Origin of the sequence: Agrobacterium sp. CNPSo 3708 (assembly GCF_028674915.1) — a bacterium.
Taxonomy (GTDB): Bacteria; Pseudomonadota; Alphaproteobacteria; order Rhizobiales; family Rhizobiaceae; genus Agrobacterium; species Agrobacterium cavarae.
Genome location: NZ_JAQZSF010000005.1, coordinates 1 through 57,362, shown reverse-complemented (window position 1 = coordinate 57,362; position 57,362 = coordinate 1). Strand labels below are relative to the sequence as shown.

Below are 57,362 nucleotides of genomic sequence, written 5' to 3'. Positions count from 1 at the left end.
GGCCGACGTCGCGCGCAAAGCCGGCGTCTCGAAGGCAACGGCCGCGCGTGTTCTGGGCGGATACGGAACCGTCAGCGATCGCGTGCGTGAGGTCGTCACGGCGGCGGCCCGCGCCCTTGGTTATCGAACGAACGAGCTTGCCCGCAGCATGACCACCGGCCGCTCGGGTTCGATTGGTGTCGTGGTCGGCGATATCGAAAACCCGTTTTTCAGCCTTGCCGTTCGCGGTATCACCGACGTCGCACGGCAGGCTGGCTTTACTGTCATTCTCAGCAACTCCGGTGAGGACATCGACGCGGAGAAGGCAGCCATTCGCACTTTGCTCTCCAAGCGGGTGGATGGTCTCATCGTTTCGCCAGCCAAGGATGATGACGTCGAGCATTTGCACGAGGCTGTACGTTCGGGGTTGCCGCTCGTGTTGCTCGACCGCGGCAGCGATACTCTTGCTGTTGACACCGTGATTGCAGATGACCGGCATGCTGCAGAGAGCATTACGCGACAGCTGGTTTCACTCGGCCACCGCCGCATTGCCTATGTTACCGCCTGCGACACACCGGACCATAGCTTCCGCACGCTTCAGGATATCAGCACCGCTTCCGTGCGACGGCGCATAGAAGGGTACCTCCGTGTCTGCGAAGAGGCCGGCCTGAGCGATATGGGGAAATGGGTGCGCGTTGGTGCCGTGACACCGGACCAAACCCGGCGGATCGTCACCGACATGCTTCAATCGCCGCAACGCCCAACGGCCATTATTGCCTCGGACAGCATGATCGCGCTCGAAGCGTTCAAAGTCCACCGCGAGTTGGGTCTTACAATCCCGGACGACGTGTCGCTTGTGTCCTTCCACGATGCGGACTGGACATCGGTGACGTCGCCGCCAGTGACGGTGGTGCGCCAGCCTGTGTACGATCTCGGCGCGACGGCGGCGGAACTTCTCGTCAAGCGCTTGAATGGGGCGACGGAAACTGCGCGTAAGGTTGTCCTGAAAACCGAGATCGTTGAACGCGCCTCTGTGCGAGCGGCACTTTAAGTTTTTCGTCTGTTGGACGACTTGCCCGAAAGATAAAAGAGCGAAAAAACGTTAGAGGAGTGGCGTGAAGCAACGCCACCCCTCTCATGCATCTGTCAGGGAAGATCGCGCACCAGCGGTTCACGATCCCAGTGGCGCTTGGCGCCGACCTTCAGAAAATCATCGACTGGGACGACACCTTCATCCATTTCGACATTTGCTTTGTCGAGCAGTGCCTTGGTGGCAGGACAGTAGCCGATCGTCTTGCAGTGACCATAGGCATCCATGAACCACTGGATTGCCGCAGCCTCTTTCGTCAGCTTTTGTGCAGCCTCCGGAGCGAGAATGGAAACGACCGCGTCGAACAGGAAGGAAGGCGATCCTGCAAGCTGACCGTCTGCGGGCATCGTACCGCCATTAAGTTTGACGCCGCCAACTTTCCTGGCAACAACAAAGGGTGTTCCACCTTGCTGCTTGATGTCATTCAGGAGTTTGTCGACCGCGCTCTTGTTGGAGCCATCATCGATCAGCACGCCAATCTTTCGCCCTTCCAGGGTCTCCAGAGCGTTCTTCTGGATCGACAAGGCGTCTGAGACCGGCATGTCGATCGGCTCTTTTTTCGGCGAGGACTTTGCGGGAAGATCGATGCCCAAACCATCAGCGACCCGACGCGCCAAGTCTTCCTCGATGTTACGCAGATTCGACACGACGTTTTGCCGCACATGCGCGAGCTGCACTTTCGAGAGTTCGAACACGATCGCGGAGACGATGTGCGTTCTCTCGCTCTCCGTCTGCGAACGGAAGAACATGCGAGCCTGGCTGTAGTGATCGGCAAAAAGTTCGTCACGCTGGCGAAGCTTCTGGGCCGGATTGTTTCGCTCGTCATTGGTCTCGAATGTCGAGAAGCCGGTCGCGACAGACGCGCGTGGTCCGCTGTCTTCGCCTGCCTGGCTCAGGCTATTTGGCTCGTAGTTTGCCCTGCCCTTGGGAGCCAGCGTCTGCATCATGCCGTCGCGCTGGAAGTTATGGAAAGGGCACTTCGGCGCGTTGACAGGGATTTGATGGAAGTTCGTCGTGCCGAGCCGGGACTTCTGCGTGTCGAGATAGGAGAACAGTCGGCCCTGAAGCAGTGGATCGTTGCTGAAGTCGATACCAGGAATGATATTGCTTGGCAGAAACGCGACCTGCTCGGTCTCAGCAAAGAAGTTGTCGACGTTTCTGTTGAGCGTCATCCGACCGATGATCTCGACAGGAATGTCCTCTTCCGGAATAAGTTTGGTGGCGTCCAGCACGTCATAGGGCTGCTTCTGAGCCCATTCTTCATCAAACGCCTGGATCCCGAGATCCCATGACGGGAAGTCACCCTGGTCGATGGATTCGAAAAGATCGCGGCGTTGGAAATCCGGGTCGGCACCGGCAATCTTTACGGCTTCGTCCCAAGTGGTGGATGCCAGACCAAGATTGGGCTTCCAGTGGAACTTGACGAACTTGCTCTCGCCTTCAGCGTTCACCAGACGGAAGGTGTGAACGCCGAAGCCTTCAATATGGCGGAACGATCTGGGGATGGTGCGATCCGACATTGCCCACATGATCATGTGCATCGATTCCGGCATCAGGCTGACGAAATCCCAAAACGTGTCATGAGCCGAAGCCGCTTGGGGGTAACCCCGGTCCGCTTCCATTTTGACACTGTGGATAAGATCCGGAAACTTGATGGCGTCCTGGATAAAGAAGACCGGGATGTTGTTGCCCACCAGATCCCAATTGCCGCTTTCGGTGTAGAGCTTCACCGCGAAGCCTCTGACATCACGTGGCGTGTCTACAGAGCCGGCACCACCGGCGACCGTCGAAAAACGCACAAAAACAGGACAGCTCTTCCCTTCCTCCTGGAAGATAGACGCCTTGGTCAAGTGTGGTATGGCCTTGGTGCATTCGAAGACGCCATGCGCGCCCGACCCTCTGGCATGCACGATCCGCTCAGGGATCCGCTCGTGGTCGAAATGAAAGATCTTTTCGCGAAGGACAAAATCCTCCAGCAGGGTGGGACCTCGACTCCCCGCTTTGAGGCTGTTCTGATTGTCCGAAATACGATGGCCGAAGTTGTCGGTCAGATAGTCTGCGCCTTCTCCACTACCCGCCCCGATCGTCTGCTGCAGTTCGTCGCCTTTGCCACGCTGCTCTTCAAAGCTTGCCTGGCCGGAGCCGGGCGTTACCTCATGAAGAGAATTGTCAGTGCTCGGCGAATGGTTCCCTTGCTTACGCTCGGTCATAGCCAAATCCTTTGTGGTTTGATGAATGGAAGAACTGCACGCATGCGCGCTGCAGAGGCGTTGGCGAAGCCAAGCTCAAAGCTACAATGGACCCAGCGAAGGTCGGTTCCACTTCATCAACCATGATATTCGCTATCAGGCGTTTTCGTACCCTTTCGAACCAATGGAAGGTCGTGGCAGGGCGTGCAGAGGTTACGATGGATGAAGGCTCAGCGAACCATGCAAATCCGTCTCAAAACTTTGGGAAGCAAATATAAATAATTTAACAAAAGTTGGCGCATGGTAATACAGGCAAACAATTCAATTCTTCGATTCCGACCTTTATTGATATCAACCCGAAATTGATAATCTTTGATGATTTTATTCTTCGGCGATGACCGCTATTACGCAGAAATATCGTGAGATTACACTTATATTTCGCCCAGCTAATCCTGTGTTTTCGTTGGAAAATAACGCATCTTCCTGTTGCAGTATCACGATTTTGCACTAATGATTGAAGACACGCCGGGCAGGCAAACCCTCTTGGCAGTAAACCGTAGTGTAGAATGATCGAAGTGCCTTCAATGCAATCTGAACGTGTCTTGACGTGCAGCCTTGCAAGATCGGAGCAGAGGTCGGTTTCGTTCGTCACGGGGTTGAAGAAGTAGATCAAGCTTGCGGCTTACATTTGCTCTGCGGCACTCGATGACGACAAGCGCAAACTGAGTTAGAGACTTCGGCATGGTACAGAAGCGTCGAAAATTGAACTCTTGAAAGATCGCAGATAATCAGCATGGGGCAGAACGGGGTGTAAAATGGGTTTTAAAGAAGCGGTTCGGACGGTTCTCAAGGAGAAATATGCGACCTTCTCTGGCAGATCCAGCCGATCTGAATTTTGGTGGTTTCAGGTTTTCATATACTTGGTATCATTCGGCTGGTCGTTTGTTGTTGGATTTTTCTCCGTAGGTCGCGAGCCCGGACAAGATCTCCCACCATGGGTAATCGTTACAGGGATCGTTTCGACGTTAATAACTCTCGGAATGTTTCTACCGACGATATCTGTGGCCGTTCGCCGCTTCCATGACCGCAACATTTCCGGTTGGTGGTTTCTCGGCCTTTCTGTTGTGACCTTCGTGCCTATTGTTGGCTTACTAGCGCCTATTGCAATGCTCGTGATCTTTATCCTTCCCGGAACAAAAGGTCCCAACAAGTTTGGCCTAGACCCTCTGAGCCCGCAGTCATCCGCAGAGGTGTTTGCCTGAAACGCCAGTTGAAGCCATCGTTGTGGCTGGCTGTCTTATGGTCGGTTGCGACCGCTCCGGTGGGAGCGGTGGCTCAAGAGCCGTTGGGGAGCGCCGAAAATTACAAGGCACAGTGCCTACAAAATGGAGTGCGCTGTACGCTGACCTATCCCGAGGGGCCGACCCAGGCAAAGCCGGAGGCCCCTAGGCCTTCCGAGGTGCCACCGGCGGTGTCGAGCCCGCCTGCCCTCGGCGGCTTTCTGGGTGTGCTTATCGTCCTCATCGTCCTCGTTGCCATTATCGTCCTGTGGATGTTTTTCGGCAGCGGCGGTGTCTTGTTGTCGCGCGCACCGATGGCGACGCAGCCGAACCGAAGCGAGAAACCGGAAAACTGGCAAAGCACCACACGTGACGCCAACGAAAAGCCGCGCGATTTCCTGGCACACATCGCCGCAATGCCGGATCGAAGGGAGGCGCTTGTGCAATTGCTGAGGCAATGCCTGCTTCAATCGGCCAAGCGGACGGGAACGCATGTCTTACGTTCGGATACCGAACGGACAGTGTTTGTTAGACTGCCCAAGAAGATGGAGCATCGGGATGAGTTGCGGCGTCTGCTTTTACAGACTGAACTCGCCCATTATGGTGGAAAGGTCCCTGCGGAAAGCGATTTTTCGGAACTGTTGCAGGTAGCACAGCCTCTGCTTTTCAGTGGAAATTCGTCTCGTGTTTAGGTCCCGCTTGATCCTCCTTTTGGTCGTACTGTTCAGCGCACTGACGCATGCCGGCACAGGATTGACTCAGGAGAACGCAGACTTCGATCGCTCCCCCACCGGCTATATGGGACTGGAAGTCTGGCTGCGGTCCTCGGGCATCCAGGTTGCGCGCACCGACCCGTCGACCAATTCGCCAGTCTCGCGCGCCTCGCTCCGCATCGTGCCGCTGCCTTGGTCTAGAGCCGGTCGGATAATAGGCGATGGCGACAGAAGTACGCATTCAGCGGTCTTCGGCGACAAACCCAGCATCACCCCAACCCTGATCGTATTACCAAAATGGCGAGCCGATCGTCTTGAGCAGGGCGTTGCCCGTGAAGACGCTCTCATACCGTCATCCGACATCGACGACGCCCTCGCCCGGATCGGTATCCCCAATCTTCACATCAAAAGGACGGGACCGCGTTTCAGGCAGGCCCAACAATCCATTCTAAGACACCGTGTCGAGACGATTAGGATCTATCAAGCACAGGTCTTTTCCCGCGACCAAACCCCCTCGAACTGCGAGGAAATGGCTGGGCTTCAAGCGGGCCCGCTGCTGCTAAAATGTACTTTCGACTTTGAGTTCTATGTTCTTTCTGATCCCGATCTCCTCAATAATCATGGGCTGGCGCTCGGCGAAAATGCCGATTTTGCCATCTCCATGATCGACGAGTTGCGCGGCCTTTTCGGCAGGCGCCCCGTCTATCTTGCGACAGCTGACGCAGTTGCGTCCAACGCCGCTGATCCCGACCGTTTTCTCGCACATCACTTATGGTTCATCTGGGGTGCCATCATCCTCGTGGCTGCTGTCTGTTTCTGGAGAGGCGCGGTCCGTTTCGGCAAACCGTTGACGAACGAGGCGACATCCGATCTGTCAAAAGCTGCGGCCACAGAAGCGACCGCGCGGCTTTTGCACCTATCCGGCAATGACGGACGCATGACCGCGCAATTTGTTCACAACCTGCTGGCCGACAAAGCCGGCCTCTTGTTTGGACCCCATGCAGCCAACGATACCGGTATCGAACGAATGTTTCGCCATCTTGCCTTGCGCGATCGTTCCAGTGCCGAGGCTTTCGAAGCGATATCGAAAGAGCTTATGAACCGCGGCAAATCCATGACCCAGCCCGATCTGCATCGGCATCTTGAAACATTTAAAAAACAACTAGGGAGCATCAAGCTTGAATCTAGATGAGTTTCGCAATCTGGTTGTCGCGATACGCGGCGAGATCGCCAAGACCGTGCAGGGGCAGGACGCCCTTATCGACATGATCCTGATCTCGATCTTTGCGCGCGGCCACTGCCTTCTCGAAGGACCACCCGGCACCGCCAAGACCTTGCTCGCGCGTTCGGTCTCGGCCGTCATGGACCTGCAGTACCGGCGCATTCAATTCACGCCGGACCTGATGCCGAGCGATGTTCTGGGCGTGAACCTCTTCAACTTCCAGACCAGTCAATTCCATCTAACCAAAGGCCCGGTCTTCACCAACATCCTGCTTGCCGATGAAATCAACCGCGCGCCTCCAAAGACGCAGTCCGCCCTTTTGCAGGCCATGAATGAGCGCATGGTGACGATCGACGGCACCGATTATCCGCTTGGCCTGGACTTCTTCGTGCTCGCCACGCAGAACCCCATCGAGCAGCATGGCACCTACCCCCTGCCGGAAGCGCAGCTCGATCGCTTCCTCTTCAAACTCGTCATCGATTTTCCCAATCGCGAGACAGAAATCGACATCCTGAAACGTCATGCGGGTCAACCGATCCAGACGAAACTGAACGAAGTGGGCATTCGTCCGCTCGTCACCAGCTCCATTCTTGCCGAGGGCCGGGCGCTGATCGACAGCATTCATCTCGACGACAGCATCCTCACCTATATTGTCGATCTCGTCCGGGCGACGCGCTCCGATCCGGAGATCCTTCAAGGCGCCTCGACACGCGCAGCCGACGCGCTATCGGCAGCGGTGCGCGTGCGGGCAGCTTTCGGGGGACGTCAATACGGCCTACCCGACGACGTTCAGGCACTGCTGGTGCCAGCCTTGCGCCATCGCATCATCCTCTCTCCCGCAGCGGAAATCGATGGCCGGACGACTGAAGACGTGCTTCGCACCATCCTGAACCGTATGGATGCACCGCGATAAATGCGCCCCTCTTCCTCCCTCATTGCTCTCGTTCTGATCATGACCGCGCTGACGGTGCTGACGGCCGTGTGGTGGCCCGGCGTCGATATCGTGATCATGGGTCTTTGGGGCATCGTGGGAATAGCGGTCTTGCTCGATATTGCGCTCTCGGTTTGGTCGAAGCGGATCGAGATCGCCTTTGATCTGCCGGGCCGAGGTTTCGTCGGCCACAATGTGCAATTGTCTGTGGAGCTTTCGCCGCATCGCGGCGCCTTGCCCTTGAAGATGGAAGCCCGGCTTGATCTGCCGCTCGAGCTTGTGGCGCAGGACGTCACCACTTTCGATCACGGAGCCAACCGAAAAGCGACAACCACGTCGTCCATGGATATCCGCCTGACGCGCCGCGGGGTGTTCAAGGTCGAGACGATCTGGTTGAAATGGGCTTCACGGCTAAAGCTGCTTGAAGTCGTTGTTCGCGCGCCCATTGCCCGCGAGATCACCGTCGCGCCCGACATTTCGCCCGTGCTGTCCGGAGCGATCAACGCTCAGATCCTGCCGCTTGAGGCTGGCAGCAAAGACATGAGGCTGAGTGGACAAGGATCTGAGTTTCACCAGCTGCGCGAATTTGCAGTTGGCATGGATACGCGCAGCATCGACTGGAAGCGCTCCGCCCGCATGCGTAGCCTTGTCGTGCGGGACCTGACGGCCGAGCGCAATCAGCAAATCATTCTATGCGTCGATTCCGGGCGCCTGATGGCCGAGAAAATTGCCGGTATCGCAAAGCTCGACCGCGCCATCAATGCCGCACTGGCAACGTGTTGGGCAGCCGGACAGGCGGGTGATCTGGTCGGCTTCTACAATTTCGACAGCCGGCCTCGCCTGTTCCTGCCCGCCACGCCTGGGCGTGCCGCTTTCACTAGGGTGCAATCAGCCTGTGCGACATTGCGCTATGAGGCACATGAAACCAACCATACGCTCGGCCTTACCTATCTCGCCGGTCAATTGAAGCGGCGCTCGCTCATCATCATCTTTTCCGACTTCGTGGACAGTACGACGGCCGAACTGATGGTAGAAACGATCCGCACCTTGGCGAAGCAGCATTTCATCGTCTACATCGCCCTGAGTGACTCCAGTATAAAGACGCTGATCGAACCGGACATCCTGACGCTGGACAGTGTCGCACGATCGGTTGCCGCCCGCCAGATTTCGCAGGAGCGTCGAACCGTCCTGGAAACGCTTTCCCGCCTCGGCGTCATGTGCCTCGACAGCACGCCTGAAGCGCTCACATCCGATCTGATTGGCCGCTACATCGAAATCAAATCTCGCGAGATGCTATGACCGGGCCAAATGTCGACCTTAATGTAGCGATGCCGAGCGTGCCGACGCAGACACCGGCACCGTTGGACATGCTGCGCTCTGCCCGGTTTCGAGCCGAGCGGGAGGCACAATGGCGGGTGCTCGACCAGCTTGTGACACGGGTCGAAAAGCGCGGCGTGGTCACACTCAACTATGATGAGGTGCGCACGCTCACCTCTGGCTACAGGCAGGCGATGAATTCGCTCAGCGTCGCGCGCGACATATCGCTGGACAAGGCGCTGATATCCTATCTCGAGAGCCTGTGCGCCCGCGCCTATCTCGTGGTCTATGCACCGCAGGAAAGCGTGAGTGGCCTGATAAGCCGGCTGTTGATCCGTGGTATCCCGCAGGCCGTACGACGGTCCTACCTCCCCTTGTTCATCGGCTTTTTCGCAATGATCCTCGGGGCCGCCGTTGGGTACAAACTCTATCTCGACGATCACAGCTGGTTTTATGCGCTTGTGCCGGCCGATCTGGCGGGTGATCGCACGCCCTCCGCCTCGGCGGATCTGCTTCGATCGACGATCTATGGAAATGAGGGTCACGCCACGGACGAGTTGGCGGCCTTTATGGCTTACCTTTTTTCCCACAACACGACGATTGCCGTTTTGATTTTCACCCTTGGCATCTTCGCAGCCATTCCAAGCTTCGCACTGACCTTTTACAATGGCATGATATTGGGCGTATTTTTCGCAATGTTCTCTCAACATGGCCTGGGTTACGACGTGTTCGCGTGGCTTTCCATCCACGGCGTCACGGAACTTGCGGCGATTGCGATTGCTTGCGCGGGTGGCGCGCGTCTCGGGCTCGCCGTCCTCCTGCCCGGCGCGTTGCGCCGCAGGGACGCCTTGCGGCAACAGGCCCACGATGCCGTCAAGCTCGCCTTCCTTGCGGCCATCATGCTGATTGCTGCCGCTTTTCTGGAAGGTTTCTTGCGTCAGACCATTCAAGACCCATTGTGGCGGATCGCAATCGGGTGGGGTGTGGGGGCTCTGTGGGTGGCCTGGCTGACCTTGTCGGGCCGCGACAGGACGCCATCGAAAGAGACCGAGCGATGAGCCTGATCTTTCGCGACGGCAAGCGTGTAGAAGAACTGATGCCGCCGGAAGGCGTTGCGCTTCAACTTGACATCGCGTCTGTCGCATCGCGGCTCGGCGCGCAGTTCATCGACTTCGTGATGACCTTCGTCATCGCGCTCATCTGCATCATTGTGCTTTCGCTGAGTGGCACATTGGAGGAGAGCGCCAGAGCAACGGCGATTGCGCTTTTGGGATTCCTGTTGCGGACGCCCTATTACATTTTGTCAGAACTGATCTGGAATGGCCGCACGCTGGGAAAACGGATCGCTGGTATCCGCGTCGTGAATGTCGAAGGCCGCCGCCTGACGCCGCATCAGATTGCCACACGAAATCTGATGAAGGAGGTGGAAATATTCACGCCTTTGGGCCTGTTATTTTCAGAATCACCCGTCTGGCTGACATGGACAACCCTCTTCTGGCTCGTCATCGTGGTGGCCGTCACTTTATCCAGCAATCGGCGGCAACGGCTCGGCGATCTCATGGCCGGGACCCTCGTCATTGAAAATCCCCGCTCAGTCCTCCTGCCCGATCTTGCAGCCGCCACATCCACCATCAAGGCGACCCAGGCGGGGTTCGAGTTCAGGCCGGAACATCTGGATATTTACGGAAGCTATGAGTTGCAGACCCTGGAAGGCCTGCTCAGAGATCCAAACACGCGTCTGCGCGACAAGCAGGCCACTGAGATCGCCCAGGCGATCATCAAAAAGATCGGTTACCCCGAAGCTGTGACGCCAGGCAAGGAACTGGAGTTTTTGAATGCCTTCTACGTCGCGCAGCGCGAGCATCTTGAAACGTTGCGGCTCTTCGGCAAACGCCGCGAGAACAAGTTCCACAACGCCGGCAAGGACACCACCAGCCCGTGAAATCTCAGTGCGTTTCTGACCACGAAAGCGTCATCTGAGAGGACGTCGCGTCATAGAAAACGAGGCACTCTCAGGATTTTTTTGCGGTGCAACTTTGCCCGGAACTTTTAAGTAAGTCTTGCGTTGACGTCGAATATTCAGCTTATTTTTAGAGGCATATCGTGGTTCAAGCTCAGCGCGCCGTTTCCGAGAACGAAGCGAAGCAAAACGGCGATCCGCAGGATCGCGAGCTTCAGACAGCAACCGACGGTCAACAACCAAAGCAGGAAGACAAGAAGCCATCAGTGATACGCCGACATCCATATTGGACGGCGCTCATCATTGCTGGTCTTATTGGGCTCGGGATTGCTACTTATTTCGTCTGGCTCGTCTATTTCTATCCTTACGAGACGACGGACGACGCCTTTGTCGATGCGCGCAGTTTTGCGCTCGCGACGAAGGTCTCCGGTTATCTTGAAGATGTCGCCGTTACCGACAACGCCCATGTCGCGGCTGGCGCCGTGATCGCCAAAATAGCCCCGCGCGATTATCAGATCGCCGTGGATCAGGCCGAGGCGCAGGTGGAAGCGGCCAAGGCATCGATTATCAATGCGACGGCACAGATCGATGTCGCGTCGGCTGCGATCGATGAAGCAAAGGCGCGCGAGGCCTCATCGGGCGCCGCTCTGCAGTTTGCGAAAGACGAGGCCAACCGACAGCGCCAATTGCAGCAGGGCGGCGCCGGCAGCCTGCAGACATCCCAGCAGGCAGAATCAAACTTGCGCCAGGCTCAGGCGGCATATGCGGAAGCCCAGGCCAACATCAGTTCGGCAATGAAGAACAAGGTCGCCGCAGAAGCGCAGCGCACCAGCGCTGAGGCAAGCCTGAAGCAGGCAGAGGCCCAGAAGGAAAGCGCCGACCAGAACCTCGACTACACGACGCTCACCGCTGCACAGCCTGGTCGCGTGGTGAAGATTAGTGGTGCAAAGGGGCAATTTGTCCAGGCGGGCCAGGCCATCGCCATGTTCGTGCCGGATGAAATTTGGGTCACGGCCAATTTCAAGGAAACGCAACTGGCCGATATGCGCCCCGGCCAGCCGGTGGACCTCACGATCGACGCCTATCCGGATCACCTTCTGCACGGCAAGGTCGACTCCGTGCAGCCGGGTTCCGGCACCGCCTTCTCGCTGCTCCCGGCAGAGAACGCCACAGGCAACTATGTGAAGGTTACCCAGCGCGTGCCGGTGAAGATCACGGTTGATAATTGGCCGAAGGATGTCTCCATCGGTCCGGGCATGTCGGTCGAACCCACCGTGACCGTTCGCCCCAGAGGCTAATCCAGACATCAGGACCGAGGACCGGATATGGCAACCGCGACAGCGACAGGCGGAACCGGCGAAATGGCGAGTGGCCGAAGCACCAATCCCTGGTTGGTGGCGGTCGTCGTGGCGCTCGCCGTGTTCATGGAGGTGCTCGACACCACCATCGCCAACGTCGCGCTACGCTATATTTCCGGCGGGTTGGCCGTCAGTTCCGACGAGGCGTCCTGGGTGGTGACCACCTATCTCGTCTCCAACGCCATCGCGCTGATCGCTTCGAGCTTCATTGCCCAGCGCTATGGTCGCAAACGATTCTACCTCGTCTGCCTTGCCATGTTCACGGTCGCCTCCGTCATGTGCGGGCTGGCATGGGATTTGCCGTCGCTTCTCGTCTTCCGCATGATCCAGGGTTTTGCCGGCGGCGGCATGGTGCCGGTGTCGCAATCGATCCTCACCGACGCTTTTCCTCCGGCAAAACGCGGCCAGGCCTTTGCGATTTTCGGCATCGCCGTGGTGGTCGCACCCGTCGTCGGCCCGACACTTGGCGGCTGGCTGTCCGACAATCTCTCCTGGCATTGGTGTTTCCTGATCAACGGGCCTGTCGGCATTTTTGCTTTCCTGCTCGTCTATTTCCTGGTCAACGATTCCGACGACCAGAAGAAAAAGCGCGAAGAGATGCGCCAACGCGGCATCCGTTTCGATATTATCGGTTTCTTGCTGGTCGCGACGTTCCTCGGATCGCTGGAACTCATGCTCGACCGCGGCCAGATCGAGGATTGGTTCGACTCGACCTTCATCATCGTCACAGCGGTCATCTGTATTGCCGCACTGGCAGCATCGATTCCCTGGCTACTGACGACGAAGAACCCGGTACTCGATGTGCGTCTCATCGCAACCCGACAGTTCGGCTCGTGCATGATCGTGATGCTGGCAATTGGCGCCATCCTCATCGCCACCACCCAGTTCGTGCCGCAGGTGCTGCAGGAAAATTATGGCTATACCGCCACATGGGCGGGCCTGGCGCTATCCCCAGGCGGTCTGGTGACCATGTTCATGATGTTCATGGCAGGCCAGTTGACGTCCCGCATCCAACCAAAATATCTGATTGCCGTTGGCGCAACGATGGTTGCACTGTCCATGTACGACCTGACGCGCCTCAGCCCCGATGCGGATTTCAGCTTCTTCGTCTGGTCGCGCTGCATTCTGGGTCTCGGCCTGCCGCTGATCTTCATCCCGATAACCGCCGCCTCCTACCACGGTCTGCGACCAGACCAGACCGACCAGGCCTCCGCCCTGATCAACGCAGCCCGCAACACCGGCGGCTCGATCGGCGTCTCCATCGCCTCAAACGTACTGGCTCACCGCCAGCAGTGGCACCAGAGCAGATTGGTCGAACACGTCAATCCCGCGGATCCGGCCTATCATCAAACCATGCAGAACCTGCAGGGCTTCTTCGCGGAGCGTGGCTCCTCTGTGGTGGACGCACAAAACCAGGCCATGGCGCTCATCGGCCAGCAGGTCGGCGCTCAGGCGAGCTTCCTTGCCTATATCGATGTGTTTTTTGTCCTGGCGGTCATTTCCATACTCGCGGTGCCGCTGGCATTGATCCTGCGCAACGTCGATACAAAGGCTGGAGGTGGCGGAATGCATTGAGCCTCTCTGCCACAAGCCTCGCCAGAGATTTTAGTGCCGCTCGCCAATAAGCCAATCTGTCAGCTTACCCACCGCCACGTCTTTGCTCTTGGGTCGCATCAACCAGTAGCCGCGGTTCGGTGCATCGAGGCTCGGACCCGCAGTTACCAGCACACCTGCCTCCAGCAGAGGATCAATCAATCCCGCCCAGCCGAGCGCGAAACCCTGTTCGCAGATGCTTGCCTGCACGACCATCGCGTAGTTGTTGAAGCTGATGTCGCCGCCGCTGTGTTCGGGTGCTCGCTCCACGCCGAATTGGGTCAGGTAGTCGGCCCAATCGTACCAATGCGTCTGGGAATTGTTTTCGAGATGAATGAGCTTACGTCTGGAGAAATCCGCGATGCTCGCGGTTGCGGATCTATCCGCCAGCAAGGCGGGCGCGCACACCGGAGTGACCTTTTCAGAAAGCAGCAGGACCGCTCCTTCGCCTGCATCCTGCTTTGTCCCGAAGATCACCATCACGTCGCTGTCGTGCTTACCCTGCCCCAGCGGGTCCTGTGTCGCGACGATCTGGATATTGATATCGGGATTGAGGATACGAAAGCCGTGCATGCGCGGGATCAACCACAGAGACGAAAATGCATAGTCCGTGTGCAGGCGGATCGTCTGACGCTCGTCGGTTTTGCGCAGTTGGCCCGCCACAAGGTCGATGGCGTCGACACTGCGCGATGCAACCTCGAAGAGCCGCTGCCCTTCTGCGGTGAGTTCTATCCCACGATGTTTGCGGCGGATCAGGGCAACACCAAGTTCATCCTCGAGCCTGCGGATCTGGTAGCTGACAGCCGGCTGGGTCAGCCTGAGCGATGCAGCCGCTGCCGTCAGGTTGCCGCGACGAGCCACTTCGGTAAAAATGCGCATCCAGCCAAGATCGAGCGGTCGCTCTGACATTAAAATTCCTTATGCCAACTATCGAAAAATACCTGCTTTACAGGCAAAAACAATGCTGCGTTCAATAAACGAAACTAATAAAGGGGAGCCACAATGAAAATCGATTATCGCCTGCATCGCATCGCCGCTGGTCTGTTTTTATCGGTGGCAGCCTTCTCCACTCCACTTCAGGCCGCCGACGATGCGGCCTGCAAGACGGTCCGCCTCAGCGATCCGGGCTGGACTGACATCACCGCCACGAATGGTGTGGCTTCCGTTCTGCTCGATGCGCTGGGCTATGAGGCGGACGTGAAAACCCTGTCCGTTCCGATCGGCTATCAGGCGATGAAAAACGGCGAGATCGACGTCTTCCTTGGCAACTGGATGCCAGCGCAGAAATCCTTCGTCGATGACCTGAAAGCCGCCAAGGCCGCCGAGGTGATGACGAAGAATCTCGAAGGCGCCAAGTTCACGCTGGCGGTGCCAGCCTATATGGCGGAGAAGGGCGTTAAGGATTTCGCCGATCTCTCCAAGCATGCAGACGAGTTCGAAAGCAAGATCTACGGGATCGAGCCGGGCGCGCCTGCGAACCAGAACATTCAGAAAATCATCGATGCCAACGACTTCGGTCTCAAAGGCTGGCAATTGGTGGAATCCGGCGAGCAGGCCATGCTGGCGCAGGTGGAGCGGGCAGGTCGCGACAAGAAGGCGGTGGTCTTCCTCGCCTGGGCTCCGCATCCAATGAACAAGAAGATCGACATCACCTATCTTTCCGGCGGCGACGCCTATTTCGGTCCCAATTTCGGCGGCGCGGAAGTCTACACGCTTGCGCGCACCGGCTGGCCTCAGCAGTGCCCGAATGCGGCGAAGCTTTTCAAAAACCTGACGTTCGATATCGACATGGAAAACAGCCTGATGGGCTCGATTCTCGGTGGCGAGGACTCCAAAGCAGCGGCTGCGGCTTGGCTGAAGGCAAACCCGAAATCAATCGACGGTTGGCTGCAAGGGGTAACGACATTGGACGGCAAACCGGGCGATACCGCCGTCAAGGCAAAGCTTGGGCTCTGAAGCCGGAAATCCGACATGGCCCGTCCCAATATTCTCATCCTGATGGCCGACCAGTTCAACGGAACGTTTTTTCCCGACGGACCCGCGGATTTCCTGCACGCGCGCCATCTGAAAGCATTGGCAGAGCGGTCCGTCCGCTTTGCCAATACCTACACGGCAAGCCCGCTTTGCGCGCCGGCCCGTGCCTCCTTCATGTCCGGTCAATTGCCCAGTCGAACAAGGGTCTATGACAACGCTGCCGAATTCGCATCCGACATACCGACCTATGCCCATCATCTGCGGGCGGCAGGCTATTACACGGGCCTTTCAGGAAAAATGCACTTCGTCGGGCCCGACCAACTGCACGGCTTTGAGGAACGCCTGACGACGGATATCTATCCGGCGGATTTCGGCTGGACGCCTGATTACACCAAGCCCGGCGAGCGCATCGACTGGTGGTATCACAATCTCGGTTCCGTCACCGGTGCGGGCGTTGCCGAGATCACCAACCAGATGGAGTATGACGACGAAGTTGCCTATAACGCCACGCGCAAACTCTATGATCTGTCACGCCGCCTCGATGAACGGCCATGGTGCCTGACGGTCAGCTTCACCCATCCGCATGATCCCTACGTGGCCCGAAGGAAGTTTTGGGACCTCTACGAGGAGTGCCCAGCACTCGATCCGCGGTCGGAAGCGATCGCCTTTGAGGATCAGGACCCGCATTCGAAACGCCTGTTGGAAGCATGCGATCACAAGGCGTTCGACATTACACCGGAGCAGATCAGGCGCGCACGACGCGGCTACTTCGCCAACATCTCCTACATCGACGAGAAGATCGGCGAGATTCTGGAAGTCCTGAAAGCCACCCGGATGGAGGAGGACACCATCATCCTGTTTTTGTCCGACCATGGCGATATGCTCGGTGAACGCGGGCTATGGTTCAAAATGTGCTTCTTCGAAGGCTCCGCGCGCGTGCCGTTGATGATCGCAGCGCCGGGTTGGATGCCTGCGAAGATCGACGCACCTGTCTCGACCCTCGATGTCACACCGACGCTGTGCGGATTGGCCGGGCTCAACATCACCTCGTTGAAGCGCTGGACGGATGGCGAGGACTTGGCATCCCTGGCCGCAGGGGGCGGCACACGTGGTCCCGTGCCGATGGAATATGCGGCCGAAGGCTCGATTGCGCCACTCGTCGCGCTTCGTGACGGGCGCTACAAGCTTTCGGTTTGCGACGCTGATCCACCACTGCTCTACGATCTGGAGACAGACCCCGAAGAGCGTACCAACCTTGCCAGCGATCCCGCCTTTCGCGACGTGCTTTCGGCGCTATCAGCAGAGATCGACCGACGATGGGAACTGCCCGCCTTTGACGAGGCAGTCCGCGAAAGCCAGGCACGGCGCTGGGTGGTCTACAAGGCGCTGCGCAACGGCGCCTATTATCCTTGGGACTACCAGCCGCTGCAAAAAGCGTCGGAGCGATACATGCGCAATCACATGGACCTTAATGTGCTTGAGGAAAACCAGCGCTATCCACGCGGAGAGTAAGAAACGCTCAGGCGTCAATCTTACCCCGAGGAGCCGGCAGGCTTGCTGCCATCAGCCGGTCTTCCCATCATCGACTGACCTGGCGGCCCTCAGAAGCGCAATAATCGCCGAGAAATCCTCGTGGGCATGGCCTGATGCAACGAAAGCCTCATAGAGTTTTAGGGCATGCGCACCGAGCGGAGTCATCGCCATGGAGTCCGTTGCGGCCTGGTTTGCCAGGCGCAGGTCCTTGAGCATCAACGCGCTCGCAAATCCGGGGGCATAATCACGGTTCGCCGGCGAGGTCGGAACGGGACCCGGCACCGGGCAGTAGGTGTTGACCGACCAGCATTGACCGGATGAGGTGGATATCACATCAAAGAGTGCCTGATGTTTCAGACCGAGTTTCTCTCCAAGCACGAAGGCTTCAGCCGCGCCAATCATCGAAATGCCAAGCAGCATATTGTTGCAGAGCTTCGCCGCCTGGCCCGCACCTGCCGCTCCACAAGGGATGATGCGTCCAGCCATCGGTTCCAGAACCGGACGCGCGGCCTCGATTGCAGCGGCGTCTCCACCCAGCATGAAGCTTAGCGTTCCGGCTTCGGCACCGCCCGTTCCACCAGAAACCGGCGCGTCGATCGTGAGGCATTCCGGCAGCAATCCATGCGCGGCCCGAGCACCTTCCACATCGATCGTCGAACTGTCGATCACGAGCGTTCCGGGTGAGAGAATGCCGACAAGCTGCCTCCAGACATCCAGCACCAGTTCGCCATTCGGAAGCATGGTAATGACGGCATCCGCGCCGCCGACCGCCCCACCGATGGTTTCAACCACCCGGACGCCTCGCTCCGTCGCGTTTTTGCGCGCAGGCTCAGCGACATCGAAACCGGTGACGGTGTAACCCGCCTTGACCAGATTTCCGGCCATCGGCGCACCCATATTACCAAGACCGATAAAGGCGATCGACTGGACCATATCTATTCTCCTTGCCTCAAAGATCGTCCGCAACTGCAATTGGAAACAGCGAGGCGAGCGGCTTGATGGCAGAAACGAGCCCCTCTTGATCGACCTCTCCCAATCGTGCGGGCGACCAGATGGGATCGCGATCCTTGTCGATGACGGCGGCTCGCACGCCCTCGTAGAAATCGTGGCCATCGAGGATCAATGCGTCGGCGGCGTATTCCCGATCGAGGCAGGTTTCGAGTGAGGCTGAGCTCTGCGCTGCGCGCAGCAAATGCAAGGTCAAGACCAGGCTTGTAGGGGATTTCGCCTCGAGCAGTGCCAGGGTGCTTTTCGCAAAGTCTGACCCGTTCGCCTGCAGGGCGGCAAAAATTTCCTCCATGTCTTCCGAAGCGAACACGCTGTCGATCAGGACCGCATTATCTTTCAGCATCGAAACACCGACTTCGACAGCATGCGCCTTGATCGCGCTTTCCACCGTCGGTCCCGATGCGACATCAGCCAAAAGACCCGGGAGGGCTTCTGACTGGACCATGGCGTCGGCAAGACCAGCAGCAATCGTATCTGCAGCGCCGATCGTCGCGCCGGTAAGACCGATCCAGAAACCAAGGTGTTGCGGCGCGCGCGACAATGCCCATGTGCCGCCGACATCGGGGAAGTAGCCGATACCGGTTTCCGGCATCGCAAAGCGCGTTTTCTCCGTGACGATACGATGGCTGCCATGAACCGACAAGCCAACGCCACCGCCCATGCAGATGCCGTCCATAACAGCCAGCCAGGGCTTGCGCAGGTGGCTGATCCTGGCATTCAGGCGATATTCCTCAGCCCAGAACGCGAGAGCCTCTTGCGGAGCGGTTCGACCCACTTGCCAAATCATCTTGATGTCGCCGCCCGCGCACAGGGCCCGTCCCTCCCCGGTCAGGGTAATCGCGCGAACCGCGGGATTGCTCTCCAGCGCGTCGATCCCGTCTGAGATTTTACGGACCATATCGAGGTTAAGGCTGTTGAGCGCTTCGGGACGGTTGAGATGGATGCGCCCCAACGCGCCGTCCAGACTGACGACAACCGTCTCATTGGGTGTGATGCCGGTTGAGGTCTCTCCGGACATGCTATTGCTCCCTTTGAAAATTGGCTTTGCGCTTCTCGACAAATGCGGCCATGCCTTCGCGCTGATCAGGCGTACCGAACAGGCGATGAAACATGGCGCGCTCGTAAAGAATGCCCTCATGCAGCGATAGCTCTTCGGCCTTCATCACGGTCTCTCTTGCAAGACGCACCGCAGAACGCGAATAGTCCGCTATCTGTGTCGCAGCCGCCATGGCAGTCGGCACCACATCGGCGTCGGGAACGACGCGCGAAATGAGACCAGCACGCAGGGCCTCGTCCGCTCCCATCATGCGCCCGGTCAAATGCAGATCCATCGACAACGACCGGCCGATCTGCTTCGTCATGCGCTGCGTTCCACCCATGCCTGCGATGACGCCGAGCTTGATTTCGGGTTGGCCGAACTTCGCGCTTTCGCCCGCGATGGCAAAATCGCACATCATCATCAACTCACATCCGCCACCCAACGCATAACCGTTTACGGCGGCAATCTTCGGCAACCGACTACCGGCGAAGCGATCCCAGATCGCGAAGAAATCCTCCTCGATCATCTGCTGTGCGCTCTTGTCCGCCATTTCGGCGATGTCTGCTCCCGCCGCGAACGCTCTGTCCGAGCCGGTGACGACCAGTGCCCCGACGTCCTTGTCGGATTCGAGTTCTTCCACCGCGCAAACCATGTCGCGTGCAAGCTGCGAATTCAACGCGTTGAGCTGCGCCGGACGATTGAGCCTGATCAGGGCAACACGGCCCTCCCGGCTGATCTCGATACATTCTGACATAGCGCTCTCCCGTTTCTTTCCAGGCGTACCGTTCTCAGAGGCTCTTAGAGCTGTCTTGCGATGACCAAGCGCTGCACCTCGCTGGTGCCTTCGTAAATCTGGCAAATACGCACATCTCGGTAAATCCTCTCGACAGGATAGTCTGCAAGATAGCCATAACCGCCATGCACTTGGATTGCGGCGGAACAGACTTTCTCTGCCATTTCCGAAGCAAACAACTTGGCCATAGAGGCCTCCGTCAGGCATGGCCGTCCGGCGTCCCGCAGGCTGGCCGCATGCAGCACGAGCTGGCGCGCCGCCTCGATCTGCGTTGCCATGTCCGCCAGGCTGAAGCCCACAGCCTGATGCTCAATGATTGGTTTGCCAAAACTCTGGCGCTCCTTGGCATAGGCCGTCGCAGCCTCAAACGCCGCACGCGCCATGCCGACCGCCTGAGCCGCAATCCCAATGCGTCCACCCTCAAGATTGGCGAGCGCAATGCGATAGCCATCGCCCTCGCCACCCAACCGGTTTTCGACCGGGACACGCATTCCGTCGAATGCCAGCGCACAGGTGTCGGAACCATGGAGGCCCATCTTGTGCTCGACGGAAACGACATTGTAGCCCGGTGTGTCGGTGGGCACGATGAAGGCAGATATGCCCTTTTTGCCGGCCTCAGGATCGGTGACCGCGAACACGATGATGACGTTGCCGTTTTTGCCCGAAGTGATGAATTGTTTCGAACCGTCGATAACGTAATGACCGCCATCGAGCCGCGCGCGGCTACGCAATGCAGATGCATCTGATCCGGCATGCGCTTCCGTCAGGGCGAAGCCGCCGATCCACGCGCCGGATGCCATTTTCGGAAGAAAGCGAGACTTCTGCTCCTCCGTGCCAAAACGTAAGATCGGCACGCAGCCGACGGAGGAGTGAACAGACAGGATCGTCGAGCATGCTCCATCTGCCGCGGCAATTTCTTCCAATGCCAGCGCATAGGCGACCGTTCCGGTTTGCGAGCCGCCATAATCTTCCGACACGAGCATGCCGAGAAATCCAAGTTCTCCCATCTCTGTCAGCTCTTGCCGGGGGAAAGTATGATCGCGATCCCGCGCGGCAGCGCCAGGGGCCAGTCGATCGACGGCAAACTCGCGTGCCGTCTCGCGGATCTGTTCCTGTACGTCGTCAAGCAACATCAGTTTATCCTCTCGATTGCGATGGCAGTGGCTTCGCCTCCGCCGATGCAGACTGACGCCATGCCGCGATCAAGCCGCTTATCCTGCAGTGCTGCAAGAAGCGTGACGATAACCCGCGCACCCGAGGCGCCGATGGGATGGCCGAGCGCGCAGGCGCCACCGTTGATGTTGACCTTATCATGCGGCAGATCGAGGTCGCGCATGGCGGCCATGGCCACCACCGCGAATGCCTCGTTGATCTCAAACAGATCGACATCGGACAACGCCCAACCCGTCCGCTCCGAGAGCCGACGCAGCGCGCCGATGGGGGCGGTTGCAAAGAGCGAAGGCTCGTTGGCGTAGCTGGCGTGACCGACAATGCGCGCCTTTGGTGTTAGACCACGCCGCTCGGCTTCCGATGCCCGCATCAGGACGAGCGCTGCGGCGCCATCCGAAATGGATGAGGCATTGGCGGCGGTGACGGTACCGCCTTCCCGAAATGCAGGGCGAAGCTTCGGTATCTTTTCCGGCTGCGCCTTTCCCGGCTGCTCATCGATCGAAACGCGTGTCTCAGTCTTGCTCGCCGAAACCAGCACCGGAGCAATCTCCGACACGAAACGGCCTTCGATCGTCGCCCGCCTGGCTCGCTCCAACGACGCCATTGCGTAGGCGTCCTGGGCGTCGCGCGTAAACTGGTAGGCCTCGGCACAATCCTCCGCGAACGTGCCCATCAGGCGACCTTTCTCATAGGCATCCTCCAAGCCGTCGAGAAACATGTGGTCGAGAACCTGTCCATGTCCCATGCGATGACCCGTGCGCCCCTTCGGCAAGAGATAAGGTGCATTCGACATGCTCTCCATGCCGCCGGCAACGACGACATCCGAAGAGCCCGCGTGAATGAGATCATGGGCCAGCATCACGGCCTTCATGCCGGACCCGCACATCTTGTTCAGGGTCGTAGCACCAGCTGAAAGCGGCAGACCGGCGGCAATCGCCGCTTGCCGCGCAGGCGCCTGACCCTGCCCTGCGGAGAGCACGCAGCCCATGAGAATTTCCTGGACAGCATCCTTTGCCAATCCGGCGCGCGCAAGCGACGCTTCAATGGCGGTTGCGCCGAGTGTCGCGGCAGGAACGCCAGCAAAATCCCCCTGGAAACCACCCATGGGTGTTCTGGCGGAGCCGACGATCACGATTGGGTCTTGTTCAGTCATCTGTTTTCTCCTGATGATTTTGCGTCACCGCGGCGGCATTCTCAGCGCGCCATCGAGACGGATGACTTCCCCGTTCAGCATCGGGTTTTCGACAATGTGACGCACCAGTGCCGCATATTCCGAAGGTCGCCCAAGCCGCGGCGGAAAGGGAACGGAAGCGCCGAGAGCATCCTGAACGTCTTGCGGCATGCCAGCCATCATCGGCGTCTCGAATATCCCAGGTGCAATGGCCATGACCCTGATTGCATGACGAGCCAGTTCTCGAGCCGCGGGCAAAGTCAGCGCTGCCACGCCGCCCTTGGACGCTGCGTATCCCGCCTGCCCGATCTGCCCCTCGAAGGCCGCGACCGACGCGGTGTTGACGATGACGCCACGCTCACCGGTTCGACCGGGCTGTTGCCTGGCCATGGCATCGGCTGCAAGTCGCAGCATGTTGAACGTACCGACAAGGTTGACTGTGACCGTTCTGGCAAAGCTCTCCAGGCTGTGCGGCCCTTCGCGGCCGACGATCTTCTCACCGGGCGCGACGCCTGCGCAATTGACGAGAACATCGATACGGCCGAACGCGTCGATAGCCGTGCTCACTGCCCTCTCACCGTCTTTGGGGTTAGCCACGTCGGTGAGAGCGAAACGGGCAGCATCACCCAATTGAGCCGCCAGCGCCTCCCCGCGGTCGGCGTTGACATCCAGTAGTACCGCGCGCGCACCGGCCTCCACCGCCATGGCGGCTACGGCGGCGCCGAGCCCGGAGCCAGCCCCGCTGATCAGGAAAACGCTGTCTTCAAGCTTCATGCTGAATGATCCTGCTTTTGATGTGCATTGATTTTTTCGATCTCCGCCTTGCGGAGCAAGAACCGCTGGATCTTGCCGCTTGGCGTCTTGGGCAGTTCAGAGACGAAATCCACCAGGCGCGGATAAGCGTGGGCAGACAATCGCCTCTTGACGTATTGCGCCAGTTCCTCGGCAAGATCGGGCGTCGCCTCTGCATTTTTGCCGAGCACGACGAACGCTTTGACGATTTCCGTCCGCTCCGGATCGGGCACCCCAATCACCGCCGCCTCGACCACGGCACTGTGCTCGATCAAGGCGCTTTCGACATCGAAAGGCCCGATGCGGTATCCGGATGAGGTTATCAGATCGTCTTCACGGCCGATGAAGCTGATCGAGCCGTCAGCTTCCGCTTCTACCGTATCGCCTGTTCGATAGAAGCCACCGGAGATAGCCGGTGTGTCCTGTTGAAAGTAGCCCTTGAACCACATCAACGGAGAATTGGCGATGTCCACCGCAAGCACGCCCGGTTGATTGGGACCAACTTCGCGACCCGCGTCGTCAAGCACGGCAACGCGATAGCCCGGCATGGCGAAACCCGCTGAACCGGGACGTACGGCATGGTCCAGCCCGTGGTGATTGTTGACCACCATTCCCGTCTCGGTCTGCCCGTAATGATCGTAAATGGGTGCGGCCAAGTGTGTCTTAAACCAGCGGATGATCTCCGGGTTCAAGGGTTCGCCAGCGCTGCTGACCACACGCAACTGCCCTTTCGCAGCCGTTGCGGCTTCCTCGCCTGCCGCGATGAGGAGACGGAAGGCGGTTGGCGATCCCGCGAGGCTTGTCACGCCGAGCCGGTTGATGATGGTGTAGGTGCTCTCTGCGGTAAAACCGCCCTCGTACAATATCGTCGCGCACCCCAACATCAACGGCCCGGCAACGGCATAATACATGCCGTAGGCCCAGCCTGGATCGGCGATATTCCAGAAGACATCGTCCTCGCGCAGATCGATGGCGTAGCGCATATAGGCGGAGAAGGAGGCAAGGGCGCGCATCGAAACCGGAACACCCTTGGGAAGCCCCGTCGTGCCGGACGTCGACATCATCATGAAAAGATCGTCGCCCCGTCCGATCACGGGATCGAAAGTGGAACTGCAGGCTGCCAGAGCACCCCGAAAATCAATTGTGCCGTCGATGCTCGGCTCCTCTTTATCCCGCGCGATCGCAAGGAGAGGATGGTTCGGTATCTCGGAAAACTTCGAAGCGTTGGCCGGATTGGTCACCACCAGCCGGGCACTGCTCATCTTCAAACGGTGTTCGATCGCCTTCGGCCCGAAGGCTGTGAAGAGCGGCTGGTAGACGGCACCCATACGCCATGCGCCAAGGATAACCGTGATCAAGTCGACGGTGCGCGGCAGCATGCCGGCGAGCACATCTCCCTTTCTCAGCCCTTGGGAAACGAAGAAATTCGCTGCGCGCGCCGACATGTCGCGCAATTGCTCGAAAGTATATTCGCTGAGCACACCCTTGGTCGAGACGCAGCGAAGCGCGATTCTGTTGCTGCCAACATGCCTGTCACAGCACTCCACGCAGGCGTTGATGGCAGTCTCGATATCCCCGGCTAGTCGCCCGGTGGCCTCGCTCAGCTGAAACGCCGATGCCTCGGCAGCATAGCTGCACTTCGTCTTATCGCCATGTGACTGCAGCACGGCATCCTCCTCCTCTATCGACCCGCCGCATAAAGCGTCTCCTCCGGGTAAAGGAAAAATCTAGCAAATCGAGACTTGCAAACAATGGCAGTCATGAACATCATGAATGATCGAAAATACAATGTTGGGCATATCCCATGCTTGAGCGCCGCATGATCTCGTCAGGCTTCGTCGAAGATGCCCTTGACTGCTTGCGGCAGCGAAACATCGACCCATCCCCCACCCTGGCGCGGGCGAATATTTCACTCGACAACGCCGCCGATGTGTCGAATGAGCAATATGGCACGCTGTGGCTTGAGGTCGCGGCTCAGTGTCAGGACGAGTTTTTCGGCCTGGGCGCTCGGCCCATGCGGCCTGGCAGCTTCAAGCTCCTATGTCATGCTGTTTTGCATGCGGGGACGCTGGAGCGTGCTCTCAAGCGCGCGCTGATGTTTCTCAACATCGTGCTTGATCACCCGACCGGTGAACTTCGCTATCAGGATGGGCAAGCGGAAATCATTGTCGTGAGCGCTGATGCACCGCGTCCGGCATTTGCCTATCGAACCTACTGGCTTATCCTGCTCGGCGTTCTTTGCTGGCTGATCGGGCGACGGATCCCGCTACGGCGTGTGGATTTCGCCTGCGCTGCCCCGGTAAACCGTCGTGACTATCTCCAGTTCTTCGGCGCGCCGGTGCATTTTGACACGTCGGTGACACGGCTCGTCTTCAATGCAAGCTACCTTGCGCTGCCGACGATCCGGGATGAAAAATCGCTGAGGAGCTTCTTGCGCGGGGCGCCTGCCAATATCCTGCTGCGATATCGTCACGACCAGGGTCTGGCCACACGATTGCGGACACGCTTTGAAATGTCGAGTACCGAGGACTGGCCCGACTTCGATACCTTCGCCCGTGAGATGAAGCTGTCACCCGTAACTTTGCGACGAAGGCTGAAAAGCGAGGGGCAAAGCTTCCTCGCCATTCGTGACGATATTCGTTACAAGCGTGCGCGCGATCTGATGGGTCTTCAGACCTTGAGTGTGGCTGAGACTGCAGCGCGGCTGGGCTATGCGGAACCGAGCGCCTTCCACCGCGCCTTTATAAAGTGGTCCGGGATGACGCCCGCTGCTTTTCGGAAGTCTGCATTGGGAGGGCACAACGACGAGATCGACCGTGACGGGCGCTCAACGGTCGACGATTAGATGGGAAGGACGTCCTCGTTCTTCACCACCTCGATGATCACAGAGCTCTGCATCTCCCTGACACCGGGCAGACTGACGAGCTTGCTCTGCATCAGATGCTGATAATGCTCGATATCGCGCACCACCACCCGCAGCAGAAAGTCGAAGTCTCCCAAGACGAGGAGCGCGATTTGAATCTCCGGGATGGCGCGCACTGCCCGCTTGAACGCCTCCAGCGCTTGAGGTTCATGCGCCTGTAGTTTGATCCTCACGATCACGAGTGTATCGAAGCCGAGACTTTTGGGATCGAGGATCGTCCTCTTGCCCTTGATCACGCCGGCCTCTTCCAGTGCCGCTATCCGCCTTGAGCACGGAGACTGGGAAAGGCCCGCGCGTTCGGCGACTTCCGTGACCGTGAGATTGCCGTCCGTTTGGATCGCCCGCAGGATTCTCAAATCGGTTTCATCGATTTTCGGCATGAAAAACTCTCAAAAGCCAAGACAGTTAGCTAGTTCAGCCAATAGTGAAGCCGAAGTGAGGTCAGAAAGCAAACACCATCTCCTGAATCCCGGTTAGCCTGGAACAATGGCTTAGGGAGGAAACGGCCATGCCTGACATCTCGACGACAACCGACGGTGAACATCCCGCTGTGCCTGCTCAGGACGCAGCCAAGCGGAGCCGGCTTCAGTTCCCGCATCCACCTGCACGGCCAGACCAGCCTGCGGATTTTTCGGCGATCGTCGTTCCGCCCGCGGGCATCTTGCCGGTGCCGCCTCTGAATATCAGCGCCAGTGGCTGTCGCGATCTTGCTCTCGGAATGGTCCGTATCCTGGACGAGAACAATAGGCCTGTCGGCCCATGGGCCGACTATCTTGGCGAGGTTTCTGCCGACAGGCTGCGGCAGGGTTTGCGCGACATGCTCAAGATGCGCGCGATCGACAAGCGGATGCTCAACGCGCAGCGACAGGGTAAGACGTCCTTCTATGTGCAATGCACTGGCGAGGAAGCTATAGGATGCTCCTTCCAGCGAGCGCTTTCCCAAGGCGACATGAATTTTCCGACCTACCGCCAGCAGACGCTTCTTGTCGCGGCGGAGTACCCGCTGGAGCAGCTGATGGGCCAGCTTTATTCCAATCCACTGGACCCGCTGAAAGGTCGGCAATTGCCGGTCATGCACTCTGCCAGGGATTATGGCTTCTTCTCGATCTCAGGCAATCTTGGCACGCAATATGTTCAAGCCGTCGGTTGGGCAATGGCCGCGGCGCTGACCGGAACGGGCAAGATCGCCGCGGCGTGGATTGGCGATGGCGCTACCGCTTCCAACGACTTTCACAGCGCGCTGCTCACGGCCTCTGTCTATCTACCGCCCGTCGTCCTCAATGTCGTCAATAACCAATGGGCAATCTCCACCTTCACCGGCGTGGCTGCCGGCAAAAGCGAGACATATGCCGCCCGCGCACTGGGTTACGGCATTCCAGCACTTCGCGTCGATGGCAACGATTACCTGGCGGTGATGGCGGTCTCGCGTTGGGCAATCGAACGAGCGCGCCAGGGACATGGACCGGTCCTCATCGAGTGGTTCACCTACCGCGTGGGGGCCCATTCGACTTCCGATGATCCGAGCGCCTACCGCCCCCGCGACGAGGCGCGCGCCTGGCCTCTCGGAGACCCCGTCGACCGCCTGAAGACGTATCTGATATCGCGCGGCGACTGGTCGGAGGAGCGTCATGTGCAGGCAGAAGCCGAAATCCTGGATGAGGTGATTGCCGTCCAAAAGGCTGTCGAGGCGCACGGCACATTCGTCGATCCGCAGCCGATTTCCCCGTCCGAGATTTTCCTGAACGTCTACGCGGAGATGCCGGAGCATCTGCGACGACAGCGCCAAGAAATGGGGTACTGACATGGCCCGCATGACGATGATCGAGGCGTTGAGGAGCGCCATGGATGTGAAACTGGCCGACGATCCCTCCGTCATCCTGTTCGGCGAGGATGTCGGCTATTTCGGCGGCGTGTTTCGCTGCACCTCCGGGCTTCAGGCTCGTTACGGCGAAGAGCGCGTGTTCGATACGCCGATCAACGAAAGCGCCATTGTCGGTCTTGCGGTGGGCATGGCGGCACAGGGAATGCGCCCCTGCGTCGAAATCCAGTTCGCCGACTATATGTATCCAGCCTACGACCAGATTACCCAGGAGGCCGCACGCCTGAGACACCGCTCCAACGGGCAATTCACCTGTCCGCTCGTGGTGCGGATGCCGACAGGCGGCGGTATTTTCGGTGGCCAGACTCATAGCCAAAGTCCGGAAGCCCTGTTCACCCACGTGGCAGGGCTCAAAGTCGTCATCCCCTCAAATCCCTACGACGCCAAGGGCCTTTTGATCGCAGCCATCGAAGACCCGGATCCGGTGATCTTCCTGGAGCCGAAGCGCATCTATAACGGCCCCTTTTCCGGTGATCCGCATGCCAAGTCGATGTCTTGGGCGGCACATCCGGCGGGCGACGTGCCGGAAGATCATTACAGCATTCCCCTCGGCAGGGCCGCCATTTGCCGGCACGGTTCGGATGTCACCGTGCTGGCCTATGGAACCATGGTCCATGTGGCGCAAGCGACCGTCGATCAGACTGGCATCGACGCGGAAATCATCGATCTGCGCACACTTCTGCCACTCGATCTCGCCACCGTGCGTTCATCCGTCGAAAAGACCGGCCGCTGCGTCGTCATCCATGAAGCGACCCGGACCAGCGGCTTTGGCGCAGAACTGATCGCCGAAGTTCAGGAGGCCTGCTTCTGGCACCTGCGCGCGCCTGTGCTGCGCGTCGCCGGCTGGGATGCACCTTATCCGCATGCGCTGGAATGGGATTACTTCCCTGGTCCTGAGCGGATCGCGCGCGCGTTGAAACAGGTCATGGAGGCATAGATGACGATCAGCAGCATCAAGGTGCCAGATGTCGGCGAGGGCGTCGCAGAAGTCGAAATCGTCGTTTGGCACGTCAAGCCAGGCGACCTCGTCCGTGAGGACGATCTGCTCGCTGACGTGATGACGGACAAGGCAACGGTGGAAATTCCCAGCCTCTTTGCCGGAACGGTTGTCGATCTCGGCGGAGCGGTTGGCGAAACCTTGGCGGTGGGCGGCGTTCTTTGCCGGATAGAACACGCGGGCACGGGTGTTGAGCCCGAAGTCAGGAACGCCGTAAATGCTGGAGAGAGCGCCGAAACCGCCTTGGAGCTGAGCCTGGTAAAGCCCAAGCAGGAACCCACGCCGGACATCTTAAAGCCCGCGAAAGCCGAACCGCCTACCGCCCAAAAACCTCCAGCCGGAATACCAAGCGCCCCACGCCCGGAAGGCCAAGCACCCCTCGCCTCGCCCGCGGTGCGCGATCGAGCCCGCCGCGCCGGCATCGATCTGCGGACGGTACCGGGCAGCGGCCCTGCAGGCCGGATTACGGATGCCGATCTCGACGCCGTCTTTGCCGCAAGCTCAACGCCGCCATCCTCTGCTTCCACGCGGCAGCGGAAGGAGGGCACGGAGCGCATTCCCGTGATCGGTCTTCGGCGCAAGATTGCCGACCGCATGGCTTTGGCCAATGCCCGCATTCCCCATATCACCGTGATCGAAGAGGTTGATGTCAGTGCGCTGGAGGATCTGCGCGCAACGATGAACGATGAGCGAGGCAAGCGACCGAAGCTGACCCTGCTTCCCTTCCTGGCCGCGGCGTTGAAGCGCGCCTTCATCGATCATCCGGAGATGAACGCGCATTTTCTCGATGATGAAGGCATCATCGAACGGCACAACGCCATTCACCTCGGCATTGCAACGATGACGCCGAACGGGCTCGTCGTGCCGGTGCTGCGCAACGCAGAAACATATGGCCTTTTCGGCGCAGCAAGTGAAATCGCCCGACTGGCAGACGCCGCGCGCCAGGGCAAGGCGACGCGCGAGGAGCTGTCCGGCTCCACCTTCACGATCACCTCGCTGGGACCGCTCGGCGCTCTCGCCACGACGCCGATCATCAACCATCCGGAAGTGGCAATCCTCGGAGTGAACCGAATGGCGGTCCGGCCGATGTGGGACGGCACGCAATTCGTGCCCCGGCGGATGATGAACATTTCGGCAAGCTTCGATCATCGGGTCATCGATGGCTGGAATGCCGCAACTTTCATCCAGCGGCTTCGTGCCTTGCTGCAGACGCCGGCGCTGATCTTCATGGAGGATGACGCATGACAGCGAGAGCCTGCAAGGTGCTGATCATTGGCGGCGGGCCCGGCGGCTATGTTGCGGCCATCCGCGCCGGTCACTGGGTCTCGATACGGTTCTCGTCGAGGAAGGTGCGGTTGGCGGTACATGCCTGAATGTCGGGTGCATTCCCTCCAAGGCGCTCATCCACACCGCTGAGGTGTTTTCCGGCGCAAGCGCGCTGGCAGTCGACAACCCGTTCGGTATCACCTCAGTCGCGCCTCAAATAGATCTCGCCCGCGCGGTCGCCTGGAAGGACGGGATCGTTTCGCGCCTCACGGGGGGCGTTGCAACACTCCTGCGTAAGGCGCGGGTCAATGTCTTGCAGGGACGAGCCCAGATCATGGACGGCAAGACCGTCGGGGTGACGGCAACGGACGGCACGGTCGAGACGCTCCGCTGCGAAAACCTCGTGATCGCCACAGGCGCGCGCGCCCAGACCATACCCACTCTGCCCTTCGGCGGCGACATCCTGTCCTCGACCAAGGTGCTGGCGCTCGAAACGGTACCGAAGCGCCTTTGCGTGGTGGGTGGCGGCTATATCGGGTTGGAAATCGGCACTGCCATGGCCAAGCTTGGCGCGCAGGTGACGATTGTCGAGGCGGCCCCGCAACTTCTGCCGCTTTATGACGACGATCTCATCAAGCCTGTCGCCAGGCGGCTGGCTGCGCTCAATGTCCAAGTTCTCACCCAGGCACGCGCGCAAAACTACGCCGACGGGCAGCTTGAAGTGATGGTGGGAGAGACGCGCAAGCTCATTGCTGCAGACAAGGTTCTCGTCACGGTCGGTCGCGTACCGAACATCGACGGCTTCGGGCTGGAAACGCTCGGGCTCGACCGCAACGGAAAATATCTCGCTGTCGACCAGCACTGCCGCACCTCGATGCGCGGTGTTTATGCGGTTGGCGACGTTACTGGCGAACCGATGCTTGCACATCGGGCGATGGCGCAGGGGGATCTTGTGGCACGCGTCATTGCCGGAGAACCGGTCGTCTGGGACAAGCGTGCCATTCCGGCTGTTTGCTTTACCGACCCGGAGATCATCGTCGTCGGTCAGTCGCCCTCGCAGGCAGGCAATGCAGGTGTCGCAGTCTTTCCCTTCGCGGGCAATGGCCGCGCAATGACGCGGGACCGGGATGACGGCTTCGTCCGCATCGTTTTCATCCGGGAAAGCGGACTGGTTCTGGGGATTCAGGCAGTCGGCACCGGCGTATCGGAAATGGCCGGACAGTTTGCGCTGGCGCTCGAAATGGGCGCGACACTCACCGATATTGCAGCGACCATCCAGGCCCATCCGACGCAATCGGAGGCGGTACAGGAGGCGGCGCTGAAGGGGTTGGGCATGGCGCTGCACGTCTGAAAACGTAGTGGCCCAAGCATTGTTGGACAATCGGTGCGAGATGGATACCTGTCCGGCACCTGATGTCGGCGAAGCTGAGTGCCTGCTCTCGATCGTCTAACAGGCGATGCGCCTATTGCTCCGCAAGAAAGCCGGCAAGAACCTCGTTGAACCGCACCGGTGCCTCGATGAAGGAAAAATGGGCTCCTCCGTCCGCTTCTTCGAAGATCACAAGTTGAGACCCTTTGATCTGCGCGTGAATCCATTCCTGTGAGCGGGGATTGACGTGGCTGACGCGCCCGCCAATTACCAGCGTCGGCCGGTCGATGCGAGCGAAGATGTCGCTCCAGTCGATCGAACAATGGTCGACGAAAAGATCTGCGATATGAACGGCGTTGACGCGAAGGTTCTCCCGCAGCAGCCAGGCCTTCAGATCCTCCGGGATGCCCTTGGTGATCATGCCGTCCAGGAAGGCGCCGCGCGCCGCAGCACCTTCAGCACCCTTGATCTGCTCTGCGATGGCGACCATCGTGGCTGCGTCGAATAGGGCGCCGGCATTCAGGATATCCTCATCGCTCATGCCGGCCTGCCGCATAACCGTTGCTGGCTCGTCAATGAGGATCAGCTTGTTGATGAAGGACGTACCAAAGATATCTATCATCGCCCAGAGGACGGAAGCACCCATCGACCAGCCAAGCATCGTGGCGCTTTCGATCTTCTCGTGTTTCATCAGCTCCATGATATCCGCTGCGAAGCGGAAGATACGAAAGCCGCGTGCGGCATCCGGCGACCTCCCATGGCCACGAAAATCTACCGCGACCACGCGGTGGTTTGCCGAGAAGTGTTCGATCTGGTGCCGAAACATCGCGGCCGATTGCGACCAGCCCGGCAGCATGACAAGCGCTGGCCCTTGACCCACGTCCGTATAGGCCAGGACGGCGCCGTCGCTGGTTGTGAAATTCTTCTGCATGTCTGCTCCTCCCCCTGTTGTTCTTCGTGGCCGGCCTCCCTGACCCGCCTGTTGGTGATCCACTTTTTCAATAGCGCATGAAGCCGCCATCTACATTCAATGTGACGCCCGTTATGAAGCTCGCCTCATCCGAGGCCAGGAAGGCAACCGCTCCGGCAATGTCGTGTGGCTCGCCAGGTCTTCCGACGGGTATCGTCGAGATGATCTGCTCTCTCTGCGCATCGGTCAGCGTCGATGTTAGCGCAGTATCGGTGAGACCGGGACAGATGGTGTTGCAGGTCACGCCGGAGCGGCCGGCCTCCCGGGCGATCCCCTTGCTAAAGGCGATGACACCTCCCTTTGCCGCGGCATAGCAGCTATTGCCGAACATGCCGCCGCCCTGTTGGCCAGCGATGGACGCAATGTTGATGATGCGGCCCCAACCGGATGCGGTCATGTCCGGTAAAAAAGCCTTCGTCAGCAAAAAGACCGCCGTGAGATCGATGGTCACGAGCCGCTGGAATTCCTCAAGCTCTACGGTCTCGACCGGACCCGTAGACACGACACCGGCATTGTTCACCAGAATGTCGATGCGTGCGTGCTCATGCCTCACATCCTCGGCCAAGCGTAGGACATCGCTTGGCTGACCGAGATCGACCGCAGCGAAGCTCGCCGAACCGCCCGTTCCGACAATCCGTGCGACGCCATACCCACCGGCGGCAAGGTCGATGTCCGAAATGATGACATGGGCACCCTGCCCCGCAAGCCTCTCAGCAATGGCAAAGCCTATGCCCCGTGCAGCACCGGTTATCAGTGCCACGCGCCCATTCAGTTCTCGTTGCATGCTTCCTCCGGCAGCGATACCATCGCCAGGCCCCAGTCTCCTCGAGACAATGATTAGGATTGAGACGAACGGCGGGCAAACGACTTCTGGTTTCTCGGCCGTTAAGCGGAGCTTCACAATGACACGTCTCAGCGTTCCCTTGAGCGCCCTCGAAATTTTCGCTGAGGCGGGCCAGACATGCTCGTTCCGAGTTGCCGCTGAACATCTCGCCCTGTCGACAAGCGCGGTCAGCCAAGCGGTCCGAAAACTTGAAGAGCGCCTGGCTTGTCCACTGTTTCGGCGCGTCGGAAACGGGCTGCAACTGACTGTGGAAGGCGAAAACCTGCTGAAGCATGTGGTGAAGGGTTTCGATGAAATGCGTCTTGGACTGCAGTCACTCACCGACGCGCGGGATATGCCCATTTCGATCTCCAGCCCGCCGGGACTGGCAAGCCAACTTCTCCCCGTCGTCGTACAATCGCTTCTGGCCGAGAAAATCCGCGACATCAGGATCGTGGCGGACGAGGCGCCGGACTTCAAACGTTACCGGGATTTCGACGTCGCCATCCTCTATGGGGAGCCAGCATCTAAAATCCACGATCTGGAGTCATTAGGGCCGGATGTCTTCACCCCTGTTTGCGCTCCGAGCCTCAAGATGCGCCTGCAAAGCGCCAGCGATCTGGCCGACTGCGCATTGATCGTTAACGAGACAAACGCTGTCACATGGAACGACTGGCTTGAACTCAATGGCATCGCGACGACCAAGGTGAACTGGCTCAGATTCAATCGCGCCTCTCAGATCATACCGGCGGCCCTCTCCGGCTTCGGCATCGCGCTGGAGTCGCTCCGCGTCCTCGCGCCGCAGTTGGAAACCGGTGAACTCGTCCGCTGCGATCTGCCCGGCACAAGGGCCATCGCGCGCGACCTGACATTCCTGCATGTCACCAAGCGGCAGGATCGGGTCGATCGGGTCCAGAAGGTGGCGGACCTTATCCGGGCGGAATGCATGACGAACAACGATGGCTCGCGACGTGCCTTTTCAGGGTAAGCGGCAGAGCCTCGAAAGACAAAGCGATCCGATCATGGGAGTGGGTTGACCACCCGCAAGCGTCGCAAAGTTCGTGATGTGCGACAAATCCCGACATCGTCTTCATCACATGCAACGTTACCTCAACGTGACCGGCAAAGCGCCTAGACAGGCGGATGTTGACAACCGTCATGCTGGTTGCGGTCGTCGCACAAGGCGGTCGAGGCGCACCATAATCATCGACTAAGTCTGCTGTTTGCAGCTATCGATTGTGTCCTCTGAGCATCATCATCCGCAAACTGTCACGAGGGCGGTTGGCAGCGGAAGATTTCTCCGCTACAAAATCGACACCGCTGCAGATCGAAAAAGGGAGGCGTTGCATGACATATACATCCATCGAAACCTTCCCGTGCGGAATGATCCGACGTTAGGTCATTTCAATTCGCGGCCCGCTTAAGGGTTCGCGGCAGGCGGCTTCAACAAGCCCTTTAAAACACCACCGATCTGCCGGGACTATGTCGTGTCCTGTTCCGGCTTCATCTTTCAACTGTCTATTATGGAGCCGGCTTCATCTGATGGCCGGACTGTTTCAATGGCTCGCAAGAAGCTCGACTTCCGCGCCGATGCGTATCGCAACGTGCTCGGCTTTGTATTTCGTCAATGGACGCACCGTCCTGCCCTGGTCGGGGGCATCATTGTCCTGGTTGTTGCCAGCACACTGGCAGAGGTTCTCGTTCCGGTCTTCTCCGGCCGGATCGTCGATGCGATCGCCGGTGGCAACGCGGCCGATGGCGCTCTTCGCGCCTTCCTCGTCGTCACGACTCTCGGTCTCACCAGCGTCGTGCTGCGCTGGTTCATCTATAATGGCATCATCCGGCTGACGCTGCGTATCATGGTCGATGTGGCCAATAGCGGCTTTCACAAGGTGCAGCGCTTTTCCACCGACTGGCATGCCAATAGCTTCGCCGGCTCGACGGTGCGCAAGATCACGCGTGGCATGTGGGCGCTCGATTCACTGAACGATGTGCTGCTCATCGCACTGCTGCCATCCATCGTCATGCTTATTGGCGCCAGCATCGTGCTTGGCAGCTACTGGCCCGTCATGGGGCTGATCGTGGCCGCGGGCTCGCTGATCTATATCGGCGTCACAGTCTTGCTTTCGATGGGCTACGTGTCGCCTGCCGCCAAGCTCGCCAATGCCTGGGATACCAAGCTCGGCGGGGCGCTTGCCGATGCCATCAGTTGCAACTCCGTGGTCAAAGCCTTCGGTGCGGAAGATCGCGAGGAATCGCGGCTGAGCCATGTTCTGGCCAAATGGGACAGTCGCACCCGGCGCACATGGCGCCGCGGCACCGTGAACGGCACCATCCAGGGCTTTATGATGGTCTCGATGCAGGCGGGCATCCTCGGCACCGGCCTCATCATGTGGGAGCGCGGACTGGCGTCCGCGGGCGACATCACCTTCGTGCTGGCGATGTTCTTCGTCCTGCAAGGATACCTGCGTTCGGTTGGGCAGGACATCCGCAACCTGCAGCGTGCGGTCAACGATATGGAAGAATTGGTTTTGCTCGACAAGACACCGCTCGGCATAGAGGACAGGCCCGGCGCAAAGCCGATTGCTATCGGCGATGGCGAGATTGTCTTCGACCGCGTTACCTTCCAGTATGGCGCCCACCCCACCCCGCTCTACGACACGTTTTCCGTCGCAATCAAGCCCGGCGAACGGGTTGGCTTGGTCGGTCATTCCGGCTCCGGCAAAACGACCTTCGTCAAGCTCATCCAGCGGCTCTACGACGTCAACTCCGGCACCATTCGGATCGACGGGCAGAATATCGCAGAGGTGACCCAGGCAAGCCTGCGCGGCCAGATCGCCATTGTCCAGCAGGAGCCGATCCTCTTCCACCGGACGCTTGCCGAAAACATCGCCTACGGCAGACCGAACGCATCGCGACGCGAGATCGTCAACGCGGCAAAACAGGCAAGCGCGCATGATTTCATCATCAGCTTGCCCAAAGGCTACGAGACGATGGTGGGGGAGCGCGGTGTCAAGCTGTCAGGTGGGGAACGTCAGCGCGTCGCCATCGCTCGCGCCTTCCTGGCCGATGCACCCGTGTTGATCCTGGACGAGGCGACGTCAAGCCTCGACAGCGAGAGCGAAATGCAGATCCAGCAGGCGATGGAGCGCCTGATGGAGGGCCGCACAACGCTCGTCATCGCTCACCGCCTGTCCACGGTCCGCGCACTCGACCGTCTTCTCGTGTTCGACAAGGGCAAGATCGTCGAGGAAGGCGACCACACGTCGCTCGTCCGACTGAAAAACGGAATCTACCGTCGCCTCTTCGAGCGGCAAGCGCTGGAACTCACAAAGGGACTGGCGATGTAACGGAGGTGCGTGGTTCTAAAAAGCCTGCTCGGTGTGGGCTCTTTTCACAGGCCACAGCTTGTTGAGATCATGCACGAAAGGACCCGGAGCCGCCTCCGCAAACGCGGCTCTGGTCTTTTGCCCGAGTGCGACTGCTTCAAAAGAAGCACAAGCTTTCAATCGTGAAGTTACTGCTGAAGGGGTGAAGACGCTGGGCGCTATACTTGGGATCGCGCGGGACACGCTGGAATGACCATTGTCAAGAATTTAAGCGACAAGCTTCTTCCCGCGTCGTATGGTGCTCCGCACCCAACGGATCGTCGCCATTTTGCAGACTGATCGCGGTCAGCAGTCGAGGTTTCCGTGTGTCAGCTATTTTGAAGAACAACGTAAAGCAGTCGGGCAACGGACGGCGGCCAATGATATTTGCTCATGGCTATGGATGCGACCAGCAGATGTGGCGACTGGTCGCGCCGGCTTTCGAGGATCGTTTCAATGTCGTCACGTTCGACCATGTCGGCGCTGGAGGCTCCGATCTATCGTCCTACGATCGCCAGAGATACTCAAGCATTGACGCTTACGCCGACGACATTGTCGATATCGGTCGCGAACTCGACTTCAACGATGCCATCATCGTTGGTCATTCTGTGAGCGCGATGATTGGAGCACTGGCCTCCATCAAAGCGCCGGAGATGTTCTCCAGCGTCGTGATGGTCGGCCCTTCGCCGCGCTACATCAACGACGGATCCTATATCGGCGGTTTTGAACAAGAAGACATCGACGAATTGCTTGCATCGCTTGCCGAAAATCATATTGCCTGGTCCAATGCGATGGCGCCCACAATCATGGGCAACAGCGACCGTCCAGAGCTTGCCAGCGAACTTGCCGACAGCTTCTGTCGGATGGACCCTGAGATTGCCCGAACCTTCGCCCGGGTAACGTTTACCTCCGACAACAGGGCAGATTTGCCCAAGGTGACGGCGCAGGTGCTTGTCTTGCAGTGCCGTGACGATATCATCGCCTCAGAGAATGTGGGGCGCTACGTCGCGGACGCGATCCCGCATGCGCAGTTCGTCATGCTTGATGCCACGGGGCACTGCCCGAACCTCAGCGCGCCGCAGGCCGTTATATCCGCCATAAAGGGTTTTGTGTAATCGACGCGTCGCTACCCCCTGCCCCTGCCATGGATTATCCCGACGATCTGTTCGAGAGAGCGCCGTGCGGCTATGTGGTGCTGAACTCCCAAGGCATGATGGCGAGGGTCAATCAGACGCTCGCGGAGTGGATCGGCGAGGAAAAAGAAGAGCTGCTGGGCAAACGGATGACGGTCTTGCTGACTGTGGCGGGCAACGTCTTCTACGAGACGAATTTCGAGCCGACCCTGCGCTTGCAGGGATTTTGCGAAGAGATCGCCTTCGATCTCAAGACGAAGAGCGGCAAGCGGCTTCCCGTGACGGTGAGTGCAAGGGGCAGGCTTGGCGGCGACGAGGCAGGTGTGACGCTCGTCACGGTCTTTCGCTCCGTCAAGCGGCGTCAGCTCGAACGAGACCTTCTGCAAGCCAGGCAGGCTGCTGAAAACGCAAAGGAAGCGTTGGCGAACACCAATGCGTCGCTGCGCACCAACATCCGCCGGGCGGTGGGCAAGAAACGTGAAGCGCAACGCGTGCTTCTTGCTGAGCAAGAGACGGGCGAACTGCGCGAGCAATTCGTTGCCGTCCTCGGCCACGATCTTCGCAACCCACTTGCTTCCATCTCAGCTGCCGGACGTGTTCTGGCCCCGGAAGTCACCAGCGAACGCGGCAAGCGAGTTCTTCAACTGATGGCCGGCAGCGTGTCGCGGATGTCGGGACTGATCGACAACGTGCTGGATTTTGCCCGTGGCCGGCTGGGCGGCGGTATCCATCTGATGAGAGATCCAACGTCTCCCATCGCTCCGGTAATCGAACAGGTGATTGAAGAACTGCGCAGCAATGCTCCCGGTCGCGACATTCTTTCGACCTTGCTGATACCGCACCCGGTCAATGCCGATCATGCCCGGCTTGGCCAACTCGTGTCGAACCTCCTCGGCAACGCCATCAGCCACGGTGATGCCAAACACCCGATCTTCATCGATGCGAGACTTGCGGACGACGGAACCTTTACTTTGTCTGTGACGAACAAAGGGAAAGAGATTTCGCCAGACAGGATGGAGCGATTGTTTGAGCCCTTCGTTCGTGGAGACACGCGAAATCACAAGGGATTGGGACTGGGATTACACATCGCATCGCAGATCGCGAGAGCCCATGGTGGTACACTCTCGGCGACATCCCAGAATGGTGAGACGCGCTTCACCTTTATCATGCCGCCTTTCTCTTCCGATGACGACAGTTGATCGGGCTTTCCTTCGGGCATTGATTTAAAGCGGCCTCTCACTCAAGGCTGGTGAACCCTGACGCTCATCCCATGCTTCCATCGACACCACGGCTCGCGCTGAACGCATTTGTCTGGGCTTACCGCGATCCATGTCGCCTGAGCCGTCGCGACGTATAGCGCGTTGAACTATCCGGCATCGGCCACGTTTACGAACGCAACAATGGAGACCTTGCAATGACAAGATTGCTCGTCGCCCTGATCTTCGTTCTCGTATCATCGCAGGCATTTGCCATGAACAGCCTATCCGACCTGACCTGGAAGAAGCGCGTTATCATCGTGTTCGCAGATGCCGGCGACAAGCGACTGGAACGGCAAGTAAAAATCCTCACCGATCAACGCGCTGAGCTTGAAGAGCGAGACCTTGTCGTGATCAGCGTCATCAATGACGAGGCGTCTGCCGCTTTTGGAAATGCGGCTAAGCCTGATGCGGCTGCTTTGCGGGATGAGGCCGGCGTCAAGAAAGGCAGCTTTAAGGTCATCCTGGTTGGAAAAGACGGGGGCATCAAGTTGCGGAGCGACACCGTCGTTCCCGACGTAGAGCTCTTTGACGTCATAGACCGAATGCCGATGCGACAGGCGGAACGTGGCTGACCGCAGGCAAGGCTCTCTGGGATGTCTTCTGTCACGCGAGGCGGTACGTCGTAATCCGCCGATTAACGACGAACTTAGCATGAGGTACATGCTAAACCCTACAGGCACGAAAATCGGACTCGATTTTCGGAAAGCATGACGCGTCGGTTGAAAAAGTAACGCGTTCTTTGTGCGTCCAATAGGACGCACTGCGCTTTGGCGTGATTTACAACTCGGCAGCGCGCCCCCACGACGACGACCGCGATCACTCACCTCCGCAGGAAGACCACAAAAAGGGGAGCGCTGGCATCGTCCGCGCTCCCCTCTCATCCCTGGCAATCAGGCGTTAGTTGGCCGGGCAGTTCGTGTTGCCGCTCATCGAACCCTGGCTGCTGGTGGTGCCGGCCGGGCAGTTGGTGTTGTTGGTGTCACCGTTCGGCGTCTGGGAATTGGTGCCGCTCGTGTTGCCTGAACCGGGTGTCGTCGTGCCGGGCGCTGTGGTGGTGCCAGAACCGGACGTACCAGCGCCGGAGCCACCGCCAGTCCCGGCACCGGTACCTGTACCCGTCCCAGCACCGCCTGAACTGGCGCCAGCTCCAGCACCACCCGTGCCCGCGCCTCCGCTGCCACCAGATCCGCTCCCAGCACCCTGCGCCATTGCCAAAGATGCAAAACTCAAAGCGAAGACCGCTCCCATAAGGATCTTTTTCATCTGCTTTCCTCCAAGCGTCGTTGTTGTTGCCCCAGTCCAACAACAAGGCGGCAAGGCTGTTCCCAAATATATCTTTTGCATGGGAAGGAACAAACTTGCGCGCCTGGACCCGGCGATATCTATCGGAAAATGATATCGACGCTCCGGCGGACTGGCGGAGAGGCCATCAAATGGCTTGTTATCGCTGGCGGAATGTCCATAAGCTTGGGCACACCCTTCCCACCGTGCATTTCATTGATTGGCAAGTGCGCGGTCTTAGAGAATGATCCTGTGCTTCACTCCTTGCGCCACATCCGCGCCCATCCGCAATTGCTGCTTCTGACCTTGATGATTTTCCTTCAGGGCTCCGCCTATGGCTCAACACTTCCCTATCTTTCGATTACGGCAATCCAAGAATTGGGGATGAGCGACCAAGCCTATTCGGTCCTGGTCTTCGTGACATCATTGTGTGCGGTAACGATCAGCGTTTCGCTGGGAATTCTCTCCGACCTGATGGGTGACCGGAGGACGATCATCATGGTGATGGCGGTGATGGGTGCCATCGGTTACGGGGCGATTTTTCTTTTTCCGTCGATCCCGGTATTCATTGCGGCAACTGCAATCATTATCCCGTTTTTCCAGTCGGTGAGTTCGCTCATTTTTGTGAGTGTTCGCGCCGAAACGGCCGGGCTTCCAAGCCGGGACAGCGCCGCGATCAACGCCACCGTCCGGGCTTTCGTATCCGCCGCCTGGGTCGTTATGCCGGCAGCCGTGGGGTTTGCGTTTGCCAGTTCCGCAAACATGATGGGCGCCTGGGGCGTGGCGGCGCTTTGTGCCCTTCTCATATCGTTCTCGTCTGCATTTCTGCCCGCAAGACCCGCGCCTGATCGGACTGCTGGAAAATCGCGCGCAGGGTTCTTCTCTGCGCTCAGCGAGCTTGCAACGCCGTTGATGTTGGCGCGCGCAGTGTCCATGGCGCTGCTGACCGGAACCATAAGGCTCGCCAGCACAGTCTGGCCGTTGATACTCATCTCCGACCTTGGCGGCAAGACCGGGGATGTCGGTATCGTCGCCGGGCTGATTGCTCTATTTGAGATACCCTTCATGCTCATCTGGGCCAGTCTGCTGAAGCGACTGAACATCCTCGTCATTCTGGCGATAGGCGGCTTGCTCTATGCCGCCTTCATGGCCACGCTGACTTTGGCGACATCTCCCTGGCACCTCTATGTCCTGACCATTCCGGCAGCGGCCGGCGCCGCTGCCCTGCTCTCCATGCCGCTCACCTATTTTCAGGATCTCTTTCCGGGAAGACCAGGCCTCGGCACCTCCTTCAACCCCATCAATTCCTTCCTCGGAAACGGCTCGACGGCGATCGTCTTCGGCACAGGAGCGCATCTTTTCGGTTACTCCGGCACGGCATGGCTCGGTGTCGCCATGGCCCTTGCCGGCATATTCGGCCTCGTGATCCTTGAGAAACGACGACCGACTGCGAGTTGATTTGCGCGCGAGCGTTTTTTCGAAAACAGTATCGCTGGCAGGAAGAAGGCTCGCTGACGAAAGCTGCTAGTTTCTATAGTCTCGCAGGTGGTCCACCAGTGCTCGGAGCTTCGGCGCCATATTGCGGCGGCTGGGATAATAGAGATAAAAACCGGGAAAGTGCGGACAGAATTCTTCCAGCACCGGCACGAGTTCACCACGCTCTATCGCCGGTTTGAAGCTCTCTTCCATTCCAAAGCTGATCCCTGCTCCTGCAACGGCCAGCTTGATCATCAGCCCCATATCGGTCGTCGTGACAGTGTCGGCCACCGTCACAGAAAATTCCCGGCCATTCTCCGCAAATTCCCATCTGTACGGCGCGACGTGCGCCGATATCTGCCAGCCGATGCAGCGGCGGCTTGCAAGCTCGCTTGGATGCGAAGGTATCCCGTACTTTTTGAGATACGCCGGCGAGGCGACAGCAATTTGGCGCTGCTCAGCCGACACCGGCACAGCGATCATGTCCTGAGCAATCACTTCCCCCAATCTTACGCCGGCATCGTATCCATGCGCGACGATATCGAACTCATCGTCCGTGACGGTCACATGAAGTTGCACATCAGGATTGGCGTCCAAAAAGGACGCGAGCATGGGACCGGAAAGAAAGCTCTCGGCAATTGATGATACAGCAAGCGTCAATCGCCCTTGCGGATGCCCGGTAAGATTGGCGGCTGCCTCCCACGCAGCTTGCATCTCGATCAGTGCTGGCTGTGCGTCGGAATAGAGCCGCGCACCGGCTTCGGTTAAGGCAACGCTGCGCGTCGTGCGGCTGACCAGAGCGATGCCAAGCGCCTCTTCAAGCTTGCGAATGGTCTGGCTCACGGCTGAACGCGTCACGCCCAGACGATCTGCTGCAGCTCTGAAGCTCTTCTCCTGTGCGACAAGAGCAAAGACAGCGAGTGCATTGAAGTCCGATTGCATTGGTTAGCTCCGCTTACCTTTAAGGTCATATTTCTCCAGCTTATCACGACAATACGCCGTGCGTATCTTTGGCGCATCGACAAAAGCGAAAGCAACAGGAGAAAGTCATGGAAAAAGTTGTTCTCATTACTGGCGCATCCAGCGGCATCGGAGTCGGCATCGCCCGCGAATTGGCAGAAGCCGGTAATAGTGTAATGCTCGGGGCAAGACGCACTGATCGCCTCGAAGCTGTCGCGGACGAGCTTCGTTCGGCTGGCGGAAAGGTCAAGACCTGCCAACTCGACGTCACGAACCTTGGAAGTGTCACTGCCTTCGTTGAGAAAGCTCAAAGGGAATTCGGCCGCGTCGATGTGATCGTCAACAATGCCGGCGTAATGCCGCTGTCACCCATGGCATCGCTCAAGATCGACGAATGGGAGCAGATGATCGACGTCAACATCAAGGGCGTCCTCTATGGCATCGCTGCGGTGCTTCCGCATATGACCGAGCGCGGCTCCGGCCACATCATCAATATCGCGTCGATCGGTGCCCTTCAGGTCGTGCCAACGGCCGCGGTTTACTGTGCAACAAAATACGCTGTGCGGGCGATCTCTGACGGCCTTCGCCAGGAGAACGACAAGCTCCGTGTGACCTGCATCCACCCAGGGGTCGTCGAGAGCGATCTTGCGAGCACCATCACAGATCCTGTCGCAGCAGAAGCCATGGCGACTTACCGCGCCATCGCGCTCAAGCCCGACGCCATCGGTCGCGCCGTTCGTTTCGCTATCGAACAACCGGACGATGTGGACGTCAACGAGATTGTCGTTCGCCCCGTACGCACGACAATCTGATGACGACGTCCCAAACCCCGCGCAAGCGCCATCAGGAGCGCATCCTGATGGCTCTCTTGCTCATCATCATCCAACCCTCGCCAATTCCAGCGGCAGAACATCAGAAGGCAGAAGCAATGCGACAATCCGAGATTGGCCAGACCCGGCCACAAGACCATCCTTATGTTGGCATGTGGGTCACCGCCGACGGCGCAATCCGTCACGAACTTCTGCCAAACGGTCGCTACGACGAGGCACGGGGCAACCGCCAAAGCGCTTATCAGGGTCGGTATGAAGTCAACGGCGATCATATCGACTATTGGGACGATACTGGGTTCACAGCCGATGGCACCTTTGTCGACAGGAACACGCTTCATCACGGCGGCATGGTCCTGTACCGGCGAATCTCGGAGCGAACGGAGTAAGCGTATAGTTGCCGTCACGATACGCGTTTCGGATCAATGAGCGGACAATCATGCCACCATTGCCAGACTGAAGCTATTGACCTAGGCGGCGGTGTCTAGGGGTTCAGACGTGCTCTTGCCTGCTAACCGGAAGGTGAGACGCGACCAACATCGACCTGAACGACTTCGCTAATGATGACCTTCGAGCGCTTGGAGAGGTGCGGGGGTACCCCGACTTGAAATCCAGAACCACTTCCCCATTTCTCTCTTGCCGGGTTTACCGGTTTTGGAGGTTACTATGGTAGCACGAGCTTGGAATGCAGGTGGTTTTGGTGCAAGCGCTTCAAGCGCTACGCCTGATTTCGAACAGCGTATGCAGAAAATCCGCAGACTATCGGGCATCTCACGCCTGATGGATACGGCAGTCGGCATCCCTGGCACGCGCCTCCGCTTCGGTGCCGACCCTGTACTTGGCCTCGTTCCAGTCCTTGGTGACGGGGCAGGCGCCCTTGTTGGGCTTTATATCGTCAACGAGGCGCGTCGCATGGGCCTTCCAAGGGAAAAACTCGCAAAGATGATTGGCAATGTGGCGATGGATTCCGTCGTAGGCAGCGTGCCGCTCTTCGGCGATCTTTTCGATGTCTACTTCAAATCGCATCGCCGCAACGTGCAGATCATCATCGATCATTTCGGAGTGCAGCCGGAAGAACTGCGGCGCAAGCGTAGATGAAGAGACGAGGATGCGGTGTAACGCTTCGCGACAAATTTCGTTAGGCGGACGCCGCAGTTTGCAAAGGTCAATCGGCAAAACCTCGCCACACTGGAAAGCTGAACAATGTCCTTCGATCTTGATCGCTTTGTAAAGGCGCAGCAAAATACGTATGACAGGGCACTGAGCGAACTGATCGCCGGCAGGAAGCAGTCCCATTGGATGTGGTTTATCTTCCCGCAGATCCAAGGCCTTGGCCGTTCTGACACCGCGCGCTTTTACGCAGTTTCAGGCCGTCCGGAAGCAGAGGCATATTTGGCACATCCCGTTCTCGGACCGCGCCTCAAAGAGTGCACCCAGGCTATGCTCGACCACCCGACCTTGACCGCCCATGACATTCTCGGATCTCCGGATGATCTTAAATTTCGATCCAGCATGACCCTGTTTGCCGCAGTCGCCGATCAAAACGCGTTGTTTCAAACTGCTCTTCGGCAATTTTACAACGGCGCGCAGGATCGCGAGACGCTTTCGGTCATATCCGGCTCGTAACAATAAGCGATGATCACTTCCGCTTCACTATTCGCCGAAGCACAGAGCCTCTCCTCGATTTACGCGGGATAAGCTCGATATCGCTAACCAGCTTTGCGCCACCTTCCCGGCGCTCCAATGTAATCTTGCGGCTGTGAAATGCCTCCAACTCGGCACGATGCGCCACGCTGATAATGGTAGCGTCGGGTAGCTCATCAATGACGGTCTGCATCATTTTGTCCTGGCTTTTTTCGTCGAGCGCCGCGGTCGCCTCATCCATGACGATGATGTCGGGAGCGTTAAGCAGCAAGCGTGCAAAGGTGAGCCGTTGTTTTTCACCGCCTGACAATGTCTGGTCCCAGGGCGCCTCGTCTTCGATCTTGTCCTTGAGTTGACCGAGACCGACCTTGTCGAGAGCAGCGCCGATCTCCTCCGCCGTCCAGCTTTCAGCGGGTTGCGGATAAGACACCGCGCGGCGAAGCGTGCCAGCTGGGATGTATGGCCGCTGCGGCAGCATGAACAACTGGCTGTCTGCGCGAAAATTCACACTGCCCCCGCCCCAGGGCCAGAGGCCGGAAATGGCACGTATCAGCGTGCTTTTGCCCGATCCGGATTCTCCCGATACCAGCACTCTTTCACCCGCTCCGATTTCGACATCCGTCTCTTTCACGACGGCTGTTCCATCACCGAGAGATACGGACACATCCTTGAGGCTCAACATCGTCTCGCCTTCGGTCTCACCGCGAATGATACGTCCGAACGTCTCGCTCCTTTCGGCGCGCTCAAGGCCATCGAGAGACATCATCAGCGAGGCGACGCGCCGTGCGCAGGCGTTCCAGTCGGCCAGGCGCGGATAGTTGTCGACCAGCCAGCCAAACGCGGACTGAACGATGGTGAAAGCGGATGCTGCCTGCATGACCTCGCCTAGCGACATGCTGCCATCAAGAAACTTTGGTGCACAGAGCAGAAGTGGCACGACGGGCGCAATCAGCACCGAGCCGTTAGAGACGACGGTGGTGCGCATATATTGCTGCGCCATGAACCGCCATTGCCGCCGAACATTGCCGAACCTTTTGTCGAGATCACTACGCTCCTCCTCTTCCCCGCCAAGCAAAGCAATGCTCTCGCCATTTTCCCTGACGCGCGTCAGCGTGTAGCGATATTCCGCTTCAACCTGGTTTTTGACTTCGGAGACCTTCACGAAGTTTCGGGCAATGAACGCAATGGACGTGGAGGTGACTGCCGCATAAATGATGGCCGCGATCACGAGGAAGCCGGGAATGGTGACCCAGGTGCCGCCGATCGACAGTGTGAGCGCTCCACCGATGGTCCATAGAACGACGATGAAAGTGGAGGCAGATACGAAGGCCGCGATGACGCCGGAGACGAAATCGACCGGCGCTTCAGTGGCAATGCGCATATCCTCCGAAAGCCTTGCTTCCGGGTTCTTGTGGTCGCCATCGATCAGGTTCAGCTGGTAGTAGCGGCCGTTTGCGATCCATCTGCCCACCATCACCTTGGTCAACCAGGAGCGCCAGCGCCGCTGAATGCGCATTCTGACATAAACCTGCGAGGTGACGATGAAAACGCTGCCGAGAACCAGAAACGGAAATACGGAGGCGAGGGAATAGACAGTCGCCGCATCTCGTTTTTCGATGGCGTCGAAAATCCCGCGGTTCCACACGTTGACCCCGTATTGGATGGCGACATTGATACCGATCATCGCCAGCAGGCCAATCGTGAACGGCCATGCCAGCTTATCGCCCCGGCGGCTCCAAAAGCCGCGTGCGCTGATCCAGAAGCGTTTCAGAAGATACTTTCGCCGCGCTTCCTCAGCCTCTTCCGGCGTCAAGCTCGCAGCAGGTTCCACCTCTTCCGGGGGAAGCTCTTCAACATTGTCCTGAACATCTTGGGAGGATGCGGCTTCGGCGGCGGTGTCGTCGGCACCGGCCACCGGTTTCGGTTCTACGTCATTGTTTTTCATGGGCGCTGAACGGCCAGTGATCGGAAAGGTTTCACGACTTAGTGAAGGGGCGCGAAAATAATCTCAAGGATAGTCGCAGTGACCGAAGGAGAAGGAGGTCGCGGTAGTGCTAGAAAGTGCGCGTCAGCGTCAGCGCGTCTCCGAGAACCCGGAAATTCATCTTATGCACAGCCGCAAGTATCAACATTCCAAGCTGTGACAGTCAGATATTCTTTGCAGCGCTTGACGTATCGAGCCAAGGCCGTGATGAACTGTTCAGGAAAGAACCAGAACGACGTGCACACCAAAGTCAGAGCGCATACCGGCTGGCGGGTTCAAAGTCCCCGGACGAAAGCAGACCCTTTCCCAAGCGCAAACCTAGGCCTCACGCCACCTCAAGATGGGAGGCGTCCGATCCCCCAGCCGTGACTGGCTCAAACGAGGCCGGACGCGCGTGAGACTCGTTAAGCCGACGAGCGACGATGTCATGGTTGAGCCACAGCACCGGACCGGACGGTTCGGACGACTCGCCAAAAATCAACTGACCGGTTGATTTCACGACAAGAGCGCTCAGGAGGTCGCTCATCATCACCTTGCTATCACGATGCATCCGAGTGATCTCATTGGAGGTGCCGATGGTCAAATCCGCCTGTGCTTGGCTGTTTGGCATGGGCCACGCCGAGAAGTCGTAGAAGGGACGCATGACTTCGCTTTCCTGCATCGCATGGATTTTCTGGAAAACATCGTCCATCGTCAGGCCGTCATCCAGAAGCTGCGCGCAAGCCCGCCACTGTTCGTCCGCCCACGTCCCACCATTCTCTTTCTTCAAAGCCAGCAGCAGCGGTATCAGTGGGAGCTCAATGCCGGTGAACACATCAGACGAATTGGTCCGGATTTCTGGGCAGTTATAGACGGTTGCTTTTATTCCCGCAGCCCAGGCTTCCTGCGCAATGCCTTCCAGGCGCATTTTCGCATAACCTTGAGTGTAGTTGGTGTATGTCTGCCAACGGTAATTGCCGTCGATCAGAACCGCCGATCCGTGGTAACCATAGGCCGTATACCGGACTTGGCCGCCCGAAGCTTCCACCCGCTCACGGATCGCCGCACTGAAATCGATCAGATGGCGGAACGTGTTTGCGGAAACCTCATCGAAATTCTGCAGAATGAGTTTCCCCAGGTCACTTTCGATCAGCCTCTGCGATGACATGTGGCGGGACCCGGTCCCCTTGTAGATGCGATTGGCAACAACGAGGAACACCTTCGCCTTTGGAATGCCGCCTGCCATCGTGTGGGCGAAGAACACGTTGCGACCATCGGCGATCATTCCGTCGAGAACGGACATGACCTGTGAAAGCGCCTCGGTAAAGCGCGCCGTGGCAATATCGCGGCACTGCGCGATATAGTCCCAATCGAGCTTATCGTGCTCCCAGCTCTCGAGCGTCATATCAGCGAGAAGATCGGTTGGGGTTGGGCCGCCCGCCGGCGCATCCAGATCGAAACCGGCCATCAGAGGGATGTTGATGATCCTGCCGCCCAGCTGGGCCTCGGCCGCAGACAGTTCTTCCGCGTTCAGGGGCCGCAACGCGCCGTGTTCGTCGCGCCGCCCGACCGTGATCCCGACAATCTCCATGCCCGCCCGCTTGGCTTCGTCAAGCAGGCCGGTCGCATAGCCGCGACCGAACAGTTCGCCAAAAAGGACAAAAACATCGCCTCGACGGAAGGTCGTGTTCTCGGAAAGACGATTGAGTGCGACCGGATTTTTCATGCTGTCAGCTCTTTACTTCGCGAATCGTCGAGCGATGGCCCATACGAACTTTCACAAACACATGCCCGCGATGGCACAAAATGAAAACTCATTTTCCGTGACCGTTCATTTCAAAACGTGAACTCTATCTCGTCACAGCATGCCAGATCATGGCGGGGGTCTCCTGCTCTGGGTCAATCATGGTCAACCCATAACCGTCGAGGTCACTGAATTGCTTGCAAAAAGCGGCTGCTCGAACGGCACCGTTTGAAATGAAGAATCCCCTCGTCGTACGGATGCGCAGAGCTCTGTACCTTTCAACGAGCGTGCCGCAATAAAACTCAGTGATCGCGCATATATGCATATCGTGGCGACGCAGGCGTCCTCTTGGCCATCGCCAACGCGCGGCGCGCAATATCCTCTTGACGCAGGACATGACGAATTTCGCCAAGTATCTCAGCCCGACGGACGGCTTTGTCTGAGAGCCGGAGGGCGATTTCTTCTTCTGTCGCGTTCGCACCAACGTCGCTCGTGGTTTCATTCTCAACGATATCGCGAAGAATGTTCATCAGTACGAGGTTCTTCTCGTGCATCTGCATCACCATTTTCGTCATTTCTAAACGCTGAGACATGGTCGTCATTCCTGCTCAAAATTGCCTTCTGGCTGCTAACTGAACAAAGGCAGAAATGGTCGCACGCTGCATCGGATATTCGCCGTTTCGGTCAGCTTCGCGCAAGCCTCGGGCCAGCACGCCTATGGATAAGCAGGCCAAACGCGGGATCGGCATCGAGGCGGCAAGCGATTTGCCGGCGATCGGAGGCTCGGCACAAAGGTCATCAGGCCAACCACGGGCTGAAAGAAAAGCGTCGCGCTTTGGGTGCAACAACCGAGGTGCGCTACGCCCGGAAGCGATCGAAGGCGGTGAGACGTCGGATCGGGGGATCGACGTCAGGATATCTGTATATTTCAGCCCTGAGATACTGAAGTTCCTCATCGAGACCGTCTTCCCCGACCTCGATCCACCAGCATTTCGGACGACCGTCGCTCCCGTCGGACCAGCGATAGCCTCGCCCTTTCAGGTGATCCTTCATATCGAAGGGGCTGTTCTCGGCAAAAATCCTCACCCGCGACCTCTGGCTCGCCTCATAAAGTTCGGCAAAAGCAATGGAAGCCGATCTGTCCACCTCTCGGGCCAGGACCTCCAAGAGTGCAAAGCAGTCATCGACCGCACGATGTCCCTCATGAAAATAGCCTGCCTGTCCAAGCAGATATCCAAGCTTCGTGCCTTCATATCCCCGCGACGACCAATCGACCTCAGAGTGAGAGCAAGCCCATGCCTTGCCGGAGAAAATCCCCGAAAATACCTCGCAGAAAGGCCGATCGAAGCCGGCATTGTGGGCAATCAGCAAGTCGGCAGGCTCGATTAGCGCCTCAAGTGCCGTCATATCGATCGCCTGCCCGGTCACCATCTCGTCTGTGATCCCCGTGAGCTTGGTAATCTCAGCCGGAATGGGGTCGCTTGGCTCTCGCAGTCCGCCATAAACGCCGGTCACATCGCCAATTTGACCCATAGCATTGAAGGTGAAGGCGACCGCCCCAATCTCGATGATCTCATGCTTTCGAGCATCAAGGCCTGTGGTCTCCGTATCAAGGATGACGCCGCGAAGTGGGTATCCAGCCCGAGGAACGGGTGTGATTGCGCGGGGCACCAGTTTCGTCAGGATGCGATATCGCCCAGTCTCGCAAAGAGAACGGACCATCTCCTCTTCCGTCAGGGATGGGGCTTGCCGATCAGATTTGCCGGATTTCGACGGTCGATGCGACGCGGCCTTGGCGCGCGGATCCCGATCCGGAAACATGTCAAACTGTTCTGTCATCCCTGCAGTCAAACCCCGATGCGATTTTCGTTCTTCAGAACACAGCGGCACCGGCAGATCAACCTCGTTGGCAAGACGACCCGCTCGTTTTGGTGAGGTGCGACTTACAGACGCCGGGGTCCGGTCACAAGCATGCTTTCACGACGAGCGACGAAGTGAGATTGCAAAAGACTTCCGGAGTTGCCCAAAGGGCCCGCCGCGTCCATATAGTCTCAATGACGCATGATTCGAAAATATTCGTAGGTCTTCGGTCCACTCGCAAACGCTCGCCAGCGGCAAGCGAGCCCAAGGGGCCAAAGTGCCAGTGGGACGGGTGTGAAAAGAGTGGAACGCACCGCGCGCCCGTGGGCCCAGGTGCTGAAGGTCTATACCTGCTCTTCTGCCTTGAGCATGTGGCTGCCTACAATAAGGGATACAGTTTCACCGCGGCACCATCGAGTCCCGACGTCGCCCGCTATCAAAAGGAAGCGACGATGGGTGCGCGGCCGACTTTGGGAAAGCGCGTGAAAGAGCCAACCGAAGCTCCGCTACCATCGTCTGTTCGTTCAGGCTCGGCAAAAACGCTCAATGCTCGCAAAGGCGTGAGACAAGGGCAAACGACGACCGGTGGCCAACAAAGAAAGCTCAAGACGCTCGAAGCCAAGGCTTTCGACACACTGGGCCTCAGTCACCAAGCAACGTCGGACGAGATCAAGAGCCGCTATAAGGAGAGGCTCAAAATGCACCACCCCGACGCCAATCAAGGAGATCGCAATTCCGAGGATGCGCTTCGAGCCTCGATTGAAGCGTACAGAATCCTTAAACTGAACGGCTTTTGCTGAGCCTCTTCAACGAGAGGCTCACAGTGGCGCTCTTGAAAGAATGAGGACCAGCGGCCCACCTGCGTGCTGCGTCAGAGAATTGAATTCCCATCTGAGGTTCACGCGGCCGGCGCGACAGAGCACGCAGAGCCAACGTTGGTCTGGATCGGGACCATCTCATCATTTTCCGATGAGGGGCTTTTTCCGATGCAGGGTTTCCGACGCCAGTCCCGCCAGTTCGCGAATGAAGAAGTCCAGGATTGTCGATGGCCTCTCGCTTAGACGAGTGGCGATGATGAAGGGAGAATTGATCCGGCCTTCTTTCGGCAGAAGGGCACGCAAGATGCCTTTCTGTACCCAGTCGGCCGCGTAATGATCTGGCAAATAGCCGAGATATCGGCCTGACATCACGAACATCGCCTGGGCCTCCATGTTCGAGGCCGAGGCCTTGGCACGCGCTCCAGGAAAATACTGCAACTCGCGCATATTGGCATAGGGCCTGACGACGAAGTCGAAGCCTTCCACGCGCTGCACGGAAATGTCCGCATCATCTGCAGTGAAAAGTGGATGTCCTTTGGCGCAATAGAGCGAATGCATCTCATCGCGCAGACGCGACAGTTTGAGGCCCTGGTAGGGTTCCGTTTCCGGAAGGATGGCAATGTCGAGACCGCCATTGGCGATTTCGGCGAGCAATGCGTCCGGTGAATCGATGACCAGTTCGAGGCGTGCTTCCGGCGCCTTGTCGCTGATGCGGGCAATGATGCGATGAATGGGCAAATCCGCATCGGTAATGGTGTTGTCCACCAACCCCAACCTGAGCGTTCCGGTGATCCTGTTTTTCAATGTGCCGATTTCGCTTTCGAAGGCGTTGAGTGCCAGAAACAACGCTTTCGATTTCGCATGAACGATCGCACCGCGATCTGTCAATTCAAAGCCCGCACGCCCGCGGCGGCAAAGCTTGTAGCCAAGCCTGTCTTCTAAGGCCTTGATGTGGAAGCTGACAGCGGACTGGCTGAGGCCAAGCGTGATCTGCGCGCCGAGAAAGCTCTTATGCTCCACCACTGCGCGAAACACGGTGAGAGCCCGGAGGTCGGACTGGGCAAATTGCATGAGACGACCTTACATCATCTTTTCTAATGTGAACTCCACATCTTTCCTATTTTTTTGCGCTGATGTCCATGGTTCGTTGGCAGAATAAACAACCGGGGAACGAACCATGATGCCATCGTCCATTTCCAGAGCTTTGCTTTTCGGCGCAGCGCTCGTCACAATCCTGTCGTCAACCGCCGCAAACGCTGCAGATCTTCTCGACAAAATCAAAGCGGACAAAGTTTTTACCGTTGCCACAGAAGCCCGCTTCGCGCCTTTCGAGTTCGTCGAAGACGGCAAGATTATCGGTTACTCGGCCGACATCATGGTTGAAGTCATGAAGGCTCTGCCGGGCGTCGAACTTAAGCGCCTAGACCTGCCGTGGCAGGGCATTCTGCCGGGCCTTGCGGCTGGCCGCTTCGATTATGTCGTCACCTCCGTGACCGTTACGCCGGAACGCATGAAGGCCTACCATCTCTCGGCTCCGATCGCCGATGCAACCATGGCACTACTGAAGCGCAAGGGCGATGCAACCATCACCAAGCCGGAAGATATCGCCGGCAAGGCGGTCGGTTCTCAGGCCGGCTCTGCGCAGCTCGCCGCGCTTGAGACCTTTGCCGCAACGCTGAAGGACAAAGGCGGTCCGGTGACCGTCTCCACCTATACGGACTTTTCCGAAGCCTATGCCGATCTCGGCGCCGGCCGTATCCAGGCTGTCGTCAATTCTCTTCCCAATCTTCTGGAAGCCGCCCGCCAGCGGCCCGACGTCTTCGAAGTCGTTCTGCCGACCTTCGGGCCGAAGACCTATTTTTCCTGGGCAGGCCGCAATGATGCCGACAGCGCATCGCTGAATGCGCTGATGGACGCCGAACTGGGCAAGCTCAACACATCCGGCAAGCTTGCGGAGCTCCAGAAGAAGTGGTTCGGCGCTCCGATGGAACTTCCAGAGACTCTCCCTGCCGCTGAATAAGATAGGACGGGTCGGCCATGGACAAGACAGTCGCACATATCTGGCCCGCGCTTCTCGATGGCCTCACCACCACAATGACGATCAGTCTGACGGCGCTTCTCTTCGGCGCGCCGTTGGCTCTTCTGTTGGCCGCCTGCGCGCGTGGCAGACGGTGGACGCGCGTCCCGGCAGCGCTTTATCTTTCCTTCTGGCGCGGAACACCGATCCTCGTACAGCTTTTAATCACCTTCTACATTCTTCCATTCCTCGGGCTTGAGCTTGAGCCGATCGTTGCCGCCACCTTGGCCTTGGCGCTCAATACGGCGGCGTTCCAATCGGAAATCTATCGGGCGGGGCTTCAGGCTGTGCCGAAAGGCGAAATCGAGGCGGCAAGAATGCTGGGTCTCTCTCCCTCCGCGGTCTTTATCAACATCGAGGTCCCTCAGGCTGTACAGGCTATGTTCCCAGCGCTGGTGGGAGAAATGCAGGCTCTGGTCAAGAACTCCTCGCTCGTCTCGGTCATCGCCGTGACGGATTTGACCCGCCGTGCCCAACAGGTCGCGTCCTCGACGTTTCGTCCCCTGGAAGCCTATGCCTCAGCCCTCCTTCTCTATGTTGCAGTCGGCATCCTGATCGCCGCTCTGGGACTCATGCTTGAGAGACGCCTGTCACGCAGAGGGCAAAATTGATGACCGGCTTTATCACTGACCTGCCGCTCTATCTTGCCGGACTGCTCACGACGATCACAGTCTCGGCAAGCGGCGTCACTATTGCAGCCCTGCTTGGCATAGTGCTCGCCACTGGTCTACGCAGCAGTTTTCATCCCCTTGCACTCGTGACCAGAGCCTATGTCGAGTTTGCCAGGGGCGCGCCTCTCGCCCTCCTGCTTTTCCTTCTCTACTACGGCGGACCGCAGATCGGGCTGTTGCTCAGTCCCTATGTGGCCGGCACCTTCGGACTTGGCATCTATGGTGCAGGTCCCTTCGCAGAGATTTTTCGCGCAGGCCTCAATGCCGTTCCCAAGGGAGAGCGCGAAGCCGCAGAGATGCTGGGCCTCACACGCGGGCAGCGCTTCCTGCACGTGGAGCTTCCGCAAGCCCTTCGCCTGACGCTGCCGCCCTGCGTGGGTCAAGCGATCGCGCTTTTGAAAGAGTCGGCTGTTCTCTCGGTAATCACGGTTGGAGAGTTGACGAAGGTAGCCGGAACGATCAGCTCGATCAGCTTCAGCGTCGTGACGCCCTACCTCACTATCGCCCTGCTCTACTGGGCTCTTGTTGAAATTCTGTCGAAGTCGGGACGCGCTCTGGAGCGCCACTTCGCCCTGAGAGGTTCCTGAGATGACGAGACCGGCAGCAATTTCCGTTCGCGGACTTGAGAAGCGATTTGGCGACAAGACCGTATTGCAGGGCATTGATCTTGATATTCAAGATGGCGATGTCACCTGCATTATCGGGCCTTCCGGATCCGGGAAGAGTACCCTGTTGCGCTCGCTTGCCTTTCTCGACGCCTATGATGCAGGCGAGGTTCACATCTTTGGCAAGATGCTGGGATGGCGCGAGACACCGCTTGGACGCGAAAAGGCGGGCTACAGGGAATTGACCGATGCCCGTCGTCCGATCGGAATGGTCTTCCAGCATTTCCACCTGTGGCCGCATTTGAACGTGCTGGACAATGTGACGCTCGCATTGCGGTTGGTCCATGGCTTCTCCCGCAGGAGGGCAGAAGATATCGGGCGCGAAATGCTCAGTAAGGTCGGACTGCTGTCCTTTGCCGACCGCTGGCCTGAAAGCCTATCCGGCGGGCAGAAGCAACGTGTTGCGATCGCCAGAGCTTTGGCCGTGAAGCCGAAGGTGATGCTGTTCGACGAACCGACCTCGGCGCTGGACCCCGAACTGGTCGGCGAAGTCCTCTCCGTGATGAAATCGCTCGCTTCGGAAGGAATGACAATGGTGATCGTGACCCACGAAATGGGTTTTGCCGCACATGTCGCCAATCGCGTCGTCTTCATGGATGCCGGCAGGATTGTCGAAGAAGGCGCACCGAATGTGCTTTTCGCAACGCCAAAGAGCGACCGTCTCTCTCAATTTCTGGAAACCTGGCGCGAACGCGCGATTTGATGCCCGAAAGGAATAAGCATGACAGCCCACGGCTACGACAATGGACGGTTAAACCTACCCTTCGTTGGCATTTCCACCTTCGCCAAAAGTCCCTATGTGGACAACTGGGACAAGATCGACGCCGATGTCGCTGTCCTCGGCGCACCCTTCGATTTTGGAACTCAATGGCGCGCCGGCGCGCGCTTCGGACCACGCAGCATCCGCGAAGCCTCGACGCTTTTCGCCTTCGGTCACGCTGGCGCTTACGATCATGAGGATGACGTCACGTATTTGGAAGGCGTTCGCATCGTGGATCTCGGCGACGCGGATATCGTCCACACGGACACAATGAAAAGCCATACCAACATAGAGTTCGGCGTTCGCAAGATTCTTGCGGCAGGAGCGCTACCTGTCGTGCTCGGCGGCGATCATTCGATCAATATTCCATGCATCAATGCTTTCAGCGAGCAGGAACCGATACATGTCGTGCAGTTCGACGCCCATCTCGATTTCGTTGATGAGCGCCACGGCGTTCGCTTCGGCCATGGCAGCCCGCTGCGCCGCGCCTCGGAGAAGCCTTGGGTCACCGGCATGACACAACTTGGTATCCGGAACGTATCCTCAACGGCCAAGGAGGGTTACGATTACGCCCGCGCTCAGGGCTCCGATATTCTCTCGGTCCGCCAGATCCGCAAGCTTGGCGTCGATGCCGTTTTGGCTCGTATTCCGACTGGAAAGAGATATTACCTAACAATCGATATCGACGGCTTCGATCCCTCAATCGCACCAGGAACCGGTACACCGAGCCATGGCGGCTTCATCTATTACGAAGTGCTGGAATTGATTTCGGGCCTTGCCAAACAAGGAACGATCGTCGGCGTCGATCTGGTGGAAGTGGCACCCGATTACGATCACACCGGTTCGACCGCGATCCTGGCCGCCCAACTGCTGCTCAACACAATCGGGCGCGTGTTTGCTAAAACCGACAGTAGAGATGAGGCGTAGGACTTTCGAGAGTCATTTGCCGTGATGTCATATCGACGTTTCACTACGCCGGAAGCTGGACGGGCTTGTTAGCTGCGCTCACCTTCCGTGATGATCGCGTGTTGCTGGTCAAACTTCGTGGCGGCTTCGGCAAACGTCTTCTCGGTCTTGATCAATCTCGCTGCCAGCCTGCCCCCAGAAGAAGATACCAATTTTTAGCAAAGGCTTTCGCCTGATGAAGCCCAATCTCCTTGGCGTCGGTGCGATACGAGGCCGTCGAGAGATGCGGAGCAACGCCAGGTGAGGTCACCCGCCGGTAGGCGTTGACTTACCCACCATGGATTTCATGACTCGCCATGCCTGCCTCCGTTTACTTTCCCGTTGTTTCAACAGGATGGAATCGCGGTATCGGGGAGGTGTCAAAATGAGAGGCAGGTCTTTGTGCTAGGGATAAATACGACTTCGGCCTCCACTTGGGAGGCCGATAAAATCTCGATAGTCTTGAAATTTTCTGGTTGCGGGGGCAGGATTTGAACCTGCGGCCTTCAGGTTATGAGCCTGACGAGCTACCGGGCTGCTCCACCCCGCGTTAATTATGAGCGACCGCAGCG

At 58.5% G+C, this 57,362-nt stretch carries 51 protein-coding genes, 1 tRNA gene and 1 pseudogene (1 of these 53 running past the window's edge); 33 read left to right on the top strand and 20 right to left on the bottom strand.

What is annotated here, in order from left to right:
- Positions 1 to 1,030, top strand: partial view of a LacI family DNA-binding transcriptional regulator gene (locus PVA19_RS12205; protein ID WP_274102655.1) — the 3' portion only. The gene continues 38 nt to the left of window position 1, outside the view; the window shows 1,030 of its 1,068 coding nt (coding positions 39-1,068); its start codon lies beyond the left edge, outside the window; it ends in the stop codon at positions 1,028 to 1,030.
- Positions 1,031 to 1,125: 95 nt separating this feature from the next.
- Here PVA19_RS12205 and PVA19_RS12200 read toward each other — a convergent pair whose 3' ends face one another.
- Positions 1,126 to 3,279, bottom strand: coding sequence for a catalase (locus tag PVA19_RS12200; protein WP_274102654.1), 2,154 nt, complete (start codon positions 3,277 to 3,279; stop codon positions 1,126 to 1,128).
- Positions 3,280 to 4,073: 794 nt separating this feature from the next.
- Here PVA19_RS12200 and PVA19_RS12195 point away from each other — a divergent pair.
- The 9 genes from PVA19_RS12195 (at position 4,074) to PVA19_RS12155 (ending at position 13,614) form a co-directional block, all read left to right on the top strand.
- Positions 4,074 to 4,520 carry a DUF805 domain-containing protein gene (locus PVA19_RS12195; protein WP_113179077.1) on the top strand — a complete coding sequence of 149 codons (447 nt, stop codon included), beginning with the start codon at positions 4,074 to 4,076 and terminating at the stop codon, positions 4,518 to 4,520.
- A 68-nt stretch (positions 4,521 to 4,588) separates the two neighbouring features.
- Positions 4,589 to 5,230 carry a hypothetical protein gene (locus PVA19_RS12190; protein WP_274102653.1) on the top strand — a complete coding sequence of 214 codons (642 nt, stop codon included), beginning with the start codon at positions 4,589 to 4,591 and terminating at the stop codon, positions 5,228 to 5,230.
- 19 nt (positions 5,231 to 5,249) lie between these two features.
- Positions 5,250 to 6,443 carry a hypothetical protein gene (locus PVA19_RS12185; RefSeq protein ID WP_274102652.1) on the top strand — a complete coding sequence of 398 codons (1,194 nt, stop codon included), beginning with the start codon at positions 5,250 to 5,252 and terminating at the stop codon, positions 6,441 to 6,443.
- The gene (locus PVA19_RS12180) at positions 6,430 to 7,386 is read left to right on the top strand and encodes an AAA family ATPase (RefSeq protein WP_274102651.1); all 957 of its coding nucleotides are present in this window, start codon (positions 6,430 to 6,432) and stop codon (positions 7,384 to 7,386) included. The genes PVA19_RS12185 and PVA19_RS12180 overlap by 14 nt, the downstream gene beginning before the upstream one ends.
- Positions 7,387 to 8,703 carry a DUF58 domain-containing protein gene (locus PVA19_RS12175; RefSeq protein ID WP_274102650.1) on the top strand — a complete coding sequence of 439 codons (1,317 nt, stop codon included), beginning with the start codon at positions 7,387 to 7,389 and terminating at the stop codon, positions 8,701 to 8,703. It begins immediately after the preceding gene.
- Between the two features lie 29 nt (positions 8,704 to 8,732).
- Positions 8,733 to 9,779, top strand: a complete 1,047-nt coding sequence (locus tag PVA19_RS12170) for a stage II sporulation protein M (protein ID WP_274102929.1) — start codon at positions 8,733 to 8,735, stop codon at positions 9,777 to 9,779.
- Entirely contained in the window at positions 9,776 to 10,663 is an 888-nt protein-coding gene (locus PVA19_RS12165; protein WP_274102649.1) for an RDD family protein, read from the top strand. The genes PVA19_RS12170 and PVA19_RS12165 overlap by 4 nt, the downstream gene beginning before the upstream one ends.
- 161 nt (positions 10,664 to 10,824) lie before the next feature.
- Positions 10,825 to 11,979 carry an HlyD family secretion protein gene (locus PVA19_RS12160; RefSeq protein WP_274102647.1) on the top strand — a complete coding sequence of 385 codons (1,155 nt, stop codon included), beginning with the start codon at positions 10,825 to 10,827 and terminating at the stop codon, positions 11,977 to 11,979.
- Positions 11,980 to 12,006: 27 nt separating this feature from the next.
- On the top strand, positions 12,007 to 13,614 hold the full coding sequence (locus PVA19_RS12155) for a DHA2 family efflux MFS transporter permease subunit (RefSeq protein ID WP_274102646.1): 1,608 nt from the start codon (positions 12,007 to 12,009) through the stop codon (positions 13,612 to 13,614).
- A gap of 30 nt (positions 13,615 to 13,644) precedes the next feature.
- Here PVA19_RS12155 and PVA19_RS12150 read toward each other — a convergent pair whose 3' ends face one another.
- On the bottom strand, positions 13,645 to 14,541 hold the full coding sequence (locus tag PVA19_RS12150; RefSeq protein WP_274102645.1) for a choline sulfate utilization transcriptional regulator: 897 nt from the start codon (positions 14,539 to 14,541) through the stop codon (positions 13,645 to 13,647).
- Positions 14,542 to 14,634: 93 nt separating this feature from the next.
- Between PVA19_RS12150 and PVA19_RS12145 the strand changes: the two genes are divergently transcribed.
- Both PVA19_RS12145 and betC read left to right on the top strand, forming a co-directional pair.
- Entirely contained in the window at positions 14,635 to 15,588 is a 954-nt protein-coding gene (locus PVA19_RS12145) for a choline ABC transporter substrate-binding protein (RefSeq protein WP_274102644.1), read from the top strand.
- Between the two features lie 15 nt (positions 15,589 to 15,603).
- Positions 15,604 to 17,118, top strand: a complete 1,515-nt coding sequence (betC, locus tag PVA19_RS12140) for a choline-sulfatase (protein ID WP_274102643.1) — start codon at positions 15,604 to 15,606, stop codon at positions 17,116 to 17,118.
- Between the two features lie 51 nt (positions 17,119 to 17,169).
- Here the strand turns inward: betC and mmsB are convergent, their stop codons facing one another.
- The 7 genes from mmsB to PVA19_RS12105 are packed head-to-tail and all read right to left on the bottom strand — an operon-like array spanning position 17,170 to position 24,716.
- Positions 17,170 to 18,072 (bottom strand): 3-hydroxyisobutyrate dehydrogenase, encoded by a 903-nt coding sequence (gene mmsB / locus PVA19_RS12135; protein ID WP_274102641.1) that lies wholly within the window; start codon positions 18,070 to 18,072, stop codon positions 17,170 to 17,172.
- Between the two features lie 16 nt (positions 18,073 to 18,088).
- Positions 18,089 to 19,165 carry an enoyl-CoA hydratase/isomerase family protein gene (locus PVA19_RS12130; protein ID WP_274102640.1) on the bottom strand — a complete coding sequence of 359 codons (1,077 nt, stop codon included), beginning with the start codon at positions 19,163 to 19,165 and terminating at the stop codon, positions 18,089 to 18,091.
- A gap of 1 nt (position 19,166) precedes the next feature.
- A complete protein-coding gene (locus tag PVA19_RS12125; RefSeq protein ID WP_274102639.1) occupies positions 19,167 to 19,940 on the bottom strand; it encodes an enoyl-CoA hydratase-related protein in 774 nt (257 codons plus the stop codon).
- A 44-nt stretch (positions 19,941 to 19,984) separates the two neighbouring features.
- Positions 19,985 to 21,112 carry an acyl-CoA dehydrogenase family protein gene (locus tag PVA19_RS12120; protein WP_274102638.1) on the bottom strand — a complete coding sequence of 376 codons (1,128 nt, stop codon included), beginning with the start codon at positions 21,110 to 21,112 and terminating at the stop codon, positions 19,985 to 19,987.
- Positions 21,112 to 22,302, bottom strand: a complete 1,191-nt coding sequence (locus PVA19_RS12115; RefSeq protein ID WP_274102637.1) for an acetyl-CoA C-acyltransferase — start codon at positions 22,300 to 22,302, stop codon at positions 21,112 to 21,114. Before PVA19_RS12115 ends, PVA19_RS12120 begins: the two co-directional genes overlap by 1 nt.
- Before the next feature lie 24 nt (positions 22,303 to 22,326).
- Entirely contained in the window at positions 22,327 to 23,094 is a 768-nt protein-coding gene (locus PVA19_RS12110) for an SDR family NAD(P)-dependent oxidoreductase (RefSeq protein ID WP_274102636.1), read from the bottom strand.
- On the bottom strand, positions 23,091 to 24,716 hold the full coding sequence (locus PVA19_RS12105; protein WP_443111638.1) for an AMP-binding protein: 1,626 nt from the start codon (positions 24,714 to 24,716) through the stop codon (positions 23,091 to 23,093). Before PVA19_RS12105 ends, PVA19_RS12110 begins: the two co-directional genes overlap by 4 nt.
- Positions 24,717 to 24,916: 200 nt before the next feature.
- Between PVA19_RS12105 and PVA19_RS12100 the strand changes: the two genes are divergently transcribed.
- Complete coding sequence (locus tag PVA19_RS12100; protein WP_274102634.1) at positions 24,917 to 25,957, top strand: AraC family transcriptional regulator; 1,041 nt, start codon at positions 24,917 to 24,919, stop codon at positions 25,955 to 25,957.
- On the opposite strand, the gene PVA19_RS12095 is transcribed toward PVA19_RS12100, so the two are convergent.
- Positions 25,954 to 26,415, bottom strand: a complete 462-nt coding sequence (locus PVA19_RS12095; protein WP_062442149.1) for an Lrp/AsnC family transcriptional regulator — start codon at positions 26,413 to 26,415, stop codon at positions 25,954 to 25,956. The two genes, PVA19_RS12100 and PVA19_RS12095, sit on opposite strands and share 4 nt — an antisense overlap.
- 128 nt (positions 26,416 to 26,543) lie before the next feature.
- On the opposite strand from PVA19_RS12095, the gene PVA19_RS12090 reads away from it, so the two are divergent.
- The 4 genes and pseudogenes from PVA19_RS12090 (at position 26,544) to lpdA (ending at position 31,528) form a co-directional block, all read left to right on the top strand.
- Positions 26,544 to 27,836, top strand: coding sequence for a thiamine pyrophosphate-dependent dehydrogenase E1 component subunit alpha (locus PVA19_RS12090; RefSeq protein WP_274102633.1), 1,293 nt, complete (start codon positions 26,544 to 26,546; stop codon positions 27,834 to 27,836).
- Between the two features lies 1 nt (position 27,837).
- The gene (locus PVA19_RS12085) at positions 27,838 to 28,851 is read left to right on the top strand and encodes an alpha-ketoacid dehydrogenase subunit beta (RefSeq protein ID WP_274102632.1); all 1,014 of its coding nucleotides are present in this window, start codon (positions 27,838 to 27,840) and stop codon (positions 28,849 to 28,851) included.
- Positions 28,852 to 30,156, top strand: coding sequence for a dihydrolipoamide acetyltransferase family protein (locus PVA19_RS12080; RefSeq protein ID WP_274102631.1), 1,305 nt, complete (start codon positions 28,852 to 28,854; stop codon positions 30,154 to 30,156). It abuts the gene before it with no gap.
- Positions 30,153 to 31,528, top strand: a pseudogene (gene lpdA / locus PVA19_RS12075) (dihydrolipoyl dehydrogenase). The gene PVA19_RS12080 and the pseudogene lpdA overlap by 4 nt, the downstream one beginning before the upstream one ends.
- A 112-nt stretch (positions 31,529 to 31,640) precedes the next feature.
- Here the strand turns inward: lpdA and PVA19_RS12070 are convergent.
- On the bottom strand, positions 31,641 to 32,477 hold the full coding sequence (locus tag PVA19_RS12070; RefSeq protein ID WP_274102630.1) for an alpha/beta fold hydrolase: 837 nt from the start codon (positions 32,475 to 32,477) through the stop codon (positions 31,641 to 31,643).
- Positions 32,478 to 32,544: 67 nt separating this feature from the next.
- Positions 32,545 to 33,300 (bottom strand): SDR family NAD(P)-dependent oxidoreductase, encoded by a 756-nt coding sequence (locus PVA19_RS12065; RefSeq protein WP_274102629.1) that lies wholly within the window; start codon positions 33,298 to 33,300, stop codon positions 32,545 to 32,547.
- Positions 33,301 to 33,418: 118 nt separating this feature from the next.
- On the opposite strand from PVA19_RS12065, the gene PVA19_RS12060 reads away from it, so the two are divergent.
- The 5 genes from PVA19_RS12060 to PVA19_RS12040 all read left to right on the top strand — a co-directional run bounded on the left by PVA19_RS12060 (position 33,419) and on the right by PVA19_RS12040 (position 39,671).
- Entirely contained in the window at positions 33,419 to 34,327 is a 909-nt protein-coding gene (locus PVA19_RS12060; protein ID WP_274102628.1) for a LysR family transcriptional regulator, read from the top strand.
- Between the two features lie 571 nt (positions 34,328 to 34,898).
- Positions 34,899 to 36,689: an ABC transporter ATP-binding protein gene (locus tag PVA19_RS12055; RefSeq protein WP_274102627.1), complete on the top strand. Its 1,791-nt coding sequence runs from the start codon at positions 34,899 to 34,901 to the stop codon at positions 36,687 to 36,689.
- A 344-nt stretch (positions 36,690 to 37,033) separates the two neighbouring features.
- Positions 37,034 to 37,822: an alpha/beta fold hydrolase gene (locus tag PVA19_RS12050; RefSeq protein WP_274102928.1), complete on the top strand. Its 789-nt coding sequence runs from the start codon at positions 37,034 to 37,036 to the stop codon at positions 37,820 to 37,822.
- Between the two features lie 29 nt (positions 37,823 to 37,851).
- Positions 37,852 to 39,039 (top strand): PAS domain-containing sensor histidine kinase, encoded by a 1,188-nt coding sequence (locus PVA19_RS12045; RefSeq protein ID WP_274102626.1) that lies wholly within the window; start codon positions 37,852 to 37,854, stop codon positions 39,037 to 39,039.
- 215 nt (positions 39,040 to 39,254) lie between these two features.
- Positions 39,255 to 39,671 carry a DUF4174 domain-containing protein gene (locus tag PVA19_RS12040; protein WP_274102625.1) on the top strand — a complete coding sequence of 139 codons (417 nt, stop codon included), beginning with the start codon at positions 39,255 to 39,257 and terminating at the stop codon, positions 39,669 to 39,671.
- A 325-nt stretch (positions 39,672 to 39,996) separates the two neighbouring features.
- On the opposite strand, the gene PVA19_RS12035 is transcribed toward PVA19_RS12040, so the two are convergent.
- Complete coding sequence (locus PVA19_RS12035; protein WP_274102623.1) at positions 39,997 to 40,362, bottom strand: hypothetical protein; 366 nt, start codon at positions 40,360 to 40,362, stop codon at positions 39,997 to 39,999.
- Between the two features lie 270 nt (positions 40,363 to 40,632).
- On the opposite strand from PVA19_RS12035, the gene PVA19_RS12030 reads away from it, so the two are divergent.
- Complete coding sequence (locus PVA19_RS12030; protein WP_274102621.1) at positions 40,633 to 41,838, top strand: MFS transporter; 1,206 nt, start codon at positions 40,633 to 40,635, stop codon at positions 41,836 to 41,838.
- 66 nt (positions 41,839 to 41,904) lie between these two features.
- On the opposite strand, the gene PVA19_RS12025 is transcribed toward PVA19_RS12030, so the two are convergent.
- On the bottom strand, positions 41,905 to 42,798 hold the full coding sequence (locus PVA19_RS12025; RefSeq protein WP_274102620.1) for a LysR family transcriptional regulator: 894 nt from the start codon (positions 42,796 to 42,798) through the stop codon (positions 41,905 to 41,907).
- 107 nt (positions 42,799 to 42,905) lie between these two features.
- Between PVA19_RS12025 and PVA19_RS12020 the strand changes: the two genes are divergently transcribed.
- The 4 genes from PVA19_RS12020 (at position 42,906) to PVA19_RS12005 (ending at position 45,269) form a co-directional block, all read left to right on the top strand.
- The gene (locus tag PVA19_RS12020; protein ID WP_274102618.1) at positions 42,906 to 43,628 is read left to right on the top strand and encodes an SDR family oxidoreductase; all 723 of its coding nucleotides are present in this window, start codon (positions 42,906 to 42,908) and stop codon (positions 43,626 to 43,628) included.
- A complete protein-coding gene (locus tag PVA19_RS12015; RefSeq protein ID WP_274102616.1) occupies positions 43,628 to 44,032 on the top strand; it encodes an Atu4866 domain-containing protein in 405 nt (134 codons plus the stop codon). Before PVA19_RS12020 ends, PVA19_RS12015 begins: the two co-directional genes overlap by 1 nt.
- 277 nt (positions 44,033 to 44,309) lie before the next feature.
- A complete protein-coding gene (locus tag PVA19_RS12010) occupies positions 44,310 to 44,741 on the top strand; it encodes a DUF4112 domain-containing protein (RefSeq protein ID WP_443111635.1) in 432 nt (143 codons plus the stop codon).
- A 105-nt stretch (positions 44,742 to 44,846) separates the two neighbouring features.
- Complete coding sequence (locus PVA19_RS12005; RefSeq protein WP_274102615.1) at positions 44,847 to 45,269, top strand: DUF1810 domain-containing protein; 423 nt, start codon at positions 44,847 to 44,849, stop codon at positions 45,267 to 45,269.
- A 13-nt stretch (positions 45,270 to 45,282) separates the two neighbouring features.
- On the opposite strand, the gene PVA19_RS12000 is transcribed toward PVA19_RS12005, so the two are convergent.
- From PVA19_RS12000 to PVA19_RS11985, 4 genes are all read right to left on the bottom strand, one after another.
- A complete protein-coding gene (locus PVA19_RS12000; protein ID WP_274102614.1) occupies positions 45,283 to 47,232 on the bottom strand; it encodes an ABC transporter ATP-binding protein/permease in 1,950 nt (649 codons plus the stop codon).
- A 364-nt stretch (positions 47,233 to 47,596) separates the two neighbouring features.
- Positions 47,597 to 48,976 carry an enoyl ACP reductase FabMG family protein gene (locus PVA19_RS11995; protein ID WP_274102613.1) on the bottom strand — a complete coding sequence of 460 codons (1,380 nt, stop codon included), beginning with the start codon at positions 48,974 to 48,976 and terminating at the stop codon, positions 47,597 to 47,599.
- 320 nt (positions 48,977 to 49,296) lie between these two features.
- Positions 49,297 to 49,596, bottom strand: a complete 300-nt coding sequence (locus tag PVA19_RS11990) for a hypothetical protein (protein WP_274102612.1) — start codon at positions 49,594 to 49,596, stop codon at positions 49,297 to 49,299.
- A gap of 256 nt (positions 49,597 to 49,852) precedes the next feature.
- Entirely contained in the window at positions 49,853 to 50,833 is a 981-nt protein-coding gene (locus tag PVA19_RS11985) for a 3'-5' exonuclease (RefSeq protein ID WP_113261334.1), read from the bottom strand.
- A gap of 215 nt (positions 50,834 to 51,048) precedes the next feature.
- On the opposite strand from PVA19_RS11985, the gene PVA19_RS11980 reads away from it, so the two are divergent.
- Entirely contained in the window at positions 51,049 to 51,654 is a 606-nt protein-coding gene (locus PVA19_RS11980; protein ID WP_274102611.1) for a J domain-containing protein, read from the top strand.
- Between the two features lie 159 nt (positions 51,655 to 51,813).
- Here PVA19_RS11980 and PVA19_RS11975 read toward each other — a convergent pair whose 3' ends face one another.
- The gene (locus PVA19_RS11975) at positions 51,814 to 52,743 is read right to left on the bottom strand and encodes a LysR family transcriptional regulator (protein ID WP_111850766.1); all 930 of its coding nucleotides are present in this window, start codon (positions 52,741 to 52,743) and stop codon (positions 51,814 to 51,816) included.
- A 106-nt stretch (positions 52,744 to 52,849) separates the two neighbouring features.
- Between PVA19_RS11975 and PVA19_RS11970 the strand changes: the two genes are divergently transcribed.
- The 5 genes from PVA19_RS11970 to speB are packed head-to-tail and all read left to right on the top strand — an operon-like array spanning position 52,850 to position 56,772.
- On the top strand, positions 52,850 to 53,692 hold the full coding sequence (locus PVA19_RS11970; RefSeq protein ID WP_274102610.1) for a transporter substrate-binding domain-containing protein: 843 nt from the start codon (positions 52,850 to 52,852) through the stop codon (positions 53,690 to 53,692).
- Between the two features lie 17 nt (positions 53,693 to 53,709).
- A complete protein-coding gene (locus PVA19_RS11965; protein WP_274102609.1) occupies positions 53,710 to 54,360 on the top strand; it encodes an amino acid ABC transporter permease in 651 nt (216 codons plus the stop codon).
- Positions 54,360 to 55,007, top strand: a complete 648-nt coding sequence (locus tag PVA19_RS11960; protein ID WP_274102608.1) for an amino acid ABC transporter permease — start codon at positions 54,360 to 54,362, stop codon at positions 55,005 to 55,007. Before PVA19_RS11965 ends, PVA19_RS11960 begins: the two co-directional genes overlap by 1 nt.
- Before the next feature lies 1 nt (position 55,008).
- Complete coding sequence (locus PVA19_RS11955; RefSeq protein WP_274102607.1) at positions 55,009 to 55,788, top strand: amino acid ABC transporter ATP-binding protein; 780 nt, start codon at positions 55,009 to 55,011, stop codon at positions 55,786 to 55,788.
- 18 nt (positions 55,789 to 55,806) lie between these two features.
- Positions 55,807 to 56,772, top strand: a complete 966-nt coding sequence (gene speB, locus PVA19_RS11950) for an agmatinase (protein WP_274102606.1) — start codon at positions 55,807 to 55,809, stop codon at positions 56,770 to 56,772.
- 491 nt (positions 56,773 to 57,263) lie between these two features.
- Here the strand turns inward: speB and PVA19_RS11945 are convergent.
- Positions 57,264 to 57,340 (bottom strand) — tRNA-Met (locus PVA19_RS11945).
- Positions 57,341 to 57,362: the final 22 nt, after the last annotated feature.

Bases quoted from the DNA above. Each gene is read 5' to 3' on its own strand.
- PVA19_RS12120 (WP_274102638.1), bottom strand. From the start codon at position 21,112: ATGTTGCTTGACGACGTACAGGAACAGATCCGCGAGACGGCACGCGAG.
- PVA19_RS12010 (WP_443111635.1), top strand. From the start codon at position 44,310: ATGGTAGCACGAGCTTGGAATGCAGGTGGTTTTGGTGCAAGCGCTTCA.
- mmsB (WP_274102641.1), bottom strand. From the start codon at position 18,072: ATGGTCCAGTCGATCGCCTTTATCGGTCTTGGTAATATGGGTGCGCCG.
- PVA19_RS11955 (WP_274102607.1), top strand. From the start codon at position 55,009: ATGACGAGACCGGCAGCAATTTCCGTTCGCGGACTTGAGAAGCGATTT.
- betC (WP_274102643.1), top strand. From the start codon at position 15,604: ATGGCCCGTCCCAATATTCTCATCCTGATGGCCGACCAGTTCAACGGA.
- PVA19_RS12045 (WP_274102626.1), top strand. From the start codon at position 37,852: ATGGATTATCCCGACGATCTGTTCGAGAGAGCGCCGTGCGGCTATGTG.
- PVA19_RS12035 (WP_274102623.1), bottom strand. From the start codon at position 40,362: ATGAAAAAGATCCTTATGGGAGCGGTCTTCGCTTTGAGTTTTGCATCT.
- PVA19_RS11975 (WP_111850766.1), bottom strand. From the start codon at position 52,743: ATGCAATTTGCCCAGTCCGACCTCCGGGCTCTCACCGTGTTTCGCGCA.
- PVA19_RS12025 (WP_274102620.1), bottom strand. From the start codon at position 42,798: ATGCAATCGGACTTCAATGCACTCGCTGTCTTTGCTCTTGTCGCACAG.
- PVA19_RS12055 (WP_274102627.1), top strand. From the start codon at position 34,899: ATGGCTCGCAAGAAGCTCGACTTCCGCGCCGATGCGTATCGCAACGTG.
- PVA19_RS12090 (WP_274102633.1), top strand. From the start codon at position 26,544: ATGCCTGACATCTCGACGACAACCGACGGTGAACATCCCGCTGTGCCT.
- PVA19_RS12155 (WP_274102646.1), top strand. From the start codon at position 12,007: ATGGCAACCGCGACAGCGACAGGCGGAACCGGCGAAATGGCGAGTGGC.
- PVA19_RS12175 (WP_274102650.1), top strand. From the start codon at position 7,387: ATGCGCCCCTCTTCCTCCCTCATTGCTCTCGTTCTGATCATGACCGCG.
- PVA19_RS12145 (WP_274102644.1), top strand. From the start codon at position 14,635: ATGAAAATCGATTATCGCCTGCATCGCATCGCCGCTGGTCTGTTTTTA.
- PVA19_RS12000 (WP_274102614.1), bottom strand. From the start codon at position 47,232: ATGAAAAACAATGACGTAGAACCGAAACCGGTGGCCGGTGCCGACGAC.
- PVA19_RS12040 (WP_274102625.1), top strand. From the start codon at position 39,255: ATGACAAGATTGCTCGTCGCCCTGATCTTCGTTCTCGTATCATCGCAG.
- PVA19_RS12085 (WP_274102632.1), top strand. From the start codon at position 27,838: ATGGCCCGCATGACGATGATCGAGGCGTTGAGGAGCGCCATGGATGTG.
- PVA19_RS12150 (WP_274102645.1), bottom strand. From the start codon at position 14,541: ATGTCAGAGCGACCGCTCGATCTTGGCTGGATGCGCATTTTTACCGAA.
- PVA19_RS11995 (WP_274102613.1), bottom strand. From the start codon at position 48,976: ATGAAAAATCCGGTCGCACTCAATCGTCTTTCCGAGAACACGACCTTC.
- PVA19_RS11985 (WP_113261334.1), bottom strand. From the start codon at position 50,833: ATGACAGAACAGTTTGACATGTTTCCGGATCGGGATCCGCGCGCCAAG.
- PVA19_RS11965 (WP_274102609.1), top strand. From the start codon at position 53,710: ATGGACAAGACAGTCGCACATATCTGGCCCGCGCTTCTCGATGGCCTC.
- PVA19_RS12195 (WP_113179077.1), top strand. From the start codon at position 4,074: ATGGGTTTTAAAGAAGCGGTTCGGACGGTTCTCAAGGAGAAATATGCG.
- speB (WP_274102606.1), top strand. From the start codon at position 55,807: ATGACAGCCCACGGCTACGACAATGGACGGTTAAACCTACCCTTCGTT.
- PVA19_RS12065 (WP_274102629.1), bottom strand. From the start codon at position 33,300: ATGCAACGAGAACTGAATGGGCGCGTGGCACTGATAACCGGTGCTGCA.
- PVA19_RS12005 (WP_274102615.1), top strand. From the start codon at position 44,847: ATGTCCTTCGATCTTGATCGCTTTGTAAAGGCGCAGCAAAATACGTAT.
- PVA19_RS12020 (WP_274102618.1), top strand. From the start codon at position 42,906: ATGGAAAAAGTTGTTCTCATTACTGGCGCATCCAGCGGCATCGGAGTC.
- PVA19_RS12060 (WP_274102628.1), top strand. From the start codon at position 33,419: ATGACACGTCTCAGCGTTCCCTTGAGCGCCCTCGAAATTTTCGCTGAG.
- PVA19_RS12095 (WP_062442149.1), bottom strand. From the start codon at position 26,415: ATGCCGAAAATCGATGAAACCGATTTGAGAATCCTGCGGGCGATCCAA.
- PVA19_RS12200 (WP_274102654.1), bottom strand. From the start codon at position 3,279: ATGACCGAGCGTAAGCAAGGGAACCATTCGCCGAGCACTGACAATTCT.
- PVA19_RS11990 (WP_274102612.1), bottom strand. From the start codon at position 49,596: ATGACGACCATGTCTCAGCGTTTAGAAATGACGAAAATGGTGATGCAG.
- PVA19_RS12070 (WP_274102630.1), bottom strand. From the start codon at position 32,477: ATGCAGAAGAATTTCACAACCAGCGACGGCGCCGTCCTGGCCTATACG.
- PVA19_RS12170 (WP_274102929.1), top strand. From the start codon at position 8,733: ATGCCGAGCGTGCCGACGCAGACACCGGCACCGTTGGACATGCTGCGC.
- PVA19_RS12130 (WP_274102640.1), bottom strand. From the start codon at position 19,165: ATGTCCGGAGAGACCTCAACCGGCATCACACCCAATGAGACGGTTGTC.
- PVA19_RS12125 (WP_274102639.1), bottom strand. From the start codon at position 19,940: ATGTCAGAATGTATCGAGATCAGCCGGGAGGGCCGTGTTGCCCTGATC.
- PVA19_RS12115 (WP_274102637.1), bottom strand. From the start codon at position 22,302: ATGACTGAACAAGACCCAATCGTGATCGTCGGCTCCGCCAGAACACCC.
- PVA19_RS12165 (WP_274102649.1), top strand. From the start codon at position 9,776: ATGAGCCTGATCTTTCGCGACGGCAAGCGTGTAGAAGAACTGATGCCG.
- PVA19_RS11970 (WP_274102610.1), top strand. From the start codon at position 52,850: ATGATGCCATCGTCCATTTCCAGAGCTTTGCTTTTCGGCGCAGCGCTC.
- PVA19_RS12110 (WP_274102636.1), bottom strand. From the start codon at position 23,094: ATGAAGCTTGAAGACAGCGTTTTCCTGATCAGCGGGGCTGGCTCCGGG.
- PVA19_RS11980 (WP_274102611.1), top strand. From the start codon at position 51,049: ATGACGCATGATTCGAAAATATTCGTAGGTCTTCGGTCCACTCGCAAA.
- PVA19_RS12100 (WP_274102634.1), top strand. From the start codon at position 24,917: ATGCTTGAGCGCCGCATGATCTCGTCAGGCTTCGTCGAAGATGCCCTT.
- PVA19_RS12015 (WP_274102616.1), top strand. From the start codon at position 43,628: ATGACGACGTCCCAAACCCCGCGCAAGCGCCATCAGGAGCGCATCCTG.
- PVA19_RS12080 (WP_274102631.1), top strand. From the start codon at position 28,852: ATGACGATCAGCAGCATCAAGGTGCCAGATGTCGGCGAGGGCGTCGCA.
- PVA19_RS11960 (WP_274102608.1), top strand. From the start codon at position 54,360: ATGACCGGCTTTATCACTGACCTGCCGCTCTATCTTGCCGGACTGCTC.